Genomic DNA, 55,090 nt, shown 5'->3' with positions numbered 1-55,090 from the left:
GCGGCGGCGCGGAAGCGGTGCTGGAGCATGACGCCGAGCGTCAGCGCGGCGCGCTCCATGCTCTCCACCACGGCGCGGCAGCCGGCGGGCGTGGCGTCCAGCGGCTTTTCCAGAAGGACATGCTTGCCGGCGGCGGCGCAGCGGGCGACGAGGTCGGCGTGGGTGTCCGGCGGGGTCAGCAGCAGGACGGCGGAGACGGTGGGATCGTCGAGGATCGCCTCCGCCCGGTCCACCGCCGGCAGGCCGAAGCGCGCCGCGAAGGCGGCTCGCCGCTCGGCCGACGGGCTGAAGCAGCCCGCCACCTCCACCCGGTCCGCCAGATCCAGCAGGCTCTGGGCGTGCGGCGTCGCCGCCATGCCCAGCCCGATCACGCCGACGCGGCGGCGCCCCGTCATGCCGGTCAGCCCTGGGCCAGGGCGGAGGCCTCGCGGGCCAGCCGCTCGATCTCGGACCAGCGGCGCTCCTTCACGGCGTCGGCCGGGGTCAGCCAAGTGCCGCCGAGCGCGAAGACGTTGGGGAGCGACAGGATCTCCTTCACATGCTCCGCCTTGAGGCCGCCGGTCGGGCAGAAGCGGATCTCCGGCATCAGCGGCGCCATGCCGCGCAGCGCCGGGGCGCCGCCGTTCAGCATCGCCGGGAAGAACTTCAGCTCGCGGAAGCCGTGCTCCATGGCGATCAGCGCCTCGGCCACCGTGGCGATGCCCGGCAGATAGGGCAGGCCGGCGGTCTTGGCGGCCTCGGCCAGGCGGTCGGTCAGGCCGGGGCTGACGACGAAGCGGGCGCCGGCGTCGCGGGCCTGGGCGAACTGCTCGGGCCGGATCAGCGTGCCGAGACCGACTAGGGCGCCCGGAACGCGGGCGGCGATGGCCTCCGCGCAGGCCAGCGCCGCGGGGGTGCGCAGCGTCACCTCCAGCGTAGTCAGGCCGCCGGCGACCAGCGCCTCGGCCAGGGCGACCGCGGTGTCCGGCTCGTCGAGGACGAGGACCGGGACGATGCGCGGGCCGGACAGGGAGGGTTCAAGACGCGGGTGGGTCATGTCAGGGCCTCGGCAGGAGAGAAGTAGAGTGGGGTGGCGTGCCGCATGTCGTCGATGGTCAGCAGCAGGCCGTCGATGTGGTCGCCGAGCGCCGTCACCGCGCGGTCGGGGTCATGGTCCGCGATGGCGGCGACGATGGCCTCGTGCTCGGCGATGACGGTCGCCAGGCGGCCGGGGTAGGGAAGGGTCATGTGGCGGCAGCGGTCGATCTGCACCTTCACCTGCTGGGTGATCGGCCAGAAACCGGGGTAGCCGGCGATGTCGGCGATCAGCGCGTGGAACGCCTCGTCCGCCTGATGGAAGCCGTCGGCGCAGCCTGAGGCGTCCACCTCGCGCTGGCGCTCCAGATTGGCCTGGAGGGCGGCGACCTGGCTGCGGGTGGCGCGTTCCGCCGCGAAGCGGACGGTCGCCTGCTCCAGCGTCTTGCGGATCAGGTTGGCTTCCGGCAGGGCGGCGATGGGGATGCGGGCCACGAAGGTGCCCGATTGCGGAAAGACCTCCACCAGCCCCTCGTCGGCCAGCCGCAGGACGGCCTCGCGCACCGGGGTGCGGCTGACGCCGAAGGCTTCGGCCACCAGCTTCTCCACGATCGGGTCGCCCGGCTTGCGGGCCAGCGACACGATGTCGGCCCGCAGGTCGCGGTAGATCGCCGCCGCCGCCGTGGTCCCGCGCTGCGACGCGCGGGGCGGCTTGACAATGGCGGGAACGGTCGTGGCCGGGCCCGTAGAAGGTTGGCCTGGGGGCATGGAGGGTCCCTCCGTCAGGGGATCAGCCGTCCAGCACGGACGCCATGGCGTCGCGCGGGATGACGGCGCCGCGGTGCTGGATGACCACGGCGGCGATGCGGTGGGCGGAGCGCGCCGCCTCCACCGGGCCGAGGCCCTTCAGGCGGGCGCTGAGGTAGCCGGCGCTGAAGCTGTCGCCCGCCGCGGTGGTGTCCACGACCTTGGCGACCTTTTCCGACGGCACGGTCTCCTCGAGGCCGGGGGCGGAGACGATGCAGCCCGGCTTCTCCAGCTTGAGCACGATTTCGGTCACACCGGCATCGCGCACGCGGGCCATGGCGGTGTCGGCATCGGCGTCGCCGTAGAGGCCGCGCAGGTCCTCGACGCCCGGCAGGGCGATGTCGGCGCGTTCGAGCATCGCGTCGTAGGCGCGCTGCGCCGTCTCGCGGTCGGGCCACAGGCGGGGGCGCCAGTTGGTGTCGAAGGCGACGCGGCCGCCGCGCTCGCGCAGGCGGTCGAGCATGGGGAACAGCACCTCCCGCCCGCGCTCGCCCCAGATGGCCAGGCTGATGCCCGACATGTAGAGCAGGTCGTAGTTTTCCAGATCGGCGACCAGCGCCGGGCTGTCGGGCAGCACGAACAGGTCGCGGGCCGGCGCGGAATCGCGCCAGTAGAGGAAGCGCCGTTCGCCGCTGTCGTCGGTCTCGATCATGTAGAGGCCGGGGACGCGGTTGGGGACGCGCAGCACATGGCCGGTGCCGACCCCTTCGCCTTCCCAGGTGGCGACCATGGCGTCGCTGTTGCCGTCATCGCCCAGCGCCGTCACGTAATCGGTTGCCACGCCCAGCCGCGCCATGTAGACGGCGGTGTTCAGGGTGTCGCCGCCGAAGCCCATGGTGAAGGTCCCGTCGGGACGGCGCACCAGCTCGATCATGCATTCGCCAAGGGCCGCAACCCGGCGCGCGGACTCACCCATCGCCATCCCCCGTCCGACGGACCAACCCCGCCGGTCTGTGCTAAAGAGTTCGAACAGCACGGGTTTTTAGTCCCGTGCCTCCTGGGGGCAAGTATACTAATATATCAATATCCGAGGCAAGGCTTTTCGGGCCCCGGCCGTTGCTGTGGTCATGCGGCGTTTTGCTGCTGCTTCTTGCGCAGCCGCTCGCGGTGGGCGGTGTAGAGGCCGCTGGCGATGATGATTCCGGTGCCGAGGAAGGTCCAGTGGTCGGGCAGGGCGTCGAAGATCAGGAAGCCCAGCAGCGTCGACCAGACGATCTGCACGTAGGAGCAGGGGGCCAGCACCGACGCCTCGCCGAAGCGGTAGGCCTGCACCATCAGCCATTGCCCCATGGTCGAGACCAGACCGATCAGGGCGCCAAGCGCCACCTCCGTCGCGGTCGGCATGGTGACGTTGAAGGGCAGCAGCACCGTCAGCACGGCAAGGCCGGTCAGGGCGGACCAGATCAGGGTGGTGGTGGGGTGCTCCTGCCCGGTCATCTTGCGGGTGATGACCACGCCGGTCGCCCAACTCATCGCCGACAGGATGGGGAAGATGGCCGCCGGCTGGAAGGCCGCCCCACCGGGCCGGATGACGATCAGCACGCCGAGCAGGCCGACCAGCACCGCCGCCCAGCGGCGTGGCCCAATCTTCTCGCCCAGCACCAGGATCGACAGCACCGTGACGAAGACCGGCGAGACGTAGCTGGTCGCCGCCGCCTCGGCCAGGGGCAGATAATGCATGCCCATGATGAAGAACAGCGCCGACCCCAGCATGCCCAGCCCGCGCAGGACCTGGAGGCCGGGGCTGGCGGTCTTCATCACCGGCGGGCCGCCGCGGATCATCAGAGGCAGCAGCAGCGTGGTGAAGCCGACGTAGCGCATCCATCCGATCTCGATGGAGGGCAGCGTCTGGGCCAGATACTTCGCCGTCGCGTCGGAACAGGAGAAGAAGAAGACCGCGGCGACGACCATCAAAATGCCGCGCACGGGATCGTCGCGGCGCTCGCGGCCATGGGACGGCATGGTCTGGGCGGCGGACACCCCTTCCGGGGGTCGGGAGCAGTCGGGCATGGCCGGAGGGCGCTTCCAGGCAGGAGGGCGGCAAGCGGAAGGATGGCCCGGGTCTCGGCCCGGTTGACCGTCAGGTTACTGATATATCATGCCTGGGAACAATGGTGCGGAGCGTCATGGCAGCCATACGGCCCGGCCCCGCGAATCCACAAGACGGGCCTGCGGGTCAGCCGTCGCCACGCTCCGTCGGGGCGGGCGGGCGCAGGGCCGAGGTCACGGCGGGCGCCGGGCGCAGCAGGGGCGTTGGCGGGTTGATCGGCAGATCCATCAGGCCACGGCGGGCGGCGTTGCGCTCCAACTCGTAATCGGGGTCGGGAAAGCGCTGCAAAAGCGTCTCGTAGGTGTCGCGGGCGGCGGCGGGGCAGCCCAGGATGCGAAACGCCTCGCCTTGCCGCAGCAGGGCGCCGGCCTCCGTGCCGCGGTGGTAGGAGGCGAGGCTGGCCGCCACGGCGAACCAGTGGTCGTAGGCGGTCCACAGTGCCTCCACCGTCGGCCCCTCGCACCGCCCGGCCTCCACCGCCGCCTCCAGCGCTTGGCGATAGGCGGTGTCGGGCGCCGGGCTGGTCATCGCGCAGCCGCCCGCCAGCAGGAGAGCGCCCGCAAGCGCGGTTCCGGCAAACGCCTGTCGGTTGCGGGTCGGCATCGGTTCCTCTCCCCGTTCGCATCCTGTCGCCACCAGTGAAATACAACCCGGTTAAAGCCCGGTTCAAGCCTGAGGGATGGCCTGACGGATCGCCCGTGGGATGGCTGGCATGGAGGTTCGGCGTTGCGGGCAACTCGGGAGGAAAATGCTTCGAATTTCGAGGCAAAGAGCAGCCAAGAATCTACGCCTTAACGGATATTAAAAGTCATATAAAAGCAGGCCGTAACATTATCCCTTGAGGTAAGCCGGATGGTTGACTCGCGGTACAGGAAGGCTATTACCTGAGGGTGTGAGAAAATAAAGCACTCGGAATTAAGGAAAATTTTAAGTGCCTTGTCGTCCCGCCCTCTAGTTGAAACCCCTGTTGCGGAGAATCCCATGCGCGCTGTCCTGGTTGAACCGAATCCCCTGATCGCCGACGCGCTCGGCCGTCAGCTCGGCATGGGGAAGATCCGCTACGACCGCCAGGACTGGGCCGGGCTGGAGGAGCTTCTGCAGGAGCAGGGAGCCGACGGGCTGGGCTACGACGCCATCGTGCTCGGCAGCGTCGACGACCCGGCGCGCTGCGTGGCGGCGCTGCGGGCGCATCAGGTCGGGGCGGCGATCCTCTGCCTGCTCGACCGGCGCTGCGTGACGACGACGGTGGAACTGCTGCACGCCGGGGCCGACGACGTGCTGGTCAAGCCGGTGGTCAGCGCCGAGGTGCGGGCGCGCATCGAGGTGGCGCGGCGGCGCTCGCGCGGCCTGCTGAGCAACGCGGTGCGGGTCGGGCAACTGACGGTGTTCCTCGACGGGCGCGACCCGGAGGTCGCCGGCGAGCGGCTGCGGCTGAGCCAGCGCGAGCACGCCATCCTCGGCGTGCTGGCCGCCCACCACCGCCGCGTCGTCTCCAAGGAGCACATCTACGACGAGGTCTACGGCCTGTCCGGCGCCGACCCGCTCGACAAGGTCATCGACGTCTACATCTGCAAGCTGCGCAAGAAGATCGCCGAGGCCACCGGCGGCGCCCGCTACATCGAGACCGTCTACGGCCGCGGCTACAAGTTCGAAGCCCCGCCCGAGCATGAAGAGGCCGTTCCGGCCGCCGCACCCGCCACCGCCGCCCGCCGCTTCCCGGCCATCCCCTTCGCCGCCTCCGGCCTGCATCCCGGCTGTCTGGTCGCCGCCGAGTGACAGCGCCATAATTTCAAAGTCCCGCCCTACCTTCCGCTTTCGACAATTCGCCCTTCCGACATTTTGAAAGACGCCACGGCTGCGGCCCTTCGGGGCACGGCGGCTGAGCCGCTGTGCGCGGTTGCTGCATTTTTATAAAATGCGTGATTACTTTTAAAAAACGCCAATTTTTGAAGACGTGTTCGTTCCCCTGAAAAGGCTGCGGTTTTTTTACTCCGGTTTAAACGGGGTCGGTCACAGTCGAATGGTCGGTTGCGCGCCCATAAAAACCAAGTGGGAAGGCCCGCGCACCCGGCCCCAGCGTCAGAAAGGCGCTCTGCATCTCGCGAATGGAGATACACATGGCCTCGATTATGACCAACACCTCGGCGATGACCGCGCTGCAGACGCTGCGCCGGGTGACCGACGATCTGGCAACCACCCAGGATCGCATCTCGACCGGTCTCAAGGTCAACAACGCCAAGGACAACGCCGCCTACTGGTCCATCGCCACGACCATGCGCGCCGACGTCGCCGGCTTCAAGGCGGTGAAGGAATCGCTGGAACTGGGTTCGGGCACGACCAACACCGCGTCGGTGGCGTCCAAGAACATCGTCGAGAACCTGCAGACGCTGAAGGCCCGCGTCATCGCCGGCCAGACCAACGGCGTCGACAAGTCGCTGATCCAGAACGACATCGACCAGCTCGTCAAGCTGGTGAAGGGCGCCGCCGCCGACGCCTCCTTCAACGGCGATAACCTGCTGCGCATCACCTACTCCAACGACGGCACGGCCAAGGACCAGAACGTCGACATCCTGGCGTCGCTGAGCCGCAGCGCCGGCACGGTCGATCCGAGCTACATCAGCTTCCAGCGCCAGGACATGCAGGTCACCTCGATCGTCGGCAAGGCGACGATTGAGCAGCAGGTGGACTCCACCAACGACCTGAAGGCCAGCGTCGGCATCGCCATCGGTGCGCCGGACACCACCTTCATCGACGGCCAGAACCTGGGCCTGGGCAACCTGACCCTGAACGTCACCAACGAGGCGGGCACCAAGACCGCCGTGACGGTGGACCTGTCGGGCATCGACTACACCACGGATCTGGCGACCACCCAGGGCCTGATCGAGACGGCGGTCAACACGGCCCTGACCGCGGCCGGCGGCGACTTCCAGGTGGCCTTCAACGGCGACAAGCTGGAATTCACCGACCAGGACCTGAACACCGACGGCAACTTCACCGCCAAGGTGGACAGCCTGTGGGTCGGCTCGAAGGAAAGCGACGCCTTCGGCGGCCTGGCCGACCTGACGCAGATCGACGTGACCTCCAACGCCACCAAGTCGCTCGAGGTCATCAACGGCCTGCTCGACAAGGCCATCGGCAAGGCCGCGGTGATCGGTTCCATCGAGAACCGCGTGTCGGTGCAGAACGACTTCGTGTCGAAGCTGACCGACTCGATGAACAAGGGCATCGGCTCCCTCGTGGACGCCGACATGAACGAGGAATCGAGCCGCCTGCAGGCCCTCCAGGTCCAGCAGCAGCTCGCCACCCAGGCGCTGTCGATCGCCAACCAGGGTCCGCAGAACATTCTCTCGCTGTTCCGCTAACCCGGTCCGGCCGGCGTCCCTCTCCCGAGGGGGCGCCGGCCTCTTTTTCCTTGCCCGATCCGGCTCCCTTTTCGCTGCCCCAGCCCCCTTCCGGCGCCCCCGTGCGCGTTGCATAAGGTGCGACCATGAGCATCGCCGCCTACCAGCAGACGATGGCCGAGTGCGAAGACCCGCGCCGCATCGAATATCTGGTCTTCCTCCGCATCACCCTGGATCTGGAGGCCAACCGCGACGCCGGCTGGCGGTCGGCGGCGCTGAAGGACGCGCTGTGGCGCAACCTGGAACTCTGGAACACGCTGCGCGCCGACCTGCTGGAGGACGGCAACGCGCTGCCCGAGGCGCTGCGCGCCGGGCTGGTCTCGCTGTCCTTCTCGGTGGCGCGCCAGACCACCCAGGTGCTGCGCGGCGAAGCCGACGCGAGCGTGCTGATCGACATCAACCGGTCGGTCATGCGCGGCCTGCAGGGCGTGGCCCGCACCGAGGCTCCCGCCGCGATGGAGGCGTCCTATGGCGCTTAAGCTCCGCCTCAAGCCCTGCGAGCGCGTGGTCATCAACGGCTGCGTCGTGCAGAACGAGAACCGCCGCTACACCCTGACCGTCAGCAACTTCGCGCAGATCATCCGCGGCAGCGACATCATGCAGGAGGACGAGGCCGATACCCCCGTCCGCCGCGCCTACTTCGTGATCCAGAGCATGCTGCTGGACCCCCAGGCCGCGGAACAGTACGGCAGCGTCGTCGCTGGCATGATGGCCAAGCTCTACACCGCCTTCATGCATCCGGAGATGCAGGACCGCATCATGCAGGCGATGAGCAACGTCAGCGACCGCGACTACTACAAGGCGCTGGCCTGCCTGCGGCCGGTGATGGCCTACGAGGACGGGCTGCTGAACGCGCAGCGCTCCTCGCGGGACGAGCGCATTCCCGAGACTCGCGTGCCCCAAACCCACGCGGAGGCGTGACGCCATGCCCGCACCCATCCAGGGACTGACCGGCGGCGTGTCCGGCGTCAACGGCGAGCGCGGCACCGCCAGCGCCGACCTGATCGCCGAAGCCCGCCAGCGCCAGGCCGACCGGCTGCGCGCCGCCCAGGCCGAGGCCGTCAAGGCCACCGAGGTGGTCGAGGAAAGCCGGACATCGGCGGAAGCCGACAACGGCCGCCGGCCCGATCCAATCTTGCCCGACCCCATCCCGCCCTACCGCGTCAACCTCGACCCCGGCACGGGCCGCCTGTCCACCGAGGTGCTCGACACCCACACCGGCGAGGTGATCCTGCGCATCCCGCCCTCCTACGCCGACCCGGCGGAGGACGCGGCGGAGGAGAGCGGCCGGCCGGCGACCCCGGAGGTGAAGGCATGAGCACGCTCCAGGATTATCGCCAGATCGTCCGCAACCAGGACCGCTACGACGCGATGATCCGCTCGCGCCCCGACGTGAAGCGCAACATCGCCTATTTCGAGGCCAACATCGGCAAGATCTCCAGCGCCGAGGAGCTGCTGAAGGACGACAAGCTCTACCGCTTCGTCATGGTGGCCTTCGACCTGGAAAGCCAGACCTACGCGCGCGCCCTCATCCGCAAGGTGCTGGACCAGGGGGTGAAGGACCCGGAGGCGCTGGCCAACCGCATGAACGACGCCAAGTTCAAGGAGATGGCCACCGTCCTGTCCTTCAAGGAGACGGGCGGCGCCACGCTGAAGGAGCCGGCGATCGTCAAGGCCATCGTCGACCGCTACATCGACGTGTCGCTGGAGGTGAAGGCGGAGGAGAGCAACCCGGCGGTCCGTCTGGCGCTCTACTTCGACCGCAAGGCGCCGCGCATCACCAACTGGTATCAGGTGATGGCCGACCGCGCGCTGCAGAAGGTGGTCTTCACGGCGCTCGACATTCCCGAGCAGTCGGCGCTGGGCGATCTCGACCGGCTGGTCGACAAGCTGAAGAAGCGCTTCGACATCGCCGACTTCAAGGACCCGGCCAAGCTCGGGAAGTTCCTGGACCGCTTCTCGGCCATGTACGACCTGAAGAACGGCGGTCCCGCGGGAGCCTCGACAAACCTCCCCTACATCGGGCCGATCAACAGCCGCGGACGCTCCTCGATCGTCGCCATCGACCCGTCCATCACCATGTCGCTGCTGAACTTCCCGCGCTTCTGAGCGGCGGCGTTCCGGCTGACCGAATTCCGGGAGACTGGCTGTGCAGCCGAGCCGACAGGCCAGGCCGCCGGGCGCTTGGCCGCACGTCGTGGCCCTGCTGCCCGGCCCGGACGACCGGGACGAGGACACGGCCCGCGACTCCCTTCATATCCTGCCGATGACGATCCTGCCGCTGGAGACACCCGGCCTGCGCCGGGCGCGGCTGATCAAGAACGTCCGGCTGCAGACGGTGGTGGAGCTGTTCAACGACGTTCACGCCGGCAGCGGGCAGGTCATGCCCAGCCAGTTGCCGCTGCATTTCGGCAACCGCTCGCCCGAGTTGGACCGCGACCTGCTGATGATCGGGCAGATCGCCCAGGCCGCCAGCTTCGACGTCTATTCGCTGCGCATCGAGCTGCGCCGCCTGAAGATCGCGGTGGACGAGCACGCGGCACTCCGCCTGTCGCAGCGCCGGAAGGACCAGCTCACCCGCTACATGCGCGTCTTCACCCGGCCGCTGATCGAAAGCGTCTACGGTAGCGACGACGTGCAGGTGCAGAATGTCGAGGACCTGATCCGCCTGTTCGCCGAACCCGATCTGGCGGAGGTGCGCCGCCGGCTGACCATGATGGCCGACCGGCTGGACATCGCCATGGCCGACATCCCGGCCTTCCTGGAGGAGTATGGCGACATCTTCCTGTCGCTGGCCTATTTCAAGCAGTGCCTGGACGAGATCGTCCCCGACGTGCAGGCCTTCCTGGCCTGGATGGACGCGGTGCGCGGTTTCAGCGAGGTCCGCCGCGACGCCCGGCACGCCCGGATGCTCGACGAGGTGGGGCGCGACCTGACGGAGATCGCCGCCTCGATCACCGGGCGCTTCGAGAGCTTCGACAACCGCTCCAAGGACTTCTGGCGCAACATCAACGCCCAGAGCTTCCGCAGCATCCGCGACCTGATCACCAACCACCACGTCACCATCGGCGGGGTGCTGTGCGGGCTGGCGGTGAAGATGGCCCTGTGGAAGGCCCGTTTCTCCAGCGGCGGCGGCCCGGTCCGCCGGCTGGAGTTCATCCGCTCCGAGATCCTGCCGGGCCTGTCGCACATCCGCTCCCTGGAACGCTCGGCGCGGAGCGGAGGGCGGTAGATGCGGTGCCGCCCCGCGCGCCGGGAGACCGCGCGGTGTCGCGGTCATTCCGGGGCGTAGGTCGATGGCGGCCTCAGAGGGCCGGGTCGCCCTTGCTGTTCATCGCCCGGGCGATTTGGGCGCTGGCCGCGGCCATGGCCTGCTGCGCCGCCTCGTTGGCGGCGGTGACGGCCTTCTGCTGCTGCTCGCTGGCCTGCTGCATCGCCTGACCGCCGGCGCCGGCTCCGCTGGCGGCCTGGAGCGCCTGCGACATGGCCTCGTTCGCCTGGGACATCGCGCCCTGTTCGTCGGCGTGGCCGCCGGGGTGCGCGGTCAGGCCGGGAATCGCCTCCACGGCGTGGCCGGCGAGCTGGATGGCCTGCTCGACGGCGGCCAGAGCCTGCTCCGCGGCCGCGTTCACGCTTTTCACCGCGTGGTCGAGCAGCGCGCTGGCGATTTCGGCAGGCGTCTTGGTGCCTGCCTCGAACGGCGCCGTGTCGGCCGGCGGCGGTGCGTTCACCGCTGGCGCCGCAGGGGACGCCGCAAGCGACGCCGCAGCCGGCGTCTCCGGCGTCGCCGGAGCGGCCGACGGTTCAGGGTTGGGGCTGCTGGGGGGCTGGGAAACGCCCATCCTTCGATCTCCTTCGTCCGGTTCGGTTTTGCGATGCGGGCGCCGCCGGGGCTGTCCGAGCCCTCGCCGCCGTCGGCACCTCCGCCGCCGCTCCGGTTGGCCTGGAGGGTGGCGAGGGCGGTGTGGAGGGCGGCGTGGAAGGCGGTGCACAGGGAGGTGCCGATGGGGGCGCCCCGGTCACCGCCGGTCGCGGCGGGGCCTGTGGAGGCGAGTCCTGTCGCGGCGAGTCAGGCGGCGGCGGTGGTGACGGCGGCGGCGGGGGGATCGGGGCGAAAGCAGCGCAGGGAGATCACCCCCGCGGCCCCCATCTGGATTTCCGCCTGGTTGCCCTTGCCGAAGATGGGAAACAGGCAGGACGCGCCGTCCTGGCCCATGATGCCGCGTTGCGGCGGCGTCGCCGACAGCAGGGCCTGCGCGCCGGCGAGATAGCCGGCCACCAACACGCGCACCGCGTCGCCGGTCTCATCCCGGAAGGCGGTGTCGCGGACGATCTGCAGGGCGCCGTCCGACAGGCGGGCGAAGCCGATCGGCCGGCCGCGCTTCTGCCAGTTGGAAACGGCCCGCGCCACCTCCGCCGGGGCGGCCAGCGGGGGAACCTGCGGGCATTCCAGGAATCCGAAGAGCTGCGGCAGGATGGTGTCCAGCGCGCCGCCGGCCCGCTTCTTCCGGTCGTCCGGCGTCGCGGTCAGGGAGCCCAGCCGGTTCACGTAGATCAGGTAGAACTGATAGAAGTCCGCGAACTCCTGCACGGTGCGCGCCTGCTCCACCGCGAAGGCGGCCGCCTCCTTCTGAAGCTCGGGATTCGCGGTTCCCTGGCTTTCCTTGCGGTAGAGCAGCTCCTGCACCGCCAGCTGCTCGTCGAAGCCCATGAACTGGAAGACCGGAGCCCCGGAGACCCCCAGCCCGGCGAGGAAGGACGCGCTGGCGGCGAAATCGTCCTGCGTCAGGAGATTGTGGTCGGCGAGGATGCGCTTGACCTGGGCCGACACGGTGGCGCTGGTGTCGCCGGATTCGGCGTCGGCCAGCGTGCGCAGGCTGTCCACCCCCAGCGTCATCAGCTTCACCGGGCTGACCATCAGCTTCAGATTGGGCAGCAGGGCCAGCCGCGTTGCGTGAAGGCCCTGCTGGACCTGCTCCACGAGCGTGCTCTCGTCCGGGAAATCGTAGCGCGGACCGGCGTTGCTGATGGCCCAATCGAGCCACTCCGACCCGCCATCGATGAAGGCGAGCGCAAGCCGCCCCAGGTCGGTCAACCCGGCGCGGTTCTGGATCATCTTGTTGGCGACAGAGACGGTCATGGTGGGACACCTGCGTAAGGGTCAGCTCGACGGGAAGCTATTCAGGACCGTGGAGGCCGCGGTACCGATGCTGGTGAAGTCGTTGGCGGCGCTGGTCATCATTCCCTGCGCCTGGGTCAGGGCGGTGACGTATTTCGGGTCGCCGGTCGCCAGAAGCTGCGCCATCGCGACACCGATCGCCGTGGTGGCGATGGTCGAGACGTTGCGCAGCGTGTCCGTCGCGTCCTGCACGGCCATGGCCGTGGACTGGGCGACCGCCTGATAGGCTTTCCCCGCGCCGCTGGTGGTGACGACCTGCTGGCTCATGGTCGCCGTCTGCGTCTGGTTTATGACGTCAATGATCTGGGCATTGACCTTCGTGGGCTCCGACATGAAGGCTCCTCGCTCGTTGTGGCCTGGACGGCCGGCCGCTGGGGGATGGGCGCGGGGTCAATCACGACCCGCCGCTGACGGTGCTGTTTCCAGTGCCGCCACTGACGGTGCTGTTTCCAGTGCCGCCACTGACGGTGCTGTTCCCGGTACCGCCGCTGACGGTGCTGTTTCCGGTGCCGCCACTGACGGTGCTGTTTCCGGTGCCGCCGCTGACGGTGCTGTTCCCGGTGCCGCCATTGACGGTGCTGTTCCCACCGCCGCCGCTGACCGTGGAGGGCAGGGTGGTGAGCGAGGTCGTCAGCAGCGGGGTCAGCGGCTGCAGCGGCGACGCGCTGCTCCCGGAGGTGGGCGCGCCCGAGGGCGGAGGCGGGGGCGTGGTGGGGAAGGGCACGGACAGCATCTTGGCGCAGGCGGCGGTGACCGCGGCGGAATTGACCATGCCGGCGTTCTGCTGGCGGTGCACGGCGTTGTGCATCGCCATGCCGAGCGTCTCGACCATCACGGCGTCGAGCATGGCGAACGACTGCGCGGGGGACTGTCCCGTCAGAAGCGTGACGATGTCCGACGTCGCGTCGATCACCTGGGTGTTCACGGTGCCTTCGTCGCTCATGATTTTGCGGTTCCCTTGGTGATGATCAGCGTGAGGACCTGGGCGAGCGCGGCCTCGGTGATGACCTGGGCGCGCTGCTGGTTGGCGACGGCGTTCTGCATGGCCAAGCCGAGGCTGTTGGCCATGGCGACGTAGGTCATGTCCATCGCCAGGGATGGGGTCAGGCCAAGCGGTATCGCCGTGTTCGCCGCGACCGATCCGGCAAGACTGGAGGAGCCTCCATCCGGCATTCGCACACTCCTGCCTTCAGGCTCCTGCCACTGGCTTCTGCGGATGCGGGCTTATGCGCGACCGGGCGCTTCAACCTGCGGCGGAGGCCGCCCCCGGTGTCCCGAGGGCGGCCCGCCGGCTCTCCTTAGGAGAGGCCCAGGATCTGGGTGGTGACGACGCCGGTCGAGGCCGTGTCGACGGAGTACAGGGTCGACAGGCCCTGCGTGGTGGCCGCCTGCATCACCACGTAGGACTGCTGCTGGTTGTTCGTGGCGTTGTGGGCCGCGTTCGACAGCGCCTGGCTGGTGGCGACGAACAGGTTGCCCATCGCGACGGCCGGGGCGTCGCCCAGGACCTTGGTGTTGACCTGGGAGACCGAGTCCGTGATCTGGTTGTTCAGGGCGGTCGGGAAAGCCATCGTGTTTGCTCCTTACATCAGATGTTGCGTTGGTTCGAGGCCAAAGCGCCGGCGGCGGTGCGGCGGACGGCGGCGGGTGCCGCGTCCGCCGACCGGTCAGCCGAGGAGCTTCGACGTGGCGGCGCCGGTGGTCGCGGTGTCGATGGAGTAGAGCATCGCGACGCCCGTCGTCGTGGCGGCCTGCGCCGTGACGTACATCTGCTGCTGCGCCAGGGTCGCGTTGTGAGCCGCGTTGGCCAGCGCCTGGGCGGTGGCCTGGTACAGGTTGCCCATGGCGATCGCCGGCGAGCTGCCAACGACCTGGACGTTGCTCTGGGCTACGGAATCGGTGATCTGGCTGTTGACTGCCGTCGGGAAAGCCATCTGACGTTATTCCTTGGCGAATGGTTCGGGATGGATGGCCGGCGGCCCGTTCCGGATGCCCGCGGGCGCCCGGTCCTGGCCGGTCGGCTCATCAGCTCCCCAGGATCGACTTGGTGGCGACGCCGGTGGAGGCGGTGTCGATCGAGTAGAGCGTGGCGACGCCCATGGTCGTGGCGGCCTGCATGGTCACGTAGGACTGCTGCTGGTTGTTGGTGGCGTTGTGGGCCGCGTTGGCCAGCGCCTGGGCCGTGGCCTGGAACAGGTTGCCCATGGCGATCGCCGGGGCGTCGCCCAGGACCTTGGTGTTGGCCTGGGTGACGGAATCGGTGATCTGGTCGTTCACGGCGGTCGGGAAAGCCATTTGTTCGTCCTCTTCGGTTGTCTGCCGCCCGCCCGCGATCCCTCATGGAAGGCGGGGTGGCGCAGGTGGTTTGAAACGTCGACGGCGGCGCGGGGCCGGCTTACGAGCCGAGGCCCTTGACGCCGGTGCTGAGGATGCTCTTCGTCGCCACGCCGGTGGAGGCGGTGTCGATCGAGTAGAGCGTGGCCACGCCCTGGGTGGTGGCGGCCTGCGCGGTCACGTAGGACTGCTGCTGGGCGTTGGTGGCGTTGTGGGCCGCGTTGGCCAGCGCCTGAGCCGTGGCCTGGAACAGGTTGCCCATGGCGATCGCCGGAGCGTCGCCCAGAACCTTGGTGTTGGCCTGGGTGACGGAATCGGTGATCTGGTCGTTCACGGCGGTCGGAAATGCCATTGTCTTTCCTCACTGGTGGGGCCGGTTTCAAAGGCGGCCGCTGGTGGCGTCGATCATTCACGCACCCCCATGCGACCATGGGATGCGCGAACAGCGGACGGTGCGACTTTAGCGATGTGAGGTGTCGGCCGATTGGTCTATCCGGCGAAAGACTCCGCCGCATCGCGCGAACTTTGTGCGTCTGGGTTGCGCCATGGCCGGCAATGCGGGGAAAGCGTGTGACGCCGGCCGGACCGATTCTTGCGCGGCGGGAGCAAGAACGCTGACGGGGCCGCGCAACGCCGCGTCCCGGCGCCGCCGACCCGGTCGTTGGAGACCGGCGCCATCCGGCGGAATCGATGGCCGGGGCCCCGGCGACGGGGGATGGCGCAGCGACGCCCCGCGGATTGAGGGGGGCGCCAACGAACTCACGCCACTCTATTCTTGGTCTGGTCTTTGATGCTACTGTCAAAAGGGATCGAAGTCTGGAAGGTGCCCAGCGTGCTCAAGAAAAGTGCAGTATCCGTGGCTGCCAACACTGCCATTGCAACAAATGAAACCAAACGGGCGTCGCACAGCGCATTTGATAATGCGCAGGGGCAGCTGTTCGGCATCATCATGACCGCGTTCGGGATTTCCATCCTCCATGCCGCCGGATTGATCACCGGACAGGCGGCGGGGCTGTCCTTCGTCATCGCCTACGCCACGGGGCTGGATTTCGGCCCGGTGTTCTTCGTGGTGAACCTGCCCTTCTACGCGCTGGCGCTGGCGCGCATCGGCTGGCGCTTCACCGCCAAGTCGCTTCTGGCGGTGACGAGCATCTCGGTGCTGACCACCCTGGCCCCGCAGGCGATCCGCTACGACGCGCTGCACCCCTATGTGGCGGCGGTGCTGGCGGGCTTCTGCATCGGCATCGGGGTCATCGGCCTGTTCCGCCACGGCTCCAGCGGCGGCGGGGTGGGCATCCTCGCCTTCTACATCCAGGAGAAGACGGGCTTCCGCGCCGGCTGGCTCCAGGCCATGTTCGACGTGGTGATCTTCTCCATGGCGGTCTTCGTCATCGATGGGAAGGCGGTGCTGGCCTCGATGCTGGGGGCGGCGGTGCTGAACGCCTTCGTCGCCTTCAACCACCGGACGGACTGGTACGTGGCCCGCTGAGGGCCGCTTCCTTCGGCGGCGACCGGCGGGGCTAATCCGTAGGGGCCTTTGCCGCGGCGGCGTTATCGGTTGGATGATGACCTACCCGATCGAACGAACCCCCGGAGCCCTTCCGCCATGCCGACACCGCCGCAGGGAACGCCCGACCGTGGGCTGAAGCCGTTCATCCTCGCCATTCATCGCGAAGCGCTGGTCACCGCCGCGGCCAAGGGACTGACCGGCACCCTGGCGCAGGTCGCCGCCCTCCAGGACACCGCCAGCCTCGCCTCGGCCAGGGCCGGACGCCCCGTCACGGAGGAGGAGGTGATGCGCCTTCTGCTGCGCGAGCGCCGCGCCCGCGGGATCCTCGAGGCGGCGGAGACGGTCCCGGCCGCGCCGGTCCGCAAGCCGTCGGCCGCACCGTCGCGGTTCCGTCTGGGGCGTTGGCGGACCGTGGCGCTGGGCATGGCCCGCGTGTCGTCCGCCGGGGTGGCGGGAAAGGCCCGCCTGTAGAAATCGGTCGGCGCGCGGTGCGCCGGTACCGAGTGACTACGCCCATTGCCCTGTTGAGTGAGTTGGGAGGCGCACTGAGGCTGTGGCTTCCCCGCCGTTCGGCACGAAACACAACATTGGGAGGTCTCATGTCCGTTCGCCTGGATCGCCGCCAACTGCTGCTGTCTGCCGGCGCCGCCGCGCTGGTGCTGGCCGCGGCGCCGCGCTTCGTTTGGGCTCAAGCAGCAGGCCAGGCACCGGGCGGCAAGGGCTTCACGCTGCCGCCGCTGCCCTACGCGCCCGCCGCGCTGGAACCGCACATCGACGCGACGACGATGAGCGTGCACCACGACAAGCACCATCAGGCCTATGTCGACAACCTCAACAAGGCCCTCGCCAACCATGGCGATCTCCAGGCGATGCCGCTGGCCGACCTGCTGAAGCGCGTGCCGGAGCTTCCGGAGAGCATCCGCACCGCGGTGCGCAACAACGGCGGCGGGCACGCCAACCACAGCATGTTCTGGAGCATCATGGGGCCGAACGCCGGCGGTGCGCCGGACGGCGAGGTCGGGGCGGCCATCACGCGCGACTTCGGCGGCTTCGACGACTTCAAGACGCGCTTCAACACGGCGGGCGCCGGGCAGTTCGGCAGCGGCTGGGTCTTCGTCACCGCCGACCCGTCGTCGGGCAAGCTGGCCATCGCCGCTCGCCCGAACCAGGACTCCCCGGCCATGGAGGGGGTGCCCGTGCTGATGGGCAACGACGTGTGGGAGCACGCCTATTACCTGAAGTACCAGAACCGGCGCGCCGACTATCTGGCGGCCTGGTGGAACGTCGTCGACTGGGGCGCGGTGAACCGCCGCTACGCGGCGATCCGCAAGGGCGAGCTGGTGATCTGACCGGTCCGCTGATCGGAAACGGAAAAGGGCGGCGGGGATGTCCCCGCCGCCCTTCCTGCGAACCATCCGGTCCGAAGCGCCGGTCAGGCGCCCTGGTGCAGGCGGATGTTGAACAGCGGCCCCTGGCTCTGGCGGCGCAGCGTCTTGGCGATGGCCAGCACGGCGAGGTCGGCCAGCGGCTCGACGATGATGACGGTCATGTAGGCGGCGCCGAAGGAGGCGACTTCCGTCATGGTCTCGGCGGTGAAGCCGTGGCCGTAGAAGGCCCAGAAGGCCACCCAGGCGACGATGCCGCCCTGGTAGGCGGTGGAGAGGGCCAGCGCCTGCGAATACTTCAGGTCGACATAGGGGGTGGCGTCGGGAACGATCCGCTTCGCCAGCAGGCTGATGCCCCACAGCGGGACCAGCAGCGTGGTGACGTTCATGCCGTACTGCGGCAGGTCGAAGGGCGCGAAGAACAGGCCCTGGATCAGCAGGCCGGCGGCGAGGCCGATGGAGGCCGCACCGGCGCCGAACAGCAGGAGCAGCGTCGAACCGAGGATCAGGTGAACCTCCGACACGCCCACGGGGTGGTGCGGGAACACCTCGAAGAAGCTGAAGACCAGCGCGGTGGCGATCAGGCTGCGCAGCACCAGCGGCGCGACCCCGCCGTTGTTGCGGACGTCGTCGCGCGCCAGCTTGCCAGCCATCGCGAAGCCGCCGGCGGCCGTCGCGTAGCTGAGAGCGATCTTGGCGCCGTCGACGACGCCGGGTTCGATGTGCATGCTCTATGCCCTTTCCGAGTCTGCCATGCGTTGGGAGGGCGTCGTTGCTGGCAGGCACCGGCATCGCAACCCCCTTGGTCCCCTGGATGGGCGCACCGGGGGACGGCTTGCGGAAGACGGGCGGCCGTCGGGCCGGACATCGGCAAGCGACCACCGGGGCACCCCGCCCGAGGACGTACGTTCGGTTACGGCAGGTCTCCTGGCTCGCGGGTCAAGGCGGCATCGTCCGGCCTTCCCGGCGCCCGTTCCCGCAGGCGGCGCCAGTGACACGGAAAGGACGAGGCCGCTCACCGCTCACAGTTGCGGGGGCAGCGCCGGATTTGCCGTTTCTCCCCGATTGGGGCGACGCACCGGCTTCCCTCTTAGCCCCGCGACCGGAGGACGCGGGGAACCATAACCGGCGCCAGGGTAGGGGCGGGGTCCCCCGCCGTCAAGAGGGGGATGGCGACCCATCGGGGGAGTCGCACGGCTTCCTTGACACCGCTCCCGCGGAACCGACAAGGTCCGGCGGACTGCGCGAGGCCGGATCAACGGGCGAAGGACGGGGTTGCGGGCATGCTACCGGTTCATTTCCTGACCATCGTCCTGAACGGCGATCCCTTCATCCGCTATCACCTGGAGGTGTTCCGCCAACTGCCCTTTCCCTGGCATTGGCACATCGTGGAGGGCGTGGCGGAACTGGTCAACGACACCGCCTGGAGCGTGGCGCAGGGAGGGCGCGTCCCGCAGGACCTTCACCGCGACGGCCTCAGCAGCGACGGCACCTCGGCGTATCTGGACCGCATCGCCGCGGAGGAGCCCGGGCGCGTGTCGGTCCACCGCAAGCCGCCGGGGGTGTTCTGGCGGGGCAAGCTGGAGATGGTGTCCGCGCCGCTGGCCGCCATGACCGAGGAATGCCTGCTCTGGCAGGTCGATGCGGACGAGCTGTGGACGGTGGAGCAGATCACCCGCGCGCGCCGCATGTTCCTCAATTCGCCGTCGCGCACCGCGGCGCTGTACCTCTGCCATTTCTTCGTCGGCCCGTCCCTGCTCCTCGACAGGCTGGACAGCTACGGCAACCACCGCTCCTACGAATGGCTGCGGACGTGGCGCTATCGGCCGGGAGACGCTTGGCAGTCGCACGAACCGCCCCGGCTGACGCGCCCGCAGCCGGACGGGTCCGCGGTCGATCTCGGCGCGGCCAACCCCTTCCTTCACGAGGAGACGGCGGTGGGCGGGCTGGTCTTCCAGCATTTCGCCTACGCCACGCGGGAGCAGGTCGCGTTCAAGGAGGTCTATTACGGCTACGACGGCGCGGTCCGTCGGTGGGACGCGCTGCAGGCGGCGGGGCGGGCGGTCGGCGGCGCCTCCCTCCCGTTGCGCGACTTCTTCCCCTGGGTGACCGACGCGGCGACCGTCACGCGCGCCGAGCATGCCCCGGTGGAGCCGCTGGCGCGCCCCGATGCCGAGGGGACCTGGGCCTTCGTGCCGCCGGCGCGGGGCGCCTCCACCGCCCCGGCGGTGGCGCTGCTGCGGGACTCCGGTCCGGCCGTCCGCCGCCGCACGCTCGTCCCCGGCGAACCGCCGCCCTTCCCGACCGACCTGATCCGGAACGTCGGCGTCTTCCTGCCGGACGGGATGGGCGCCGTTCTGAGGGCGTCCGGCGTTCTGCGGGAGCTGCGGCGGGCCTTGCCGCTGGCCCGGATCACCGTCTTCGCGACGCCGGACGCGGAGGCGGCGCTCGCCCTCTGCCCGTACGTCAACCAGCGCGTCACGCTGCCGCCGCTGAAGGGGCGGGCACCCGACGACCCGCTGGTGACCGCGGTGCGCCGGGAGATCGGCCAGCAGTTCCACGGCGCCTTCGACCTGACGGTCAACCCCAGCCGGGGCGAGGATTCCAGCTTCGCCAACCGCCTGATGCAGGACACCGGCGCGCCGCTCCGCCTCGGTTGCAAGGTCGGCCGGCCGGTGCGCGGCTATTACGCCGACGCCTTCCTGACCCATGTCGCGCCGACTCCCGCCGTCCTGCTGGGCGCGCTCGCCGCCGGGGAGCCGGATCTTGCCACGGAGGTCTGGACCTCGCCTGCCGGCGAGCGGGCCGCCGCCGCGCTCCTGGCCGAGGGCGTTCCGGCGCGCTGGCGCTGCGCGGTCGGGCTGTCCGCGTCCGTCGGCAGCGGGAGCTTGGCGGAGCTGTGCCGCCGCCTCGCCGCGCGGGGCGACACCGCCCTGGTCCTGGTCGGCGAGGAGGCGGCGAAGGGGGCCGCGGCGCGCATCGCCGGGGAAACCGGGGCCACCTGCGGGAACGCGGTGGGGAGGCTGGGCTTCGACGGGCTGTCCGCCCTGCTGCGGCGCTGCGACCTGTTCGTCGGGACCGGCGCGCCGGCGGAGGACATCGCCGCGGCGGCCCGGCTTCCCATGGTGGGAACCGGCCCGCAGCAGGGCGATCCGACCGCCGAGGCGATGGAGGGCGCCATCGCGGCTTGGCTGGCCGACCGCGCCTATTGATGGGCGTTCCCGCCGGGTCTGTGGGATCCGCGAGGGGAAGCGTGGAAAAACGGAGGGGCAGGCGCGCAAGGCGCTTGTGTTGGCGCGTTTGCGCCGCAATGATCCGCCCCCACCGAATCCCGGACGGCCGCAAGCGGCGCGCCGCAGCGGGGCAAAACCATGGATTGAATCCGGCGGCCCGGTAAGCACACGATGCGCAGAGCAGTCATGAAACCCCGTGCGGATTGGCGTCCGGGGCTCCGCAAATACCCCTACGGCGTTCGCGCCATGAGCGCCGGCGCCTTCTGGCGCGAGGACGTGCGGTACGAGTTCTCCGCCCACCAGATCGACCTGATCGAAAGCGTCGCGGATGAGCTGCACACCATGCTGCGCGAGGCGCTGCGCGCGACGGTGGACGGTCGGGCGCTGGCCCGGCTGGGGGTGCGCGGCGGCGTGGCGCGGCTTCTGGAATCCTCCTGGAACGACTACTGGGCCGCGGGCCGACTGAACGAGCGGGCCGGCGCGCTGATCGGGCGGCTGACGCTGGCCTATGACGGGCGCGATTCGGTCAAGCTGCTGGCCTGCAACTACGACACGCCGGAGGGGTTGTTCGCCGCCTCGATCATCCAGCGCAACTGGCGCGAGGCCCTGATGGCCGACGCCAACCAGTTCAACGGCCTGCACGAGGGGCTGGTGGAGCGCTGGGAGGAGCTGGCCGCGGGCATGCCGGGCCGCGGACTCCTCCATCTGGCCTGCGCCACCCCCGACCCGATGCGCGAGAGCGAGCTGGTCTATCTGGCCGCCACCGCGGCGGAGGCCGGGATCGCCACGCATCTGCTGCCGCTGCAGAGCCTGGGCTGGGACGGCCAGCGCTTCATCGACGACGAGGGGCGGCCCGCCTCCTGGCTCGCCAAGATCTACCCGTGGCAGGGGCTGGCCGACGACGCCTTCCTGCAGAAGCTGCGGATGGGCGGCATGAGCATGCTGTCGCCGCTGTGGTGCTGGCCGATGTCGAACCACGGGCTGCTGGCGACGCTCTGGGCGCTCTACCCGCGCCACCCGAACCTGTGCCGCGCCGCGCTGGACCCCGAGGAGCTGGCCGGTTGCGACGCCGTGACGGAGCGCAGCCTGTTCGGGCTGGACGACGCCGCCCAGCGCATGACCGCGCACGGCAGCATCGTTTCGGACACCGGCAGCGCCGAGTATCCGGGCGGACGGGTGTGGCTGGAAACCCCGCCGATCTTCGAGGAGGAGGGCGTCCACGCGCTCCTGCACTGCTGGATCATCGGGGACAAGTGCCTGGGCATGTCGGTCCGCGAGTCCGCGGACCCGCGGGTCGGCTCCGACGCGGCAATGGTGCCGCACATCTTCCGCGGCTGACGCGCCTTTCCAAAGGCGGGCGGAGCCGCCTGAGGAGCGGATTGAGCCCGCCCCGTCTGTGAAGGGCAGGGCGGGCGTGTCGATTGCGATCCGCCGGGAAGCTCAGCGGCCTCGGCCGGGGGCGAAGGGGTTGGGCAACGGCGAGCCGAAGGCCGCCCGGCGGGCGTCCCGCCACGCGACGTCGTTGCCGACGCCGCTGTGGGTGGCCGACACCGACACCACCTGGCTCTGGTGGCGCAGCCAGCCGCGCAGCTTCTCCTCGAACCGCTGGGCGTCCTGAGTGTCCGCAACCTCCAGTTCCATCGTCATCTGCAACTCGGTCTTCATGGCGTTCCTCCTGTGGACCGTTCCGTTGAGCAAACAGCCGGGCGTGTCACTGGTGCCGAAAAAACAGAAAAGGGCGGGGAACTTTCCCCGCCCTGCGCCGCAGAACCGCTGATGCGATGGCCGTCGATGCGCTGCGCGCCGCCGTTCACTTCCCTTCGGGCTTCGCCGGGCGGGCCGGCTTGGCGATGCTGGCGATCTGCTTCTGCAGGTCGTCGATCTGCTTCTGCAGTTCCTCGTAGGTGTGGGCGGCCGCGACCGCACCGTTGGGCGGAGCGGCGGACGGACCGGGAGCCGCCGGGCGGGGCGGGGGGGCGGGGTGCTCGCCGGGCTGCCCGTCCTCAGCGCCGCCGAAGGGCGAGAACATGCGCATGGCCCGTTCGAACATCGCCATGTTCTGCTTGCCGACCTCTTCCAGCCGGCCGAAGGGGAACATGCCGCCCAGCGTGTTCTGGAAATAGTCGCGCATCTGCTCCTGGTTGCGCGAGAACGACTGCATCGAATATTCGAGGTAGCGTGGCACCATCCACTGCATGTTGTCGCCGTAGAAGCCGATGAGCTGGCGCAGGAAGCTGATCGGCAGCAGGTTCTGGCCCTTGCTCTCCTCCTCCACGATGATCTGCGTCAGCACCGAGCGGGTAATGTCCTCCCCGGTCTTCGCGTCATAGACCACAAAGTCGAGGCCGTCCTTGACCATCTGACAGAGATGGTCGAGCGTCACGTAGCTGCTGGTCGCCGTGTTGTAGAGCCGCCGGTTGGCGTACTTCTTGATCGTGATCGTCGCGGACTTCTGGTCTTCCTTGTCGGCCATCGCTGTTTCTTTCAAGAAGGGTCGTGCGGCGGGTATGTTCCAGATATAAGGACTACTCGAAGGAATGCACCCTGTCCAGTGCTGTGCCGCAGCGCTGCGACCCCAGGTGGACATCCCCCCGATAATTCGGGATTCGCGACATTTTTGATCGGTCCTTCGCGGCTCTGGTCAAGCGCACCGCCTCCCCCATATACTCCCGGCCATGGCCGAATCGTCCGAATCCGACATCCCGTCCCTGGAAACGCTCGCGCAACGGTACCTCGACCTGTGGCAGGAACAATGGGCGGCCTGCGCCGCCGATCCCGAGATGGCCGATGCCGCCGCCCGCCTGTTCCAGATGATGGCGCAGGGCGCCGCGGCGATGGCGCCCTTCGTCCTGGGGCCGGGCGGTTTCGCCTACAGCAGCGCGCCGGGCACCGGCTGGAATCCGACGCCGGCCCCGTCCCAGCCAGCCTCATCCCAGCCGTCCTCCGAGGGAGAACCGCGTGACCGGGGACAACGCCACGATCCCCCCGCACCCCACACCACGGCTGGGGCCGCGGCCCCTGGCGCTGCATCTGGCGACGGTGGCGGCGACGCTGCTCAGCTCCTCCGCCGCATTGCCGCACTTGAGGAACGGCTCGCTGCCATGGAAGCCGCATCTGCGGGAACGGGCGGAGGACCTGCGCCGACGGATCGCCGCAACCGACGCGGACGCGTTCGCCCAGGCGGTTGACCGGGAGGTCCGCCGCCAGCTCTCGCTCGCCTTGACGGGGATCGAGCGCTACCGCCGCCATCCCTACCGCCGCGACCTTCCCGACCCGCCCGTGCTATGGACGGAAGGGGCGTCCCGGCTGCTCGACTACGGCGCCCTCGGCCCGGCGACCGGCGCGCCGGTGCTGTTCGTGCCGTCGCTGGTCAACCGCCATTACATCCTCGACCTGTCGGCGCGCAAAAGCCTGATGCGCTGGCTGGCCGCGCAGGGGCTGCGCCCCTTCCTGATCGACTGGGGCACGCCCGGCCCGCTGGAGCGGCGCTACAGCCTGACCGATTACATTGCCGGACGGCTGGAACGGGCCCTCGCCGCGGTGGTGGAGGCGGTGGGCCGGCCGGTTCCGGTGGTCGGCTACTGCATGGGTGGGCTGCTCGCCACCGCGCTGGCGCAGCGCCGCCCCAAGGAGGTCGCGGCGCTCGGCCTGCTCGCCACGCCCTGGGACTTCCACGCCGAGGACGCGGGCATGGCCCGCCGCGCCGCCGCCGTCTTCCAGCCTTTCGGCCCGCTGCTCGACGCCTGGGGGGAATTGCCGGTGGACGTGCTGCAGGGGCTGTTCGCCCAGCTCGACCCGCTGCTGGCGCTGAAGAAATTCTCGCAGTTCGCCCGCATGGATCCGGACAGCCGCGCCGCGCTCGCCTTCGTGTCGCTGGAGGACTGGCTGAACGACGGGGTGCCGCTGGTCGCCGGGGTCGCCCGCGACACGCTGGCCGGCTGGTACGGGCGCAACGACACGGCGCGCGGCGAATGGCTGGTCGCCGGCCTGCCGGTCGAGCCGGCGCGGCTGCGGATGCCGGTCCTGGCGCTGATCCCGGAACGCGACCGCATCGTTCCGCCGTCCTCGGCGGTGGCCCTGGCAAGATCAATCGACCGCGCGCAAATGATCAGGCCGCCGCTCGGTCATATTGGCATGGTGGTCAGCGCCGGAGCCGAAACAGGCGTCTGGCGACCCCTGGCCGAATGGCTTAGTGCGGCAGGATAACCGCAGCCAGTCAGGTGTCTTGCATTGCGGGAAATCCGCGCATAAGGTTTTTCCCACTCCGTGCGGCCCACTGACACGATAATAAAACTGACAAAATCTGAGGAGCGTCAACATGACCGAGGTTGTGATCGCCAGCGCAGCGCGTACTCCCATTGGCAGCTTCAACGGGGCGCTCAGCAGCGTGCCGGCCCATTACCTGGGTGAGATCGCCATCCGCGAAGCGCTGAGCCGCGCCAAGACCGACGCCGCGGAGGTGACCGAGGTCATCCTGGGCCAGATCCTGACCGCCGGTCAGGGCCAGAACCCGGCCCGCCAGGCCGCCGTCAACGCCGGCATCCCGGCCTCCGCCACCGCCTTCGGCATCAACCAGCTCTGCGGTTCGGGTCTGCGCTCGGTCGCGCTCGGCTACCAGGCGATCCGCAACGGCGACGCCGAGGTGATGGTCGTCGGCGGCCAGGAGAGCATGAGCCAGGCCCCGCACGTCATGCATCTGCGCAACGGCGTGAAGATGGGCGCCGCCGAGATGCTCGACACCATGCTGAAGGACGGCCTGATGGACGCCTTCAAGGGCTACCACATGGGCACGACGGCCGAGAACGTCGCCCAGAAGTGGCAGCTGACCCGCGAGGAGCAGGACGTCTTCGCCGCCGCCTCGCAGCAGAAGGCCGAGGCCGCCCAGAAGTCGGGCCGCTTCAAGGACGAGATCATCCCGGTCACCATCAAGGGCCGCAAGGGCGACATCATCGTCGCCGACGACGAGTATCCGAAGCACGGCACCACCGCGGAATCGCTGGCCAAGCTGCGTCCGGCCTTCTCCAAGGAGGGCACGGTGACCGCGGGCAACGCGTCGGGCATCAACGACGGCGCCGCCGCGCTGGTCCTGATGACCGCCGAGAACGCCGCCCGCCGCGGCCTGACCCCGCTGGCCCGCATCGTCTCCTGGGCGACCGCCGGCGTCGATCCGGCGATCATGGGCACCGGCCCGATCCCGGCCTCCCGCCTCGCGCTGGAGAAGGCCGGCTGGAAGCACGAGGACCTGGACCTGATCGAGGCGAACGAGGCTTTCGCCGCGCAGGCCCTGGCCGTGAACAAGGACCTTGGCTGGGACACCTCCAAGGTCAACGTCAACGGCGGCGCCATCGCGCTCGGCCACCCGGTCGGCGCGTCCGGCGCCCGCGTCCTGACCACCCTGCTCTATGAGATGCAGAAGCGCGACGCCAAGAAGGGCCTCGCCACCTTGTGCATCGGCGGCGGCATGGGCATCGCCCTCACCGTCGAGCGGGGCTGATGACAAGCGGGCCGTTCCCTCCGGGGTGCGGCCCGTTTCGTATGTGTGCCTACAGAAACCCATAAAGAATCCAACATCAAGCTCTGGGGGAGGAGCCAATGGCTCGAGTTGCAGTCGTCACGGGCGGAACGCGCGGTATCGGCGAAGCCATCTCCGTCGCGTTGAAGAACGCCGGCTATGTCGTCGCCGCCAACTACGCCGGCAACGATGAGAAGGCGAAGGAATTCTCGGCCCGCACGGGCATCGCGGTCTACAAGTTCGACGTGTCGGACTTCGACGCCGTGAAGGATGGCATCGCGAAGATCACCGCCGAACTCGGGCCGGTGGACGTGGTGGTGAACAACGCGGGCATCACCCGCGACGGCGTGATCCACCGCATGACCCCGCAGCAGTGGAACGACGTCATCGCGACGAACCTCACCTCCTGCTTCAATCTCTGCCGCAACGTCATCGACGGCATGCGCGAGCGCGGCTTCGGCCGCATCGTCAACATCGGCTCGGTGAACGGTCAGGCCGGCCAGTACGGTCAGGTGAACTACGCCGCCGCCAAGTCGGGCATCCACGGCTTCACCAAGGCGCTGGCCCAGGAGGGTGCTGCCAAGGGTGTCACCGTCAACGCCATCGCGCCGGGCTACATCGACACCGACATGGTGCGCGCGGTGCCGCCCAACGTGCTGGAGAAGATCGTCGCCCGCATCCCGGTCGGCCGTCTCGGCAAGGCCGAGGAGATCGCTCGCGGCGTGCTGTTCCTGGTCGGCGACGACGCCGGCTTCATCACCGGCTCGACCCTGTCGATCAACGGCGGCCAGCACATGTACTGATCGGCCGGTGCCTTGACTCCCGGGTCTGCGGACCCGTTTGAAGCGACACGAAGCCTTCGCCCCTCTCCCGCCACCGCGGGGGAGGGGTTTTTCTTTTCCTCGCTCCCAAACGGCCGACTGGCCTGGGGGCGCAATTCATTTTGAGTTGCACCGCAAAAAATAGAGAACTCTTATAAACTATATACATACTCCTATATGCACGCTTTAGGTGTGGACTCAAACGACCGAAAAAATTAAAACTGAATTCGAGAAATCTTCGAGTTCATACAGGCCAAGAAATGAAAAAACGAACTGCGGGAATTGCGACCCTTCGTGTTGCCGTCTTGACGCTGGCGTTGGCTGGTTGCGCGACGGCGGACCAGCACAGGGCGGCTGTGGCGAACAATTCAAATGATCGGGTGACGGTCGGAACGGTCCAGCGCGAAATTCGCGTCGGCATGTCTTCCGCGGACGTCGTTCAGGTCCTGGGTTCGCCGAACATGGTGACCACGGACGAGCAGCGGCGTGAAAGCTGGGTCTACGACAAAATCTCGACGGAAACGGCCTACTCCACGTCCCAGGGAGGCGTTTCCGCTCTGGTCCTTGGCGGCGTCCTGGGGCCGGCCGGACTCCTGGGGGCGGGGGTTTCGCCGGGCTATGGTGAGGCCAGCGGTGCGAAGTCCGTAACGCAGCGCACTCTGACGATCATCATAAAGTTCGACAACGCTCAGCGCGTTCGGGACTTTGCCTATCGCACGTCGAGCTTCTGAGCGGGGGCCTTGTGATGAAGAAGACGATCGCGGCAACTTTGGCTGCCGCCTTTCTCATGTCCGGTTGCCAGCAGACCATTCCCAAGGAAGCCCTCCAGCTTTCCCATGAGAGCCTGCAGCAGCGGCAAATGCAGACGCGTCGCTTCGACACCAGTGAAGAAGCCAAACTGCTTCAGGCGAGCGCGGCGGTCATCCAGGACCTTGGCTTCACCATTGACGAGAGCACGGTTCCCGCCGGTCTGATCGTCGGTTCCAAAGACCGCGACGCGACCGAGGCCGGGCAGGTTGCCGGCGCGGTCGTCATGGCCGTCCTGTTCGGTGCAAACGCGATGCAGTTCGACACCAAACAGAAAATCCGCGTCAGCCTCGTGACGCGACCCATTGACGATCAGAAGACGGCCGTCCGGGTCACGTTCCAACGCATTGTCTGGAACAACCACAACGTGGTGTCGAAGATCGAAGGGCTGACCGATCCGGTGATGTATCAGCAGTTCTTTGACAAGCTCTCCCAATCCGTGTTCCTGACGGCCAACGAGATTTGATGATCATGAAGAAGTTTTTTGCTTTTCCGATGATCGCCCTGGCGATGACCGTCAGCGCCTGTCAGACGGATTCGCGCAGCCAGGTCCTCGAAACCTCCAAATCGCAGGTTCAGGTTCGGTCTTATCAGACGCGGGCCTACGACACCACCGACCAGCAGAAGATGCTGCGCACCATCATCGCGACGCTTCAGGATCTCGGCTTCGTGGTGGACAAGGCGGACGCGACGCTCGGTACGGTCAGCGCCACGAAGCTGGACGGCTATCTCCTGCGGATCACGGTGACCACGCGGGCTCGCGGCACCACGCAGACGCTCGTCCGGGCCAACGCCCAGTACAACATCATGCCCGTGGAAGATCCGGCGCCCTACCAGAGCTTTTTCGACGCCCTGTCCAAGGCGATGTTCCTGGAGGGGCATCAGGTCGACGCCTGATCACCGCCGGCGGCGGCCTTCATCATGGTGGAGGCTGCCGCACCGGGAACCCGAAAAAGCGAAACCCCCGCGCGGGGGGCGGGGGTTTCAGCGGCTGTGCCAGGACATCCGCAATGGTTGAGCCGTCTCAACGGCAATGTTCAGAAATGTGTGGCCGAACAGGTCGGCTTCCTCAAGTAAGCGCAGGTGGACTCATGATGATCACACCCTCCTGGCTACGGGAACATTTGCTGTGATGAGAAGCTGGCTTTTGGGCCAACTTGATGCGGTGTCCACCGCGTCTTCACCTCAACCAGTGTTGCTCTGAGAGATAGCCTGCTCTTCCTGGCGGGGGTTGTCAATACCCGAACTGCGGTCCTGTTGCCGCTTGATGACGGGTTTTTGACGTCACTTGAACTGGAAGCCGACCGGCCTCTTGTCGTCCAGCGAGACCACCGCGCAGCCGCCCAGCGCCGGGCCGACCGACAGCTCGCCGTAGGCGGTGACCGCCCCTTCCTCCTTCAGGCGGCCGACGAAGCCGCCGCCATCGCTGCGGGCGACCCAGGCGAAGGGGATCCAGGTCTGGCGCACCGGCTGGCCGCCGGCGCGGACCACCGCGGTGAAGGCGTCGGCGGTCGGGGTGCCCGGCGGGAAGACGGCGAGCACCGTGCCGCCGTCCTCCTCGTTGAGAGCCGCCTGCTTCAGCGCCACCCCCGTCACCGCCGCCCAGACGACCAGCGCCAGCGCGCCGAGCGCCAGCGCGAAGCCGTGGCCGAAGCCGGGAGAGGAGGCGGGCGCCGGGTTCGTCATGACCGTCAGGCCTTCGCTTCCGCCGCCAGGGCGGGGGCGGGCTTCTCGGCGATCGGCCAGTTCACCACCGCGGCGGCAAAGGCCAGGGCCACGCTGGCCCACCACACCATGTCGTAGGAGCCGATGCGCTCGTACAGCACGCCGCCCAGCCACACGCCGAGGAAGCCGCCCACCTGATGGCTGAGGAAGGCGAAGCCGTAGAGCATGCCGAGATAGCGCGTGCCGAACATCAGAACGACGAGGCCGGAGGTCGGCGGCACCGTGGACAGCCAGAGCAGGCCCATCGCCGCGGCGTAGAGGATCACCGAAACCGGGGTGACCGGCAGCAGGATGAAGAGCGCCGTGCACAAGCCGCGCAGCGTGTAGTTGGCGCAGAGCAGCAGGCGCTTGCTCATCTTGCCGCCCAGCACGCCCGACATGTAGGAGCCGACGACGTTGAACAGCCCGATCAGCGCCATCGCCCAGGAGGCGAGGCCGGGGCTGATCCCGGCGGCGGTCAGATAGGGCGGCAGGTGCGTGGTGATGAAGGCGAGCTGGAAGCCGCAGACGAAGAAGCCGGTGACCAGCAGCACGTAGCTGCGGTGCTTGAAGGCCTGCCGGATCGTCGCGGCGAAGCCGATGTCGGCCCCGGTGACGGCCTGCGCGCTCTTCGACCCGGCCGCCCCGGCGAAGGAGGAGGCGAGCACCGGGATCATCAGCATCGAGGCGCCGAACAGGATCAGCGCCGTCTGCCAGCCGTAGGCGGCGATGAAGGCTTGGCCGGTGGGGGCGAACAGGAACTGGCCCATCGAGCCGGCGGCGGTGGCGACGCCCATCGACCAGCTCCGCTTCTCCGGCGGGACGATGCGGCTGAAGCCGGCGATGACGATGCCGAAGGACGCCCCGGCCAGACCCAGACCGATCAGCAGGCCGGAGCTGAGATGCAGCATCAGCGGCGTGTCGGCGTAGGGCATCAGCGCCAGCCCCAGCGCGTAGAGAACGCCGCTGATCCCCAGCACCAGCGCCGGGCCGTAGCGGTCGCAGAGCGCGCCGGCGAAGGGGGTGCCGATGCCCCAGACCAGATTCTGGATGGCGATCGACAGGGCGAAGACGTCGCGGCCCCAGCCGTGCGTCTCCGACAGCGGTGCAGTGAACAGGCCCATGCTGGACCGCGGGCCGAACGCCAGCATGGCGATCAGGCAGCCGCAGGCGACGACGAATCCCGGCGTCCGCCAGGAGCGGGGCGACGGCGCCCCGCCCACCCGGTTGCTGGTGTCCAAGTTATCCTCCCTCGGCGCGGGCTGTGGCCGGTGCGGCAACGCTGGCCCGCGTCTCATCAGGGTCACACGATAAGCGTGCGCCGGGCGTGCAGCAAATTCACAATGGGAAAGAAGGTTATTCGGCCGCGGAATGGCAGGGCAGGGGCAGAGGCGCCTCTTCCGCCGGGGGCAGCAGGTCCAGCAGGCTGTCCTCCAGCGCGTCGAAGACGGGGCCGATGCGCCCGGTGAAGCGGCCGCGCAGCAGCCAAACCGCGACGGTCAGCGCGAAGTCCGGGCACTCCAGCGGCCGCACCTGCGTGGCGTGCAGCGTCGGGGCGATGAGCCGCAGCGGCGCCAGCCCGAACCCGACGCCGCGGGCGACCAGGGACAGCAGCAGCGACTGGTCGAACCCCTCCACCGTGACGTTCAGCGCCGGTCCGTGCTGAGCCATCGCCCGGCCCATGGCGGTCCGGTACTGGCAGCCCTCGGGCTGGAGCACCCAGCCCACCGCGTTCATCGCCGGCAGGGTCCAGTCCCGCTGGCCGGCCAGCTCGGCCGACGCGACGATCCGCACCGGCTCGCGTGAGATGCAGACGGCGTCCAGGTCGTCCGGCGGCGTCTGGGCGTCGTGGGTCAGCACCAGCGCGCCGTCCAGCGTGCCGTTGCGCACCTGTTCGACCAGCGGCGTGCTCCAGTCCGAATGCAGGCGGATGGTCAGGCCGGGGAAGGCGGCGCGCAGCCGGTCCAGCGGATGGTGCGCGGCAATGGCGCTCAGCACATGGGCCACGCCCAGCCGCAGCAGCCCCTTGGGCTGGGCGGCCCCGGCGAAGGCGTCCGACAGCTCGTCCGTCGCCTTCAGCACCCGGTGCGCGTGGGCCAGCGCCATCTCGCCGTCGCGGGTCAGGGCCAGCGGCTTGGTCTGGCGGTCGAACAGCGGCACGCCGAGCTCCGCCTCCAGCCGCTGGATCAGGCGCGAGACGGCGGACTGGGTCAGCCCCAGCCGGTGCGCGGCCTCCTGCACCGACTGGGCTTCGGCCACGGCGACGAAGGTGCGGATCTCGTTGAGCTTCATGGCGGCGTCCGGGGCGGCGGTTCGTTCGGCCTCTTGGCCACTGGTATCCGACTGTCCCCCTGGGTTAGCGTCGGGTCAAGCGCAACGAGGAGCAACCATGTCCAGCACACCCCCCGCCGACCGTTCCGGCCGTGAATACCCCGACCGTCCCTGGGTGGGGGTGGGCGCCGTGGTGTGGCGCGGCGACCGGGTGCTGCTGATCCGCCGGGGCCGTCCGCCGCGCATGGGGCAGTGGAGCCTGCCGGGCGGCGCCCAGTCGGTGGGCGAGACGGTGTTCGAGACGGCGGTGCGCGAGGTGCTGGAGGAAACCGGCCTGCACGTCGTGCCGACCGAGGTGGTCACGGTGGTGGACGCCATGACGCTCGACGACACCGGAGCCGTCCAGTACCACTACACCATCGTCGAGGTGGCGGCGGAGAGCCCGGAGGGCGAGGCGGTCTGCGCCGACGATGCCCTGGAGGCGCGCTGGGCCACCATTGAGGAGGCCGCGGAACTGACCGAATGGGACGAGACGGAGCGGGTCATCCGCCTGTCGGCGTCGCGGCGAGCCGCCGGATGAAGTCGGGGACCTGCGCCGTGTCCAGGGGCTTGGCCAGCAGATAGCCCTGGATGCGGTCGCAGCGGTAGGCGCGCAGGTAAAGAAGCTCGTCGTTGGTCTCCACCCCCTCGGCGATCGCCTGCATCCCCAGCGCATGGGCGAGGTCGATGATGGCGCGCACGATGGCGGCGGCGTCGCGGTCCTGGACCATAGCCTGCGTGAAGTGCTTGTCGATCTTCAGCGCCTCCACCGGCACGCGGCGCAGCAGGGACAGCGAGGAATAGCCCGTCCCGAAATCGTCCAGCACCAGCCGCACCCCGGCGCCGCGCAACTGCGTCAGCACCTCGCGCGAGGACTCGCTGTGCTCGAACAGGGCGGTTTCGGTCAGTTCCAGCTTCAGGTTGGCGGCGGGCAGGCCGGTTTCGGCGAGGATGCCCAGGACGGTGCGGGCGAAGCCGGGGTCCTGCAACTGCCGCGCCGACAGGTTCACCGCCACCGGCACGTCGGCGATGCCGTCCTGCATCCAGCCCGCGGCGGTCTCGCAGGCGCGGCGCACCGTCCATTCGCCGAGAATGTGGATGGCGTCGCTGGTCTCCGCCATGGGAATGAAGACGTCGGGCGGGATCACCGTTCCGTCGTCGAGCCGCCAGCGCGACAGCGCCTCGAACCCGGTCAGACGGCCGCTGTGGGTGTCGGCCTGCGGCTGGAAGGCGAGGCGCAGCTCGCCATGCCGGATGGCGTCGCGGACGCGGTCGGAGAAGGTGCCGGCACCCGGCGCGATGGCACCCGGCGCGACGGTCGCGTTCTGGTTCACCGCCATATCCCCTCCGGTCCGGCCCTCGGTTGTCGCCCATCCAATGGGACTTAACAGCCGAAACGAGGCTTGTTAACCATATCTCAGGGGTATTTAAGCGGTTTTTCCAGTTTTACGAAAGGGTTAACGGATTTCTCGACGGTGATAAGATTGGGTGTTGTTAACCCCTTCTCCCTCGCAGAGGGGAAGGGGTTAACGGAATTCCAATCAGACGTTGAAGCGGAAATGGAAGATGTCGCCGTCGTTGACGACGTATTCCTTGCCTTCCTGGCGCATCTTGCCGTTGTCCTTGGCGCCCTGCTCGCCGCCCAGCGTGACGTAGCTGTCGAAGTCGATGGTCTCGGCCCGGATGAAGCCGCGCTCGAAATCGGTGTGGATGACGCCCGCCGCTTCCGGGGCCTTGGCGCCGCGGCGCACGGTCCAGGCGCGGGCCTCCTTCGGGCCGACGGTGAAGAAGGTGATGAGGTCGAGCAGTTGGAAGCCGGCGCGGATCAGCTTGTTGAGGCCGGTCTCCTCCAGACCGAGGGATTCCAGGAACTCCTGCTTCTCGGCGGCGTCGGAGAGCTGGGCGACCTCCGCCTCGATGGCGGCGGAGATGACGACCATGCCGGCGTTCTCGGCCTTGGCCTTCTCGGCGACCTTGGCGGTCAGGCTGTTGCCGGTGGCGGCGGAGGCCTCCTCGACGTTGCAGACGTAGAGGACCGGCTTGGCGGTCAGCAGCATGAACTGCTTGAAGACCGGCTTCTCCTCCTCGCTGACCTCGACGACGCGGGCCGGCTTGCCGTCCTGGAGGACCTTCAGCGCGCGCTCCATCAGATCGGCCTTGATCTTGGAGTCCTTGTCGCCGCCCTTAGCCTTCTTCTGGAGGCTGGTGAGCTGGCGCTCCAGGCTCTCCATGTCGGCGAGCATCAGCTCCGTCTCGACCACCTCGGCGTCGCGCAGGGGATCGACGTTGCCTTCCACATGGGTGACGTCGTCGTCCTCGAAGCAGCGCAGGACGTGGACGATGGCGTCCACCTCGCGGATGTTGGCGAGGAACTGGTTGCCCAGACCTTCACCCTTCGAGGCGCCGCGGATCAGGCCGGCGATGTCGACGAATTCGAGCTGGGTCGGGATGGTCTTCTGCGACTTGGCGATGGCCGCCAGCTTGTCCAGCCGCGGGTCGGGCACGCCGACGCGGCCGACGTTCGGCTCCTTGGTGCAGAAGGGGAAGTTCGCCGCCTCGGCCGCCTGGGTGGCGGTCAGCGCGTTGAACAGGGTCGACTTGCCGACGTTCGGCAGGCCGACGATGCCGCAATTGAAGCCCATGGGGGTGCTCGCCGTCGGAAATCTCGGGAATTGGGGCGCTTTATCCTACGTGGAGCCGCAAAGCGCAAACGGGAAGTGGGGGTGGGCAGGGTTGAGCGCCGCTTCCGGTGCGCCGGAGTCACCGCGGGCGGAACAGGAAGGGCACGGAGAAGACGCGATCCTCCGCCGTCAGGCCGGGCGGCGGGGTGGGGAAGGGGGATGCCTTGCGCACCGCGGCCAGGGCCGCCCGGTCCAACGCCTCGTCGCCGCTCGACGTCAGGATGGCGGCGTCGAGCACCTCGCCCGCCGTGCCGAGGGTCAGCTTGACGGTGGCCTGCCCGCCGCCGACCACCTTCTCCGGCTTGTGCCGTCCGATCCAGGCCCAGACCTCCGCTCCGTAATCCACCACCGCGCCCCGGCTCGCCGAGACCGGCTCGGACGCGGCGGCGGCGTGGCCGGTTCCGGTTTCGGTGGACGGCGCCGGGGAAGGATTCGGAACAGGAGCCGCCTGCGGTTTCGTCATCGCCTTGACGGGCGGCTTCGGCGCTGGCTTTGGCAGCGGCTTGGGTGGTGGTGGAGGGATCGCTTCCGGTGCGGGTTCCGCGGTCGGCTCGACCGCCGGGGGCGCCGGTTCCGGTTCCGGCGCGGAGTCCCGCTGCGGTTCGATCTCCGGAGTGATCTCCGGTTCGGCAACCGCTGCCGGTGGCGGGCCGCTGTCCGCCTCGGACGCTACCAGCATCACCTCGATCACCGGGGTGATGGTGTCGTTGAGGCTGACGGCGCCGGTCTCCTCCGCGACCGTGCCGGGGGCCGCTCCGGCGGCGGACAGGAGGACGGCCAGGACGCCGGCGTGCAGCGTCCCGGACAGGGCGAGCGCCCCCAGCGGCCGGCGGGCCGGCTGGGGACGCCCGTGCAGGCGGATCGCGCGCAAGGCGGGGACCTCGTCAGCCGGCCTCCATCAGAAGGCCATGGTCAGGCCGAGGTTGAAGGACCGCCCCATGCCAGCCAGCGCGCCGATCGGCTGGCGGTTGCCGCTGGCGCGGAAGTCGCCGTAATCGACGCCGCCCAGCGGCAGGTCGTAGTGGGCGTCGAACAGGTTCTCGATCCCGACGTCGGCGCGCAGGTTGCCCCAGACGTAGCCGGTGCGCAGGTTGACCAGGGCGTAGCTGGGGGTTTCCGGCTCGTTCCGCCCGGAATCGACCAGGAACTTGCGCCCGACCATCTGGAACTCCAGGACGCTGCTCCAGTCGCCCAGCCGGTGGCCGAGGTCGATCGTCCCGTTCAGCGGCATGATGTGATAGAGGTCGCGCCCGGTGTCGAGGTTGCGGCCGCGGACGTAGCTGACCACGGCACCCACCGTGAACTCGCCCAGCCGCTCGTCCTGGTGGACGGTGCTGCGGCCCTCGGCGTTGATGCCGTAGAGCTCCGCCGCGTGGTTGGCGAAGCGCAGCTGGACGAAGCCGTTCGACAGGGTGCCGATGCGGTCGGCGTCGATGAAGTTCTCGACGTGCGAATAATAGGGCGTGATCTTGACCGACCAGCGCTTGGCCCCGGCGTCCTGCCAGGCGGCGGTGGCGCCGACCGTGTAGGCGGTCTCCGGCTTCAGGTCCGGGTTGCCGACATAGCCGTTGGCGTCGCCGTACCAGCCGATCATGGTGGAGGACATGCCCCCGGTGCCCCAGGCGAAGCGCTCGTACAGGTTGGGCGAGCGGGTCTTGCGGGCGAAGCCCAGCTCGTAGCGTTCCGACGCGGACGGCGCGAAGCGGAGCAGCGCCGTGGCGTCGACGTTCACGTCGGTCTTGGAGCGGTCACCCCGGTTGAAGGCCCGCGCCGCCGCCGCGTCCGGGTTCGCCATGCCCATCATGCCCATGCCGATTGTGTTGGCCCAGGAATAGGGCTGGACCGGCCCGTTCTCCATCCACACCACGTCGTTGCGCATGCCGAGCAGCGAGGTCCAGGCCGGGGTCCAGCGCTTCTCCCACTCGGCGAAGGTGCCCAGCCGGTCGCGCCGCGCGTCGTTCAGGTTCACGAAGGTCAGCGGCGACATCATCGCCGCCCCGGCGACCGGCGGCCACCAGTCGTCGATGCGGTAGCGGACCAGCTCGTTGCCGACGCGCAGCGTGTCCTGCGCCGACAGCGGAACCTCCGCCGAGACGGCGTAGCCCATCTCGTGCGAGTCCGTGTTCATCGGCATGCCGCCGCGGTCGGCGCCGCCCTTGTCGTGCAGGAAATTCATGGCGTGGACGGTGCGCTGCCAGAAGGCGCGGCCGTCCAGCGTGCCCCAGTCGAACTCGCCCTTGTAATGGCCGTTCAGCGTGGTGCCGCGGTTCAGCGTCATGTCCATGCGCTGGTTCGCGAAGCCGGAATAAGGCGAATACTGGTAGCCGCCGGACAGGGTGATTTCGTGCCCGTCCTTGCGCGCGCTGGCCGACAGCGCGTGGTTCTGCACGTTGTAGAGGGTGGAGCGGACCTTGTCCCCGTCGCCGTCCTCGTAATCGTCCGCCCGGCTCCAGGCGCCGGTGTAGCGCAGGCTGAACCGCTCGGTCGCCGTGGTGGCGGTGCCGGACAGGGTGGTGCCGTTGCCGTTCGAGCGGTAGACGGTGGACAGGCTGCCCTCGCCGTGGATCGGCTCGCCGGGCTGGGCGTAGACGGGGGGCTTGCTGGTCACCGAGACGGTGCCGGCGATGCTGTCGCCGCCCTTGCTGACCGGGGTGACCCCGGCGATGGCCTCGATGGCGCCGATGATGGTGGGGTCGGCGTAGGACAGCGGCGCGTTCATGTGGTTGGCGCAGGCGGCGGTCATCGGCATGCCGTCGAGCTGGACGCGCACGCGGTCGTCGGCCAGACCGTTCAGCGCCGGCAGGCTGGAGAAGCCGCCCGCGCTGTAGAGCGACACGCCCGGCAGGCTGCGCAGCAGCGCCGCGGCGTCCGGGCTGGCCAGCTTACGGCTGGCGATTTCGGCGGCGTCGAGCGTGCCGGCGCCGAGCGGCCGGGACAGACCCGTCTCCGGCGCCGTGGCGGCGGAGGCGGTGTCCGTCTCGACCGGGACGGCGGGCAGGGCCTGCGGGGTCTGGGCTGCGGCCGGCGCGCCGAGAGCGGCGAGGACCGCCGTCAGAAGGGCGGTGGAGGCGAGAAGGCGCTTGGACAAACGGGGGGCGTTCGCCGCGGCGGCGGCGGTGGTCAGGCGAATCATCGGGGGCTCGTTCTCGACAAGGGACGAGTGAAAATCGGCGCAGCTTTGCGATCCCGCCCGGCCGTCGATCCGCGCGACAATCGGCGCAAGGGATCGCGACCGGCGGGTTGCGGTGCGGAGGCTGGCGTGACGGATGAGGGTGGGCACGGCCGGGAGGGCCGCGCCGCCGGGCTCAACAGCCGGGCGCGGCGATCACAGGGCGCGTGCCGGGGGTGGTCAGACGAGGGCCGGGGGCGCTCGGGCCTTCAACCGCGACAGGAACCAGCCGGCGGCGATGTGCTGGCCAGGCAGCCCGATGGAGCTGTGGGCGACGACGGAAACCGGAAGCACCACGGTCAACGGCGGGGGCGGTGCGGTGAGGACGGCGACCAGCCCGCAGACCGGGCAGTCCTCGCCCATGGACAGCGTGGGCTTGCCGTCCGGGATCTGGGCCGGGATCTGGGCCGGAAGCAGGGATTGGGGCGGTGGGCCGTCGGGGAGGGTGATGGAGGCCATGCCCTGCGGCGTGCAGATCATGACCGTCTCGCCGGTCGCGGCGTTGACCACCGGGACCAGGAAGGCCCAGCCGAGAAGCTGCAGCAGCAAGGCCATACCGCCCGCCATCACGGCGGCGCGGCCCAGCCTGCGTCCGATGCTTCCGAGCGAAACCCGCATGTCCCGGGCGAACCCCTTTATCCGAGCAAGGGGTTAGGCTAATCGGGCTAAGCCGAAGGGGCAATGGACCATTGGTCGCACCCCGACGCCGGAACGCGACCTCAGGAGGGCAACACCTCGCCCAGCGCGCCGGCCAGATCGGCGGGCAGCACCGGCTTGTGCAGCAGGCGGCAGCCGAGCGACATCGCCTCGCGCAAGCGTTCCGGGGCGGTGTCGCCGGTGATGATGATGCCCGGCACCGGCCAGCGCTGGCGCACCAGCTCGACCACCGAACGCCCGGAGTCGCCGCCCGGCAGACGGTAGTCGGTCAGCACCACATGGGGGCGCCGCAGGCTGGGCAGCGTCGCGGCCAGCTCCCCCGCCGAGGACACGGCGACCACGCGCAGGCCCCAGCGCTTCAGCATCATGGTCATGCTGCGGCGGACCTGCTCGTCGTCCTCGACCAGCAGCACCGTGCGCCCCTTCAGCCGCGGTTCCCGGCTGACGGCCGGCACCGCCGCGGCGCCGGTGGCCGGCTTGCGGGCGTAGGGCACCGTCACGGAGAAGACCGAACCCGACCCGACCCACGAGCGCAACGTCACCTCCGTTCCCAGCAGGTGGGCGATGCGCGACACGATGGACAGCCCCAACCCGAAGCCCTGGGTGGCGTTGCGCTCCGGGTTTTTGAGCTGGCGGAACTCCTCGAAGATGGCCTCGCGGGCGTCCTCGGGGATGCCCGGCCCGTTGTCCCACACCTGGAACTCGACCCCATCCGCCCGGCGGCGGCATCCGACCAGCACCCGGCCTCGGCCATCCATTCCTTTGCCGTCCGTTCCCTTCGGCCGGCCATGGGCGATGGCGTTGGACAGCAGATTGCGCAGCATCCGTTCCAGAAGGTGCGGATCGGTGCACACCGCAAGGCGGCTGGGCTGGCAGCGCAATTCGATGGACGAGGCCTCGGCCACGCTGCGGAATTCCTCGGTCAGACGGGTCATCAGGGCGGTGGGGGAGAAGTCTGCGACCGACACCTCGATGACGCCGGCCTCCAGCCGGGACAGGTCGAGCAGCCCGCTCAGCATGCCGTTCAGGCTGTCGATGGACGCCTTCAGCCGGTTGAGCGATTCCTGGGCGATCGGGTCGGCGCCGACCGAGCCGAGCAGGACGTGGGCGTAGAGGGCCGCCGCCTGGATCGGCTGGCGCAGGTCGTGGCTGGCCGCGGCGAGGAACTTGGTCTTGGCCCGGTTCGCCGCCTCGGCGGCTTCCTTGGCGCGCTTCAGCTGCTCCTGCGTCCGCTTCCGCTCGGTCACGTCGCGGAAGATCACGGCGATGCGGCGCTGCTCGGGGGCGCCGACCTTGAAGACGTAGAAGCTGAGCCACTTCTCCAGCGGACCGGCGTACAGCTCCGTCCGCGTTGGTTCCCCATCACGGGCGGCGCGGCCGAACACCTCGTACCATTGATCCTCGAAGGCCGGGCTGATCTCGCGCAGCCGCCGCCCCACGAAGTCCTCCCCCATCATGCGCTGCGCCGCGGGATTCATCTCCAGATGGAGGACATCCGCCGGCCGGTCGCCGTCGAACAGGACGTCGGCGAGGAGGAACCCCTCGTCCATCGCCTCGAACAGGGTGCGGAACCGCCGCTCGCTCTCGGCGAGCTGGGCCGTGCGCTCCTCGACCCGCTGCTCCAGATCGGCGTTGGCCTCCTCCAGTTCCTCGGTGAGGACCTGAAGCTCCTCGTAGGAGGTCTGGAGTTCCTCCGACAGATGGCTTTCGTCCCGGCGGAGCGTGTTCAAGCGCTGGTCGGAATCCGCCAGGGCGTCGAGCAGCTCCGCGCGGCGGGTTTCCGACAGGGTGAGGCGTTCGCGCAACGCGGCGATCTCATGCCGCTGCGCGGTCATCTCCTCTTCCATCTGAAGCCGGTCGGCGGCGAGAAGGCGGGTTTCCTCCTGGGCATCCTCCGCCGTCACCAGGGCCTGTTCCAGGCTCCGGTCCAGTTCCGCGACGCGCTGGAGCAACGATTCACGCTCGGACTCGCGCGCCTCGTCCCCCGCATGGATGGATGCCGATCTGCCCAAGCCCTCCCCCTTCGCTGGGAACGAATGATTGCACAGACCGCACAACAGCGCGCACGTGGAAAAGTTATAAGACCAAAGCCGGGATTTCCCCGCCGAAGCGCTGTTGGTGCTTTGCATGCAAAAACGGTTGTGCCCGACCCATGGATAAGAGGGACATCCTGGCCATCGGGGCCTCCGCCGGTGGGATCACCGCCCTGCGGAGGCTGTTCGCGGCCATGCCGCGCGACGTGACGGCCACAGTCTTCGTCGTGCAGCACATCGGTGCCACGCACAGCGTGCTGCCGGTTCTGCTGTCGCGCGCCGGCTGGCTTCCCGCCTTCCATCCCGAGGATGGCGAGCCGGTGCGGGAGGGCTGGATCCACGTCGCCCCGCCCGATCATCATCTGCTCGTCAAGGACGGCTGCGCGCTGGTGCGCCGCGGGGCGCGGGAGAACCGCTGCCGCCCGGCCATCGATCCGCTGTTCCGGTCGTTGGCGGTCGCTTATGGGGTGCGGGCGGTGGGGCTGATCCTGACCGGCACGCTGGACGATGGAACCGCCGGGCTGCGCGCGGTCAAGCGCTGCGGCGGGCTGGCGCTGGTCCAGGACCCGGACGATGCCGAATGGCCGGACATGCCGCGCAACGCCATGCGGCACACTTCCGTGGATGCCTGCGCCCCGCTGTCCGACCTGCCGACGCTGCTGAGCCGCCTGCTGAACGAGCCGTCCGGACCCCCGGTGCCGGTGCCCGACGACATCGCGATGGAGGCGCGCGTCCCGGAGAACGAGTTCGACGCGGTGCCGGAACTCACCGCCTCCGTCGGCAAGCCGAGCACGCTGAGCTGCCCCGATTGCGGCGGCAATCTGGTGGAGATCGAGGATGGCCCGCTGCTGCGCTTCCGCTGCAAGGTCGGCCACGCCTACGGCCCCGAGACACTGGCGGAAGCCCATCGGGAGTCGATCGAGAAGGCCATCTGGGTCGCCCTGCGCACCCACCAGGACCGCGCCATCATGTTCCGGCGCCTGGCCGAGCGGGCCCGTGAGCACGGCCACGCCACCGTCGAGGCCCAATGGACCAAGTCCGCCTGGGAGGCCGAGCGCACCGTGGCGATGCTGAAGGAGGTGCTGTCGAAGCAGGGGCAGGCGTTGGCGGGCAGCATGGCCGGGGAAGGGGAGGATTGATGACAGCGCCTCCAGCCGATGCGGAACGGGCAAAGGCTGGGGCATCATGAGGGACAATGCCCTGATCGTGGTCGGTGCGTCGGCGGGTGGGCTGGAGGCGCTGGAGGCCCTGGTCGGCGGCTTGCCGGGCGGGCTGCGCGCGGCGGTGTGTGTCGTCCTGCACATCGGGGACCGGCCCAGCGCCGCGCCGTCCATCCTCGACCGGGCCGGGCCGCTTCCGGCCAGCCACGCCACGGACCGGGAGGCGCTCCGATGCGGACGCATTTACGTGGCGCCGCCGGGGTGCCATCTGGTGGTGGAATTGTCCGGGCGCCTGTGCCTGTCGCGCGGGCCGCGCGAGAACGGCACCCGGCCCGCCGTCGACCCGCTGTTCCGGTCCGCCGCGCGGGCTTGCGGACCGGCGGTCATCGGCGTGGTCCTGTCGGGGGCGTTAAACGACGGCACGGCGGGCCTTGCCGAGATCAAGCGGCGGGGCGGTGTCGCCGTGGTGCAGGATCCGGCGGACGCGTGGTATCCCGGCATGCCGCGCAGCGCGCTCGACCACCTTGCGGTCGATCACTGCGTGCCGGCGGCGGCCATGGGGGCACTGCTCGTCCGGCTGGTTGCGGAACGCGATGCGGACGCCACACCGCCCGCGGCATCCAAGGAGACGCCTATGGAAGGCATATACGACTTGAACAGGCCGGCTGCCCTGACCTGCCCGGATTGCGGAGGGGCGCTCCGCGAGACCAGGGTGGACACGCTGCCCTACTTCACCTGCCACATCGGCCACCGCTACGGCGCCGACAGCATGGAGGAGGCGCAGCTTCACAGGATGGAGCAGGCGTTCGAGGTGGCGCTGCGGGCTTTGAACGAACGCGCCGCCCTGTGCCGGCGCCTTGCCGAGACGGCGCAGGGCATGGGGCAGGCGCTGTCCGCCAAGCGGTGGGACGAGGCCGGGCGCGAAGCGCACGAGCGCGCGGAGGTGCTGATCCGCTTCCTTGGCGAGGAGTGGATTCGCCCCCCTTTCCACCCCGGACGCGGCGGCGCGCCCGACCGGTTCTGACCCGCCCCCGCTCGGCCCCTTTCCCGGCTCCTTACCCCGCCTCCGCCTTCTCGCCGCCCTCCGTGCCGAGATGCTGGCGTTCGGTGGTGTCGTGCACCATGGCGACGAGGATCGGCGGCTGTTCCCCGCCGAAATGCTGAAGGCAGACCTCGACCGGATGGGGGCCGCGCTGGCTGCCCTGCATCACCGTCTCGAAGACCACCTCCTCCTTGTCGCCCGAGAGAAGAGGCGCCACGAGCGCCCGGAAGCGCTCCACCGGCACCTCGGGCATCAGATCGTGCACGGCCAACCGTTTCAGATGCTCCAGCTTGTAGCCTAGCTTGGTCTCGGCGCCGCGGTTCACCAGCAGAAAACGGAAGCTGGACGGGTCCAGGAAATAAACCTCGTTCAGGGATTCGCCGATGATCCGTCCGAGATAGCCGGCGAAGGCCTCGGTCCGGGTCTGCTCGGTCACGTCCTCGAAGATCAGGACGACGCCGCGAGCCTCCCGCGCCTCGTACAGCAGCGGGGAGAGCCGGACCCGGCAGGTCACCGCGCGGCCGCGCCGGTCCACGGCGTTCAGCATGACGGGCGTCTGCGGCGCCTCGCTGTGCAGGACCCTCTCCAGGTCGAGGCGGAGCCGGTGCACCGGCAGGCCGATGTCGAGGTCGAGGAACTCCTCGTCCTGCACCTCCTCGGCGCGCAGGCCCCACATGTTCTCGCCCCAGCGGTTCCAGGAGCGCACGCGCAAATCCTGGTCCAGGACGATGATGCCCACGTCCATGCTGCGCAGGACCGATTCCGAGTAGCGGCGGAACTCCCCGGACTCCTCGCCCTGGCGGCGCAGCTCCTCGTTGGCGACCTCCAGCTCCTCGTTCGCGGAGCGCAGCTCCTCGTTCATGGTCTCCAGCTCCTCGTTGGTGGACTGGAGTTCCTCGTTGGTGGTTTCCAACTCCTCGTTGGTGGACTGGAGCTCCTCGTTGGTCGTCTCCAGCTCCTCGTTGGAGCTTTGCAGCTCCTCGATTGTCGTCTCCAGGCTCTCCTGGGCCGCCTCCAGCTCCTGCTGCACCTGGAAATGCCGGCTGGTGTCGGTGAAGCCGAGCAGCGTCGCGAAGGGCTTGCCGTCGCGCCCGTAGAGCAGGGAGATTTCGATGGTCAGGCGCATCGGTTCGCCCGGCGGGCGGGCGAATTCCTGATGCTCGATGCGCACCACGCGCCCGGTCTTCTGCACCTCCTCGATGCGCGAGCGCAGCTCCGCCGGGCGGTAGGAGATCGACAGGTCCTGGAACGGGCGGCCGATGTCGATCTCGCCCACGTCGAGAAGGCGCCGGGCCATGGCGTTGGCGAAGACGAGGATGCCGTCGCCGTTGACCGACAGATAGGCGGTGGCGCTGCTGTCCACGATGCCTTCCATCAGCCGGCTCTGGAAGCTCTGCCGGTGGTTGTTGTTCTCCGGCGCGATGGTCAGGCTGCCGCCCAGGCTGCGCCGCCATTCCTGCGGCACCTTGCGGAAGATGCGGCTCTTCAGGTTCACCGGCTCGAACATCTTGGAGCGGGCGAGCTGGGTCTCCGCCTTGCCGAGGAACAGGACGCCGTCGCTGGTCAGCGCGTAGTGAAGACGCGGCAGGACGATGTTCTGGGTGTCGCTTTCCAGATAGATCAGCAGGTTGCGGCAGACCAGCAGGTCGATGCGCGAGATCGGGGCGTCGGTCACCAGATTGTGCCGCCCGAAGATCACGCATTTGCGCAGCTCGCGCTGGAAGACATAGTGGTTGTTGGTGCGCTCGAAATACCGCTCCAGCAACGCGGGCGGCACGCTTTCCACGTCGCGCGGCGAGTAGATGGCGTGCCGCGCGGTGTTCAGCGCCGCGTCGTCCAGGTCGGTGGCGTAGATCTTCACCCGGTTGATGAAGGCGTCCTTGCCCAGAGCCTCGGCGAGCAGCATGGCGAGGGAATAAGGCTCCTCCCCCGACGCGCAGCCGGCGCTCCAGATGCGGATGGGGTCGCGGTCGGACCGCTGCGCCAGGATCTGTGGGACCACATCCTTCCGCAGCACGTCCCACGACTCGGTGTCGCGGAAGAAGGAGGTCACGTTGATCAGCACGGTGTTCAGGAGATGGATGAATTCCTGCGGGTCGGCTTCCAGCAGTCCGTGGTAGGCGGCGAAATCCTCGCAGCCGGCTTCCTCCATCCGGCGGCGGATGCGCCGTTGCAGGCTGGTGCGCTTGTAGCCGCGAAAATCGAGGCCGCGGCTTTCCTGGATGTAGCGGATCAGCGCCTCGAATTCGGGGTCGGCGGGGTCCTTGGCGCTGGCTTCCTTGCCGGACATCTCAATGCGCCTCGTCCCAATTGCCGCCGATGCCGGCGTCGGCCACCAGCGGCACGCCGAGCGTCGCGGCCCCTTCCATGACCTGCCGCACCAGGGCGGCGGCGCGCTCGGCCTGATCCTCCGGCGCCTCGAACAGCAGTTCGTCGTGCACCTGGAGCAGCATGCGGACCTCGTCGAAGCCGGCTTCTTTCAAGGCATCGGGCACGCGGGCCATGGCGCGCTTCATGATGTCGGCGGCGGTGCCCTGGATCGGCGCGTTGATCGCCTGCCGTTCCGCGAAGGCGCGGCGGGCGGCGTTCTTGTCGTGGATGCCGGGGATGTAACAGCGCCGTCCGAACAGAGTCACCACATGGCCGTTCTGGCGGGCGAAGGCCTTGGTCGCCTCCATCCATACCTTCAGCTCGTGGAAGCGCTCGAAATAGGCCTTGATGAAGGCGTTGGCCTCACCCGGCGCGATGCCGAGCTGGCGGCCCAGCCCGAAGCCGGAAATGCCGTAGATGATGCCGAAGTTGATCGCCTTGGCCTTGCGGCGGGTCTCCGAGGTCATCTGGTCCAGCGGCACACCGAAGACCTGGCTGGCGGTGGCCGCGTGAATGTCGATGCCGTCCTGGAAGGCCTGTTTCAGCGCCGCGATGTCGGCCATCTCGGCGACCAGCCGCAGCTCGATCTGCGAATAGTCGATGGAGATCAGCTTGTGGCCGGGAGCGGCGACGAAGGCGCGGCGAATCTTGCGCCCTTCCTCGGTGCGGACCGGGATGTTCTGAAGGTTCGGGTCGGTCGAGGACAGGCGGCCGGTGTTGGTCGCCGCCATGGCGAAGGCGGTGTGCACCCGTTCCGTCCCCTCGACGATCTGCGCCTGGAGCGCGTCGGTGTAGGTGTTCTTCAGCTTGGCGAGCTGCCGCCAGTCGAGCACACGCTGGGCGATGACGTGGCCCTGCTCCGCCAGCTCCTCCAGCACGCTGGAATCGGTGGAGTAGGCGCCGGTCTTGCCCTTCTTGCCGGTGCCCAGCTTCATCTCGTCGAACAGGATCTCGCCGAGCTGCTTGGGCGAGCCGATGTTGAAGCTGCGCCCGGCGTGCTGATGCACCTCCTTCTCGATCTCCGCCATGCGGACGGCGAGGTCCTGCGAGAGGCGGGCGAGTGCCGCCCGGTCCACCCGGATGCCGCAGGATTCCATGTCGGCGATCACCGGGACCAGCGGGCGCTCCAGCGTCTCGTAGACGGTGACCATCCGCTCGTCGACCAGCCGCGGCTTCAGCACCCGCCACAGGCGCAGCGTGATGTCGGCGTCCTCCGCGGCGTAGGCCAGCGCCTTGTCCAGCGGCACGCGGTCGAAGGTGATCTGGTTCTTCCCGGTGCCGCAGACCTCCTTGTAGGGGATGGTCGTGTGGGCGAGGTGCAGCTCCGCCAGTTCGTCCATGCCGTGGCCGTGGGCGCCGCCCTCCAGCACATAGGAGATCAGCATGCTGTCGTCGACCGGCGACACGCGCACGCCGTGCCGGGCGAACAGCTGATGGTCGAACTTGAAATTGTGCCCGATCTTCAGGATCGCCGGGTCCTCCAGCACCTCCTTCAGGGCCTTCAGCGCGTCCTCCGCCGGGATCTGCTTGGGCGCTTCCGGCGTCTCGAAGGACAGCTCCCCGCTGGCCGCGGCGTTGGGGGCCTGATGGGCCAGCGGGATGTAGCAGGCCAGCCCCGGCTCGGTCGCCAGCGAGATGCCGACCAGCGTCGCCGTGGCGGGGGTCAGCGAGTTGGTCTCGGTGTCCACGGCCAGGACGCCGGTGGTTCGGGCGCGCTCCAGCCAGACGGCCAGGGCGTCGAGGTCCTGCACCAGCGCGTAGCGCTGCTCGACGTCGGTCGGCGGGGCAGGGCGGCTGCGCGGCGCGGCGGCCTCCGCCGCCGGAGCGGAGGAGGGGGTGGCCGTCCTGGCCGGGCCGGCAGACGGTGTGGCGGCGGAGGGGACCGCGCCGTCGGCGATGGTGCCGTCCTTGCGCATCTCCGCCTCGACGCGGCTGACGATGGTGCGGAAGCCCTGGGCGCGCAGGAAGTCGATCAGCTTCTGGTGGTCGGGCTCGCGGACGCGCAGCTCCTCCAGCGGCTTCGGCGGCGGGGCGTGGTCGTCCAGCAGGACGAGGCGGCGGGAGATCCGCGCCTGCTCCGCGAAGTCGATCAGCTTCTGGCGGCGGGCCGGCTGCTTGATCTCGCCGGCGCGGGCCAGCAGCGATTCCAGGTCGCCGTATTCGGTGATGAGCTGGGCCGCGGTCTTCACGCCGATGCCCGGCACGCCCGGCACGTTGTCGACGCTGTCGCCGGCCAGCGCCTGCACGTCCACCACCCGGTCGGGGGCGACGCCGAACTTCTCGAACACCTCGTCGGGGCCGATGGGCTTGTTCTTCAGCGGGTCGAGCATGCGCACGCCGGGGCGGACGAGCTGCATCATGTCCTTGTCGGACGACACGATGGTGACCTCGCGCCCGGCCTCGTTGGCCAGCCGCGCGTAGGTGGCGATCAGGTCATCGGCCTCGTAGCCCTCCAGCTCCAGGCAAGGCAGGCAGAAGGCCTCCGTCGCCTCGCGGATCAGGGCGAACTGGGGCTTCAGCTCCTCCGGCGGCTCCGGGCGGTGGGCCTTGTATTCGGGATAGAACTCGTTGCGGAAGTTCAGCCGCTTCGAATCGAAGACCACCGCCACCGCGGAGGCCTTGAGGTCAGCCAGCAGCTTCAGCAGCATGTTGGAGAAGCCCAGCACCGCGTTCACCGGCGTGCCGTCCGGGCGGTTCAGCATCGGCAGGGCATGGAAGGCCCGGAAGATGAAGCCCGACCCGTCCACCAGATACAGGCCGCTGCCGTCCCCGGCGGGCGCGGGGGCGTCGGTGACGGTCTGGAGCGTGTCGGTGGTCTTTTCGTCGGACATGATGCGGCCTCTTCCCTTCGGGGCGATACCATGGCCGAAGGCGGCCCGAGAGTCGAGCGCCCGACGCCCCCGAAAAGACCGGTCGTGAAGGGCCGTGCGGTCAGTCGCCGGTTTGGCGGTTGGGGGCGGCGACCGGCTTGGATTCGGGGGAGCCGCGCTCGCGCAGATAGATGCCGAGCACGACCAGAACCCCCATGGACAGGAACTCGCTTTGCCAGTTCTGGAAGCTCTCGTACCAGAATTCCGGATCGGCGAGGGTTTCGCCCATGGTCCGGATGGGCTGGTGGTGCCACGCCGCCTCCTCGTTCGAACGCCGCGTGCTGCCCGCCAGATGCAGGACGAAGGACATCACGAACAGCGTCACCAGAGCGACGCTGAGCGAGTGGGAGTAGAGCCGCAGCAGCAGGCCGCCCCGGTGCACCGGCCAGGGCGCGTCGGGATCGCCGCGCCGACGCTCGGGCGCTTCGTCCTCCGGGTTGGACTCTCCCGGCTTCTTGGATTCCGATGAGCCCTTCTGGACCAGGATGGCGGTCAGCAGCACATAGACCGACATCTGGAGGAACTCGCTCTCCCAGTTTTCGAAGGTCGCCGACAGGAAATGGCCGGTGGTCAGGTAATCGAGGAAGCCGACGGGCGGCTGGGCGTGCAGGTGAAGCTCCTCCGCCAGGGCCCGCCACCCGGCCAGCACCTGCCCGACGATGGAGGCGAGGAACAGCCCGAACAAGGCGACCGACAGTCCGTTGTCCCGCAGGAAGCGACGCATGTGCTGCACCTTGATTCCGATGCCACGCCCTGATCCGTTCAACGCTTGGCCGGGCAAGAGGTTTCGCCGGCGCCCCGCGGTGCGGCCCGGTTCCCGTGCCAGGAACCTCGAAAGGCGCGGTCCTGTTGATCCGTGGTCCCACACAACAACCTTTGGTCCAGCCACCATGAACCGATACGCTGCTGGAGCCATCGCCGGGCTGGCCGGCACGGTCGCCATGACGGCGGCCATGCGCGCGATGTTCCGCGCCCTGCCGGAGAAGGACCGTTACCCGTTGCCGCCGCGCCTGATCACCGACCGCGTCGTTGGCCCGACCGGCCTGATGGACGCGTTGGACGAACCGGAGCGCCGCAACCTGACGCTCGCCCTGCATTACGGCTATGGCGCCGCCGCCGGGGCGCTGTATCCGGTGGTCGCGCGTCGGACCGGCGGACCGGCGGTGACGACGGGGATCGGCTACGGCCTCGCGGTTTGGGGCGCCAGCTATCTCGGCTGGATTCCGGCGATGCGTATCCTGACCCCCGCAACCCGCCATCCACGCGCCCGCAACGGCCTGATGCTGGCCGCCCATGTGGTGTGGGGAGGGGTGACGGGGGTGACGGCCGCGTATTTGATGGGAGGGGGGAACCGGAGCCGGGCCGGTGAGGACCCGATGGCGGGCACCCGCGAGCATGCCCCTGCTGTCCGGGAGCTGGCGTAGCGTTCAAACAGCAATGCGGGGATACAAATAAAAAAGGCCTAGCCCGCATTGCGGCTAAGCCTTTGAAATCGCTGGCGGACCCGAATGGATTCGAACCATCGGCCTCTGCCTTCGGAGGGCAGCGCTCTATCCAGCTGAGCTACGGGTCCATCATCAGCGGAGGCGCACCATAGCGAAAACCCTCGGCCAGTGCAAACACTCCTTTCGACATTTTTTCACACCCCCGCAGGGGCTTCGATCCGCTCCTATTTCGCCGCCAGGAGGCTGCGATTGCGGTCGGCGCCGCTGGCCAGGGGCTGCTTGGGGTTCTCGATCCAGGCGGCGATGTCGTTGACCACCACCTGACCCTTCAGGTCGCGCAGCAGCATGTGCCAGCCGTCGGGATAGACCGCCACCACATGCCGCCCGCCGGACTCGAAGTCCTCGACCGCGCGGTTGACCGGGGTCTTCGGCAGCACCTCCTCGTGGGCGCCATAGAGCACCAGGGACGGCACCTTCAGATGGCCGCAGGCGGCCAGGGCGGTGCCCATCAGGTCGGTCAGCCCCTCCAGCGCATCGACGCGGGAACCCTTGATGACCAGCGGGTCGCGCCCCAGCGCGCGCAGCATCTCGATGTTGTCGGACGCCTGGATCTTCAGGTCCTTCGGTGGGTGCACAACCATCCCCGGCACCATGTTGTAGCTGAGCCAGAGCAGGGCCCGCGGGAAGAAGCCCATCGCGTCCCGGCCCCAGACGGCGGGGGCGACCAGGACCGTGCCGTTCACGTCGGGCGGAGTCGCGCTGGTCATCGCCGCCAGCACCACGGCGCCGCCCATGCTCTCGCCCATCAGATAGACCGGCAGGCCGGGATGGCGGGCGTGGATCTGCGAGACGGCGGTCTTGAGGTCGGCGACCAGCGTGTCGGTGCCCGGCCAGATGCCGGTGTTCCGCGTGGCGCCGAACCCCCGCTGGTCGTAGGCGTAGACCGCGATCCCCCGCGCGGCGAGGCTGCGACCGGCCCCGTCGAAGGCGTTGGAATAATCGTTGTAGCCGTGCAGGGCCAGAACCACCGCGTGCGGCGCCCCGCCCTCGGGCAGCCAGCGCCGCAGCGGCAGTTCGAAGCCGTCGGCGGCGACCAGGGCGCTGTCGGTCAGGGCCGGCTGGGCCACGGGGAGGCCCATCGGCTGGTAGGCCGCGGTGCAGCCGGACAGCAGAAGGCCGATCCCGACGATCAGTTTTGCCATCCGGCCGGCCGCCCTACGCCGCATCGTGCGCGATCTCCTTGCGGGCATGCGCGCCGCCGGTCAATTGCAGGAAGATGTCCTCCAGGTCCGACTCCTCGGTGCTGAGGTCGACCACCCCCAGCCCCGCCCCGGCCAGCGCGGCGAGGATGCCGTCCACCCGCTGGCGGCTCGGCTGATAGCGGACGATCAGGCGCCGCGGCTCGGCCAGTTCGGCGGTGAAGGCGGACAGCTCCGCCGGCACGGCGTCCAGGTCGCGGTCGACCAGCACGGTCAGCGCCTTGGCGTCCACCCGGCGGAGCAGCGTCGCCGTCGGCTCGCAGGCCACCACCGTGCCATGGTTGATGATGGCGATGGAGTCGCACAGCTCCTGCGCCTCCTCCAGATAGTGGGTGGTCAGCAGCACCGTCGAGCCCTCGCGGTTCAGCTTGCGCACATGCTCCCACAGCTGGATGCGCAGTTCCACGTCCACGCCGGCGGTCGGCTCGTCCAGCACCAGGACGGGCGGGGTGTGCACCATCGCCTTTGCCACCATCAGCCGCCGCTTCATGCCGCCCGACAGCGACCGGGCGTAGGCGTCGGCCTTGTCGCGCAGACCCACCGCCTCCAGCAGCTCCTCGGTCCGGCGCTCGGCCTTGGGCACGCCGTAGAGGCCGGCCTGAAGCTCCAGCATTTCCCGCGGGGTGAAAAAGGGGTCCATGTTCAGTTCCTGGGGGACCACGCCGATCGACGCCCGCGCTTGGCGCGGATGGGCGTCGATGTCGGTTCCCCAGATCGACACCGTGCCGCCGGTCTTGTTGACCAGTCCGGCCATGATGTTGATGAGCGTGGACTTGCCCGCTCCGTTCGGCCCCAGCAGCCCGAACACCGCACCGCGCGGAATCGCCAGGTCGATGCCCTTAAGGGCTTGTTTCGGGCCGGCCTTTCCAGAGGCCTGGTAGGTCTTGGTGAGGCCGCGCACCTCCACGGCGTAGGCGGGGACAACGTGGGCGGGCAGGGCGGCGGCGTTCAGCGGGGCGTTCGCAACCATGGAGTCGAAAGGGCCTTTCCAGTCGTGCCCCGAGTCCGAACCCCCGGGGTCGATCACTGTCCAATCACTTGATCCGTCCGGCGCGTTGGGTATGATCCGACCCCGCGCGCGTGCCTCATTCGGTGGGCATCTTAACGATGGCGTTAACGCGCGCGTGTGTCAAAGCGGAGGATGTCTGCCATGCAGCCAATTGAAACGATCGAAGTCGAGACTCTGACCGTCGGATGCGACGGTGGTGGTGGCGCGCTCGGCCACCCGCTGGTCTATCTGACGCTGAGCGCCGAGGGGAAGGTCGAGTGCCCCTACTGCTCGCGCCACTTCGTCCTGAAGGAAGGCGCGAAGACGGGCACGCACGGGCACTGACCCCGGCGGCGCCTCTTACAGGGCGGAATCCCGCACGCAGCGAGGGCCGGAGCGATCCGGCCCTTTTTGTTCGCCGGCGGTCCGAACCGGTGATTCGAGGTGATTCTGTGGCCTTTCCGCCACCCGACGCTGCGACGATGCAACGTGTGGGCGGCCGCGGTCATATGCTTCTTTTGTTGCAATTGTGAAAAATATAGAACGAACCGCCTTGACGCGCGTCGCGATCCGCCCTCTACTTTTTTGCGGCGCAAAAGAGGCGTCCATCGCAATTGCCCGTTCAGGTCCTCCGCATGCTTTTTCCAGAGGCCAACGCTCTCGCGCCAGATGAGGCCCGATCCATGAGCCAAGAGACGGAAGAGCAGTACAGAAGTATTTTCGAGAACGCGGTCGAGGGCATCTACCAGACCACGGTGGACGGGCGTTACTTGCGGGTCAACCCGGCGCTGGCGCGGATCTACGGCTACCGCTCGCCGGACGACCTGATCGACAACCTGACGGACATCGCCGGCCAGCTCTACGTCGATCCCGGCAAGCGCGAGGCCTTCGCCCGCCTGATGGCCGAGCGCGACGTGGTGCAGAGCTTCGAGGCGCGGGTCTTCCGCAACGACGGCTCGATCATCTGGATTTCGGAGAACGCGCGCTGCGTGCGCGACCCGCAGGGCCGCATCCGCTATTACGAAGGCACCGTCCAGGACATCACCGAGCGCAAGCAGCACGAGGAGAAGATCCGGCTGCTCGCCACCGTCTTCGACAGCGTGGCCGACGGCATCCTGATCGTGGACCCCGACCTGTCGGTGCAGGCGGTCAACCCGGCCTACGAGGTGATGACCGATTTCCAGCGCGAGGCGCTCCTCCACCGCCCGCTGGTGATCTTCGCCCCCGGCTCGCACGAGCGCGCCTTCATCGAGGACATCTGGCGCACCGCCCGCACGGAAGGCCGCTGGCAGGGCGAGGTGACCAGCTTCCGCCATTCCGGCGACGCCTTCGCGGCCTCGCTGTCGGTCACGGCGGTGCGCGCGCCGGGCGGGGTGCTGGAGCATTACGTGCTGACGCTCGCCGACATCAGCCAGCGCAAGTACCAGGAACACCAGATCCGCTACCAGGCCAGCTTCGACCGGCTGACCGACCTGCCCAACCGCTGGCTGGTCTGCGAGCGGCTGGAGGAGGCGATCGTGCGCGCCCAGCGCATGCGCACCAAGGTCGCCGTGGCCTTCCTCGACCTCAACCGCTTCAAGCAGGTGAACGACACGCTGGGCCACCACGCCGGCGACGACCTGCTGAAGCTGGTGGCCAAGCGGCTGCGCAACTGCACGCGCGTGTCCGACACGGTGGGCCGGCTGGGCGGCGACGAGTTCCTGATCGTGGCGCCCGACGCGGTGGACCGCGCCGCCGGCGCTCGGCTGGTCGAGAAGGTGCTCTATTCAATGGGCGAGCCCTTCGCCGTCCACAATCAGGAGCTTTTCTGCGGCGCCTCCATCGGCGTCGCCTTCTTCCCGGACGACGGCGAGACGGCGGACCAGCTCCTGCGCAACGCCGACCTCGCCATGTACCACGCCAAGCGCAACCCGGAGTGCAAGTTCGTCTTCTACGAGGCGGGCATGCGCGAGCGCACCGGCTTCACGCTGGGGCTGGAAAGCGACCTGCGCCGCGCCGCCGCGACCGGCGAGGAGTTCGAGCTGCATTTCCAGCCCAAGGTGGACATGCCGCGCCGCGGCTTCCACCGGGTGATCGGGGCGGAGGCGCTGATCCGCTGGCGGCATCCGGTCCGCGGCCTCGTCAGTCCGGCGGAGTTCATCCCGCTGGCCGAGGAGACGGGGCTGATCTGGGAAATCGGCGCCTGGACCTTGAGGGAGGCCTGCGGCCGGCTGGCCGGCTGGCTGGCCGCCGGGCTGGACATCGCGTCGGTGTCGGTCAACCTGTCGCCGCGCCAGTTCCAGGACGCGCGTCTGGTGAACTTCGTCCGCGACGTGGTGGACCGCAGCGGCGTGCCGCCCGAACGGCTGGAGCTGGAGCTGACCGAGGGCGCCATGATCGGCGACATCGAGAAGGCGGTGACCATCCTGCACGGGCTGAAGGGGATCGGCATCCGCCTGTCCATCGACGATTTCGGGACCGGCTATTCCTCCCTGGCCTATCTGAAGCGGTTCCCGATCAACACGCTGAAGATCGACCGCAGCTTCGTCCGCGACATCGTGCAGTCCTCGACCGACCCGGCCATCGTCAACACCATCGTGAACCTCGCCGACAGCCTGGGCTTCGACACCATCGCCGAAGGGGTGGAGACGGAGGAGCAGGCGGACATGCTGCGCCGCCAGCGCTGCACGCGCATTCAGGGCTTCCTGATCAGCCGTCCGCTGGACGTGGATGCCTTCGAGCGCTTCCTGGTGGAGAACGCCGGGTAACCGGGGCCCGCGATCGCGCTTTCATCCTCGGAGCCTCCCTTGGAGGAATCCCCGGTCGACCGAGCGCCGTCCAACGGCGGCGACGGCGGGGCGGTCGCGTCATCGACGCGCCGGCAGCGGGGGCGCGTACCTCCAAAAGCTCCCAAACGCGCCGCAACTCCGACGCGACATTCCCCCCAATTCCAAGTGCGTTCGTGAAACAGTTCGCTGAGCGAACATAATCGCTTGCGGGCTAGTGGTATCTGGTATACCGTATCACCAATCCAAGCCGCTTCCCTTCTCCGGGGCAACGAAACCGCGGCCCAAACCCCTTCAGCCGGGGGCCCTTCCAACGTGAAGGGGAAAGAAGAGTCAGGGACGGGAACAGCCATGCAGACGATGAGTTTCTCGGTCGCACCCCTCGATCAGGGGATGAGCTTCAAGGCCAAGGCCTACCAGTCGCTGCGCCAGGCCATCACCCAGATGGACATCTACGGCGGGCCGAGCGAGATCCGCCTCGACGAGCGCCAGCTCTGCGAGGCGCTGGGCGTCAGCCGCACCCCGGTGCGCGAGGCCATGGCGCTGCTGGAGCAGGAGGGCTTCATCCGCTCCATGCCCCGGCG

General features: G+C 68.9%; 57 protein-coding genes, 1 tRNA gene and 1 riboswitch (1 of these 59 cut by a window edge). Of the genes, 25 read left to right on the top strand and 33 right to left on the bottom strand.

All coding sequences use genetic code 11. The annotated features are described in order from the left end of the window. The 6 genes from FBZ83_RS29255 to FBZ83_RS29230 form a co-directional block, all read right to left on the bottom strand. Positions 1-395, bottom strand: partial view of a Gfo/Idh/MocA family protein gene (locus FBZ83_RS29255; protein WP_145690258.1) — the 5' end (the start) only. Its footprint begins 640 nt before the window's first position; 395 of the gene's 1,035 nt are visible here — the first part of the coding sequence; it begins with the start codon at positions 393-395; its stop codon lies beyond the left edge, outside the window. Between the two features lie 5 nt (positions 396-400). After that, positions 401-1,036, bottom strand: a complete 636-nt coding sequence (gene eda / locus FBZ83_RS29250; RefSeq protein WP_014199635.1) for a bifunctional 4-hydroxy-2-oxoglutarate aldolase/2-dehydro-3-deoxy-phosphogluconate aldolase — start codon at positions 1,034-1,036, stop codon at positions 401-403. Next, the gene (locus FBZ83_RS29245) at positions 1,033-1,782 is read right to left on the bottom strand and encodes a GntR family transcriptional regulator (RefSeq protein WP_145690257.1); all 750 of its coding nucleotides are present in this window, start codon (positions 1,780-1,782) and stop codon (positions 1,033-1,035) included. Before FBZ83_RS29245 ends, eda begins: the two co-directional genes overlap by 4 nt. A gap of 22 nt (positions 1,783-1,804) precedes the next feature. Beyond that, on the bottom strand, positions 1,805-2,737 hold the full coding sequence (locus FBZ83_RS29240; protein WP_145690256.1) for a sugar kinase: 933 nt from the start codon (positions 2,735-2,737) through the stop codon (positions 1,805-1,807). 149 nt (positions 2,738-2,886) lie between these two features. After that, complete coding sequence (locus FBZ83_RS29235; protein WP_145690255.1) at positions 2,887-3,831, bottom strand: DMT family transporter; 945 nt, start codon at positions 3,829-3,831, stop codon at positions 2,887-2,889. Positions 3,832-3,997: 166 nt separating this feature from the next. After that, the gene (locus FBZ83_RS29230; RefSeq protein WP_145690254.1) at positions 3,998-4,474 is read right to left on the bottom strand and encodes a hypothetical protein; all 477 of its coding nucleotides are present in this window, start codon (positions 4,472-4,474) and stop codon (positions 3,998-4,000) included. 378 nt (positions 4,475-4,852) lie between these two features. On the opposite strand from FBZ83_RS29230, the gene FBZ83_RS29220 reads away from it, so the two are divergent. The 7 genes from FBZ83_RS29220 (at position 4,853) to FBZ83_RS29190 (ending at position 10,504) form a co-directional block, all read left to right on the top strand. Continuing rightward, positions 4,853-5,647 (top strand): response regulator transcription factor, encoded by a 795-nt coding sequence (locus FBZ83_RS29220; RefSeq protein ID WP_145690253.1) that lies wholly within the window; start codon positions 4,853-4,855, stop codon positions 5,645-5,647. Between the two features lie 341 nt (positions 5,648-5,988). Then, positions 5,989-7,233: a flagellin gene (locus FBZ83_RS32430; protein ID WP_014199642.1), complete on the top strand. Its 1,245-nt coding sequence runs from the start codon at positions 5,989-5,991 to the stop codon at positions 7,231-7,233. 125 nt (positions 7,234-7,358) lie between these two features. Continuing rightward, positions 7,359-7,751 carry a flagellar biosynthesis regulator FlaF gene (gene flaF, locus FBZ83_RS29210; protein ID WP_145690252.1) on the top strand — a complete coding sequence of 131 codons (393 nt, stop codon included), beginning with the start codon at positions 7,359-7,361 and terminating at the stop codon, positions 7,749-7,751. Further along, on the top strand, positions 7,741-8,193 hold the full coding sequence (locus FBZ83_RS29205; RefSeq protein WP_145690251.1) for a flagellar biosynthesis repressor FlbT: 453 nt from the start codon (positions 7,741-7,743) through the stop codon (positions 8,191-8,193). The genes flaF and FBZ83_RS29205 overlap by 11 nt, the downstream gene beginning before the upstream one ends. A 4-nt stretch (positions 8,194-8,197) precedes the next feature. After that, positions 8,198-8,590 (top strand): flagellar protein FlaG, encoded by a 393-nt coding sequence (locus FBZ83_RS29200; RefSeq protein WP_145690250.1) that lies wholly within the window; start codon positions 8,198-8,200, stop codon positions 8,588-8,590. Continuing rightward, positions 8,587-9,381: a DUF1217 domain-containing protein gene (locus tag FBZ83_RS29195; RefSeq protein ID WP_145690249.1), complete on the top strand. Its 795-nt coding sequence runs from the start codon at positions 8,587-8,589 to the stop codon at positions 9,379-9,381. The genes FBZ83_RS29200 and FBZ83_RS29195 overlap by 4 nt, the downstream gene beginning before the upstream one ends. Positions 9,382-9,469: 88 nt before the next feature. After that, on the top strand, positions 9,470-10,504 hold the full coding sequence (locus FBZ83_RS29190; RefSeq protein ID WP_014199647.1) for a hypothetical protein: 1,035 nt from the start codon (positions 9,470-9,472) through the stop codon (positions 10,502-10,504). 73 nt (positions 10,505-10,577) lie between these two features. Here the strand turns inward: FBZ83_RS29190 and FBZ83_RS29185 are convergent, their stop codons facing one another. The 9 genes from FBZ83_RS29185 to FBZ83_RS29145 form a co-directional block, all read right to left on the bottom strand. Next, positions 10,578-11,114, bottom strand: coding sequence for a hypothetical protein (locus FBZ83_RS29185; RefSeq protein WP_211111706.1), 537 nt, complete (start codon positions 11,112-11,114; stop codon positions 10,578-10,580). Between the two features lie 227 nt (positions 11,115-11,341). After that, a complete protein-coding gene (locus tag FBZ83_RS29180; RefSeq protein WP_145690248.1) occupies positions 11,342-12,412 on the bottom strand; it encodes a hypothetical protein in 1,071 nt (356 codons plus the stop codon). Positions 12,413-12,433: 21 nt separating this feature from the next. Then, on the bottom strand, positions 12,434-12,784 hold the full coding sequence (locus FBZ83_RS29175; RefSeq protein ID WP_014200165.1) for a hypothetical protein: 351 nt from the start codon (positions 12,782-12,784) through the stop codon (positions 12,434-12,436). A gap of 61 nt (positions 12,785-12,845) precedes the next feature. After that, positions 12,846-13,394: a RebB family R body protein gene (locus FBZ83_RS29170; protein ID WP_145690247.1), complete on the bottom strand. Its 549-nt coding sequence runs from the start codon at positions 13,392-13,394 to the stop codon at positions 12,846-12,848. Further along, positions 13,391-13,624, bottom strand: a complete 234-nt coding sequence (locus FBZ83_RS29165; protein WP_145690246.1) for a RebB family R body protein — start codon at positions 13,622-13,624, stop codon at positions 13,391-13,393. The genes FBZ83_RS29170 and FBZ83_RS29165 overlap by 4 nt, the downstream gene beginning before the upstream one ends. Positions 13,625-13,749: 125 nt before the next feature. Then, positions 13,750-14,022 (bottom strand): RebB family R body protein, encoded by a 273-nt coding sequence (locus tag FBZ83_RS29160; RefSeq protein WP_014200162.1) that lies wholly within the window; start codon positions 14,020-14,022, stop codon positions 13,750-13,752. Positions 14,023-14,118: 96 nt separating this feature from the next. Continuing rightward, positions 14,119-14,385, bottom strand: a complete 267-nt coding sequence (locus FBZ83_RS29155) for a RebB family R body protein (RefSeq protein WP_014200161.1) — start codon at positions 14,383-14,385, stop codon at positions 14,119-14,121. 91 nt (positions 14,386-14,476) lie between these two features. Further along, the gene (locus FBZ83_RS29150; protein WP_014200160.1) at positions 14,477-14,746 is read right to left on the bottom strand and encodes a RebB family R body protein; all 270 of its coding nucleotides are present in this window, start codon (positions 14,744-14,746) and stop codon (positions 14,477-14,479) included. A gap of 100 nt (positions 14,747-14,846) precedes the next feature. Beyond that, complete coding sequence (locus FBZ83_RS29145; RefSeq protein WP_014200159.1) at positions 14,847-15,137, bottom strand: RebB family R body protein; 291 nt, start codon at positions 15,135-15,137, stop codon at positions 14,847-14,849. A 471-nt stretch (positions 15,138-15,608) separates the two neighbouring features. Between FBZ83_RS29145 and FBZ83_RS29140 the strand changes: the two genes are divergently transcribed. The 3 genes from FBZ83_RS29140 to FBZ83_RS29130 all read left to right on the top strand — a co-directional run bounded on the left by FBZ83_RS29140 (position 15,609) and on the right by FBZ83_RS29130 (position 17,644). Then, entirely contained in the window at positions 15,609-16,274 is a 666-nt protein-coding gene (locus FBZ83_RS29140; protein WP_432612507.1) for a YitT family protein, read from the top strand. A 117-nt stretch (positions 16,275-16,391) separates the two neighbouring features. After that, on the top strand, positions 16,392-16,766 hold the full coding sequence (locus FBZ83_RS29135; RefSeq protein WP_145690244.1) for a hypothetical protein: 375 nt from the start codon (positions 16,392-16,394) through the stop codon (positions 16,764-16,766). Positions 16,767-16,894: 128 nt separating this feature from the next. Further along, on the top strand, positions 16,895-17,644 hold the full coding sequence (locus FBZ83_RS29130) for a superoxide dismutase (RefSeq protein ID WP_145690243.1): 750 nt from the start codon (positions 16,895-16,897) through the stop codon (positions 17,642-17,644). 83 nt (positions 17,645-17,727) lie between these two features. Here FBZ83_RS29130 and FBZ83_RS29125 read toward each other — a convergent pair whose 3' ends face one another. Next, complete coding sequence (locus tag FBZ83_RS29125; RefSeq protein WP_145690242.1) at positions 17,728-18,408, bottom strand: energy-coupling factor ABC transporter permease; 681 nt, start codon at positions 18,406-18,408, stop codon at positions 17,728-17,730. A 172-nt stretch (positions 18,409-18,580) separates the two neighbouring features. Next, positions 18,581-18,819, bottom strand: a riboswitch (cobalamin riboswitch). A gap of 144 nt (positions 18,820-18,963) precedes the next feature. Here FBZ83_RS29125 and FBZ83_RS29120 point away from each other — a divergent pair. Together FBZ83_RS29120 and FBZ83_RS29110 are read left to right on the top strand one after the other, a co-directional pair. Continuing rightward, entirely contained in the window at positions 18,964-20,892 is a 1,929-nt protein-coding gene (locus tag FBZ83_RS29120) for a glycosyltransferase family 9 protein (protein ID WP_145690241.1), read from the top strand. A gap of 207 nt (positions 20,893-21,099) precedes the next feature. Next, entirely contained in the window at positions 21,100-22,251 is a 1,152-nt protein-coding gene (locus FBZ83_RS29110) for a glutathionylspermidine synthase family protein (protein ID WP_145690240.1), read from the top strand. Between the two features lie 102 nt (positions 22,252-22,353). Here the strand turns inward: FBZ83_RS29110 and FBZ83_RS29105 are convergent, their stop codons facing one another. Next, complete coding sequence (locus FBZ83_RS29105) at positions 22,354-22,578, bottom strand: hypothetical protein (RefSeq protein ID WP_145690239.1); 225 nt, start codon at positions 22,576-22,578, stop codon at positions 22,354-22,356. 145 nt (positions 22,579-22,723) lie between these two features. Continuing rightward, positions 22,724-23,386 (bottom strand): polyhydroxyalkanoate synthesis repressor PhaR, encoded by a 663-nt coding sequence (gene phaR, locus FBZ83_RS29100; RefSeq protein ID WP_145690238.1) that lies wholly within the window; start codon positions 23,384-23,386, stop codon positions 22,724-22,726. Between the two features lie 485 nt (positions 23,387-23,871). Here phaR and FBZ83_RS29095 point away from each other — a divergent pair, with 485 nt between their 5' ends. The 6 genes from FBZ83_RS29095 to FBZ83_RS29070 all read left to right on the top strand — a co-directional run bounded on the left by FBZ83_RS29095 (position 23,872) and on the right by FBZ83_RS29070 (position 28,950). Beyond that, positions 23,872-25,119, top strand: coding sequence for an alpha/beta fold hydrolase (locus FBZ83_RS29095; protein ID WP_145690237.1), 1,248 nt, complete (start codon positions 23,872-23,874; stop codon positions 25,117-25,119). A 112-nt stretch (positions 25,120-25,231) separates the two neighbouring features. Beyond that, positions 25,232-26,407, top strand: a complete 1,176-nt coding sequence (locus tag FBZ83_RS29090; RefSeq protein ID WP_040138003.1) for an acetyl-CoA C-acetyltransferase — start codon at positions 25,232-25,234, stop codon at positions 26,405-26,407. 98 nt (positions 26,408-26,505) lie between these two features. After that, a complete protein-coding gene (gene phbB, locus FBZ83_RS29085) occupies positions 26,506-27,228 on the top strand; it encodes an acetoacetyl-CoA reductase (protein WP_119510469.1) in 723 nt (240 codons plus the stop codon). A gap of 278 nt (positions 27,229-27,506) precedes the next feature. Beyond that, positions 27,507-27,977 (top strand): hypothetical protein, encoded by a 471-nt coding sequence (locus tag FBZ83_RS29080; protein ID WP_145690236.1) that lies wholly within the window; start codon positions 27,507-27,509, stop codon positions 27,975-27,977. A gap of 14 nt (positions 27,978-27,991) precedes the next feature. Further along, entirely contained in the window at positions 27,992-28,519 is a 528-nt protein-coding gene (locus FBZ83_RS29075) for a hypothetical protein (RefSeq protein ID WP_145690235.1), read from the top strand. 5 nt (positions 28,520-28,524) lie between these two features. Beyond that, entirely contained in the window at positions 28,525-28,950 is a 426-nt protein-coding gene (locus FBZ83_RS29070; protein WP_145690234.1) for a hypothetical protein, read from the top strand. A gap of 387 nt (positions 28,951-29,337) precedes the next feature. On the opposite strand, the gene FBZ83_RS29065 is transcribed toward FBZ83_RS29070, so the two are convergent. The 3 genes from FBZ83_RS29065 to FBZ83_RS29055 form a co-directional block, all read right to left on the bottom strand. After that, complete coding sequence (locus FBZ83_RS29065; RefSeq protein WP_145690233.1) at positions 29,338-29,739, bottom strand: hypothetical protein; 402 nt, start codon at positions 29,737-29,739, stop codon at positions 29,338-29,340. Positions 29,740-29,744: 5 nt separating this feature from the next. Then, entirely contained in the window at positions 29,745-30,998 is a 1,254-nt protein-coding gene (locus FBZ83_RS29060) for an MFS transporter (protein ID WP_186466221.1), read from the bottom strand. 115 nt (positions 30,999-31,113) lie between these two features. Further along, a complete protein-coding gene (locus FBZ83_RS29055; protein WP_145690232.1) occupies positions 31,114-32,049 on the bottom strand; it encodes a LysR family transcriptional regulator in 936 nt (311 codons plus the stop codon). 97 nt (positions 32,050-32,146) lie between these two features. Here FBZ83_RS29055 and FBZ83_RS29050 point away from each other — a divergent pair, with 97 nt between their 5' ends. Then, positions 32,147-32,608 carry an NUDIX hydrolase gene (locus tag FBZ83_RS29050; protein ID WP_145690231.1) on the top strand — a complete coding sequence of 154 codons (462 nt, stop codon included), beginning with the start codon at positions 32,147-32,149 and terminating at the stop codon, positions 32,606-32,608. Here the strand turns inward: FBZ83_RS29050 and FBZ83_RS29045 are convergent. From FBZ83_RS29045 to FBZ83_RS29020, 6 genes are all read right to left on the bottom strand, one after another. Continuing rightward, a complete protein-coding gene (locus tag FBZ83_RS29045; protein ID WP_145690230.1) occupies positions 32,571-33,407 on the bottom strand; it encodes a putative bifunctional diguanylate cyclase/phosphodiesterase in 837 nt (278 codons plus the stop codon). The genes FBZ83_RS29050 and FBZ83_RS29045 overlap by 38 nt on opposite strands. 201 nt (positions 33,408-33,608) lie before the next feature. Then, entirely contained in the window at positions 33,609-34,709 is a 1,101-nt protein-coding gene (gene ychF, locus FBZ83_RS29040) for a redox-regulated ATPase YchF (RefSeq protein WP_145690229.1), read from the bottom strand. Positions 34,710-34,827: 118 nt separating this feature from the next. Beyond that, complete coding sequence (locus tag FBZ83_RS29035) at positions 34,828-35,619, bottom strand: energy transducer TonB family protein (protein ID WP_145690228.1); 792 nt, start codon at positions 35,617-35,619, stop codon at positions 34,828-34,830. Between the two features lie 27 nt (positions 35,620-35,646). Further along, positions 35,647-37,881: a TonB-dependent receptor gene (locus FBZ83_RS29030; protein WP_145690227.1), complete on the bottom strand. Its 2,235-nt coding sequence runs from the start codon at positions 37,879-37,881 to the stop codon at positions 35,647-35,649. Between the two features lie 216 nt (positions 37,882-38,097). Then, on the bottom strand, positions 38,098-38,472 hold the full coding sequence (locus tag FBZ83_RS29025) for a DUF2946 family protein (RefSeq protein WP_247888526.1): 375 nt from the start codon (positions 38,470-38,472) through the stop codon (positions 38,098-38,100). 164 nt (positions 38,473-38,636) lie between these two features. Further along, positions 38,637-40,586, bottom strand: a complete 1,950-nt coding sequence (locus FBZ83_RS29020) for an ATP-binding response regulator (protein ID WP_145690226.1) — start codon at positions 40,584-40,586, stop codon at positions 38,637-38,639. A gap of 140 nt (positions 40,587-40,726) precedes the next feature. Between FBZ83_RS29020 and FBZ83_RS29015 the strand changes: the two genes are divergently transcribed. Further along, complete coding sequence (locus FBZ83_RS29015; RefSeq protein WP_145690225.1) at positions 40,727-41,746, top strand: chemotaxis protein CheB; 1,020 nt, start codon at positions 40,727-40,729, stop codon at positions 41,744-41,746. A 46-nt stretch (positions 41,747-41,792) separates the two neighbouring features. After that, positions 41,793-42,791, top strand: a complete 999-nt coding sequence (locus FBZ83_RS29010) for a chemotaxis protein CheB (protein WP_145690224.1) — start codon at positions 41,793-41,795, stop codon at positions 42,789-42,791. A gap of 31 nt (positions 42,792-42,822) precedes the next feature. On the opposite strand, the gene FBZ83_RS29005 is transcribed toward FBZ83_RS29010, so the two are convergent. From FBZ83_RS29005 to FBZ83_RS28995, 3 genes are all read right to left on the bottom strand, one after another. Further along, on the bottom strand, positions 42,823-45,099 hold the full coding sequence (locus FBZ83_RS29005) for a CheR family methyltransferase (RefSeq protein ID WP_145690223.1): 2,277 nt from the start codon (positions 45,097-45,099) through the stop codon (positions 42,823-42,825). A 1-nt stretch (position 45,100) separates the two neighbouring features. Next, entirely contained in the window at positions 45,101-48,010 is a 2,910-nt protein-coding gene (polA, locus tag FBZ83_RS29000) for a DNA polymerase I (protein WP_145690222.1), read from the bottom strand. Between the two features lie 100 nt (positions 48,011-48,110). Beyond that, positions 48,111-48,773: a DUF6766 family protein gene (locus FBZ83_RS28995; RefSeq protein ID WP_145690221.1), complete on the bottom strand. Its 663-nt coding sequence runs from the start codon at positions 48,771-48,773 to the stop codon at positions 48,111-48,113. Between the two features lie 166 nt (positions 48,774-48,939). Between FBZ83_RS28995 and FBZ83_RS28990 the strand changes: the two genes are divergently transcribed. After that, positions 48,940-49,473 (top strand): hypothetical protein, encoded by a 534-nt coding sequence (locus tag FBZ83_RS28990; protein ID WP_145690220.1) that lies wholly within the window; start codon positions 48,940-48,942, stop codon positions 49,471-49,473. Positions 49,474-49,545: 72 nt separating this feature from the next. Here the strand turns inward: FBZ83_RS28990 and FBZ83_RS28985 are convergent. The 3 genes from FBZ83_RS28985 to FBZ83_RS28975 form a co-directional block, all read right to left on the bottom strand. Next, positions 49,546-49,622: transfer RNA gene (locus tag FBZ83_RS28985), tRNA-Arg, on the bottom strand. A 96-nt stretch (positions 49,623-49,718) separates the two neighbouring features. After that, positions 49,719-50,696 (bottom strand): alpha/beta fold hydrolase, encoded by a 978-nt coding sequence (locus FBZ83_RS28980; protein ID WP_145690219.1) that lies wholly within the window; start codon positions 50,694-50,696, stop codon positions 49,719-49,721. Between the two features lie 13 nt (positions 50,697-50,709). Continuing rightward, positions 50,710-51,723, bottom strand: a complete 1,014-nt coding sequence (locus FBZ83_RS28975) for an ABC transporter ATP-binding protein (RefSeq protein ID WP_145690218.1) — start codon at positions 51,721-51,723, stop codon at positions 50,710-50,712. A 171-nt stretch (positions 51,724-51,894) separates the two neighbouring features. On the opposite strand from FBZ83_RS28975, the gene FBZ83_RS28970 reads away from it, so the two are divergent. From FBZ83_RS28970 to FBZ83_RS28960, 3 genes are all read left to right on the top strand, one after another. Further along, positions 51,895-52,086: a zinc-finger domain-containing protein gene (locus FBZ83_RS28970; RefSeq protein ID WP_079285642.1), complete on the top strand. Its 192-nt coding sequence runs from the start codon at positions 51,895-51,897 to the stop codon at positions 52,084-52,086. A gap of 338 nt (positions 52,087-52,424) precedes the next feature. Then, the gene (locus FBZ83_RS28965; RefSeq protein WP_145690217.1) at positions 52,425-54,488 is read left to right on the top strand and encodes a putative bifunctional diguanylate cyclase/phosphodiesterase; all 2,064 of its coding nucleotides are present in this window, start codon (positions 52,425-52,427) and stop codon (positions 54,486-54,488) included. Positions 54,489-54,857: 369 nt separating this feature from the next. After that, positions 54,858-55,090, top strand: a 233-nt coding sequence (locus FBZ83_RS28960) for a GntR family transcriptional regulator (RefSeq protein WP_145690216.1), incomplete at its 3' end; no start/stop codon positions are given.

It is taken from the genome of Azospirillum brasilense, assembly GCF_007827815.1.
GTDB lineage: Bacteria > Pseudomonadota > Alphaproteobacteria > Azospirillales > Azospirillaceae > Azospirillum > Azospirillum brasilense_C.
Note: the sequence above shows the minus strand (reverse complement) of the source record. Positions and strands in the feature narration are given on the sequence as shown.

Bases quoted from the DNA above. Each gene is read 5' to 3' on its own strand.
- FBZ83_RS29030 (WP_145690227.1), bottom strand. From the start codon at position 37,881: ATGATTCGCCTGACCACCGCCGCCGCCGCGGCGAACGCCCCCCGTTTG.
- FBZ83_RS29150 (WP_014200160.1), bottom strand. From the start codon at position 14,746: ATGGCTTTCCCGACCGCCGTGAACGACCAGATCACCGATTCCGTCACC.
- FBZ83_RS29050 (WP_145690231.1), top strand. From the start codon at position 32,147: ATGTCCAGCACACCCCCCGCCGACCGTTCCGGCCGTGAATACCCCGAC.
- FBZ83_RS29105 (WP_145690239.1), bottom strand. From the start codon at position 22,578: ATGAAGACCGAGTTGCAGATGACGATGGAACTGGAGGTTGCGGACACT.
- FBZ83_RS29165 (WP_145690246.1), bottom strand. From the start codon at position 13,624: ATGCCGGATGGAGGCTCCTCCAGTCTTGCCGGATCGGTCGCGGCGAAC.
- FBZ83_RS29240 (WP_145690256.1), bottom strand. From the start codon at position 2,737: ATGGGTGAGTCCGCGCGCCGGGTTGCGGCCCTTGGCGAATGCATGATC.
- FBZ83_RS29135 (WP_145690244.1), top strand. From the start codon at position 16,392: ATGCCGACACCGCCGCAGGGAACGCCCGACCGTGGGCTGAAGCCGTTC.
- polA (WP_145690222.1), bottom strand. From the start codon at position 48,010: ATGTCCGACGAAAAGACCACCGACACGCTCCAGACCGTCACCGACGCC.
- FBZ83_RS29045 (WP_145690230.1), bottom strand. From the start codon at position 33,407: ATGGCGGTGAACCAGAACGCGACCGTCGCGCCGGGTGCCATCGCGCCG.
- eda (WP_014199635.1), bottom strand. From the start codon at position 1,036: ATGACCCACCCGCGTCTTGAACCCTCCCTGTCCGGCCCGCGCATCGTC.
- FBZ83_RS28995 (WP_145690221.1), bottom strand. From the start codon at position 48,773: ATGCGTCGCTTCCTGCGGGACAACGGACTGTCGGTCGCCTTGTTCGGG.
- FBZ83_RS29070 (WP_145690234.1), top strand. From the start codon at position 28,525: ATGAAGAAGTTTTTTGCTTTTCCGATGATCGCCCTGGCGATGACCGTC.
- FBZ83_RS29110 (WP_145690240.1), top strand. From the start codon at position 21,100: ATGAAACCCCGTGCGGATTGGCGTCCGGGGCTCCGCAAATACCCCTAC.
- phbB (WP_119510469.1), top strand. From the start codon at position 26,506: ATGGCTCGAGTTGCAGTCGTCACGGGCGGAACGCGCGGTATCGGCGAA.
- FBZ83_RS29125 (WP_145690242.1), bottom strand. From the start codon at position 18,408: ATGCACATCGAACCCGGCGTCGTCGACGGCGCCAAGATCGCTCTCAGC.
- FBZ83_RS29195 (WP_145690249.1), top strand. From the start codon at position 8,587: ATGAGCACGCTCCAGGATTATCGCCAGATCGTCCGCAACCAGGACCGC.
- FBZ83_RS29130 (WP_145690243.1), top strand. From the start codon at position 16,895: ATGTCCGTTCGCCTGGATCGCCGCCAACTGCTGCTGTCTGCCGGCGCC.
- FBZ83_RS29090 (WP_040138003.1), top strand. From the start codon at position 25,232: ATGACCGAGGTTGTGATCGCCAGCGCAGCGCGTACTCCCATTGGCAGC.
- FBZ83_RS29065 (WP_145690233.1), bottom strand. From the start codon at position 29,739: ATGACGAACCCGGCGCCCGCCTCCTCTCCCGGCTTCGGCCACGGCTTC.
- FBZ83_RS29245 (WP_145690257.1), bottom strand. From the start codon at position 1,782: ATGCCCCCAGGCCAACCTTCTACGGGCCCGGCCACGACCGTTCCCGCC.
- FBZ83_RS28975 (WP_145690218.1), bottom strand. From the start codon at position 51,723: ATGGTTGCGAACGCCCCGCTGAACGCCGCCGCCCTGCCCGCCCACGTT.
- FBZ83_RS29175 (WP_014200165.1), bottom strand. From the start codon at position 12,784: ATGTCGGAGCCCACGAAGGTCAATGCCCAGATCATTGACGTCATAAAC.
- FBZ83_RS28965 (WP_145690217.1), top strand. From the start codon at position 52,425: ATGAGCCAAGAGACGGAAGAGCAGTACAGAAGTATTTTCGAGAACGCG.
- FBZ83_RS29075 (WP_145690235.1), top strand. From the start codon at position 27,992: ATGAAGAAGACGATCGCGGCAACTTTGGCTGCCGCCTTTCTCATGTCC.
- phaR (WP_145690238.1), bottom strand. From the start codon at position 23,386: ATGGCCGACAAGGAAGACCAGAAGTCCGCGACGATCACGATCAAGAAG.
- FBZ83_RS29080 (WP_145690236.1), top strand. From the start codon at position 27,507: ATGAAAAAACGAACTGCGGGAATTGCGACCCTTCGTGTTGCCGTCTTG.
- ychF (WP_145690229.1), bottom strand. From the start codon at position 34,709: ATGGGCTTCAATTGCGGCATCGTCGGCCTGCCGAACGTCGGCAAGTCG.
- FBZ83_RS28990 (WP_145690220.1), top strand. From the start codon at position 48,940: ATGAACCGATACGCTGCTGGAGCCATCGCCGGGCTGGCCGGCACGGTC.
- FBZ83_RS29055 (WP_145690232.1), bottom strand. From the start codon at position 32,049: ATGAAGCTCAACGAGATCCGCACCTTCGTCGCCGTGGCCGAAGCCCAG.
- FBZ83_RS29180 (WP_145690248.1), bottom strand. From the start codon at position 12,412: ATGACCGTCTCTGTCGCCAACAAGATGATCCAGAACCGCGCCGGGTTG.
- FBZ83_RS29170 (WP_145690247.1), bottom strand. From the start codon at position 13,394: ATGAGCGACGAAGGCACCGTGAACACCCAGGTGATCGACGCGACGTCG.
- FBZ83_RS29155 (WP_014200161.1), bottom strand. From the start codon at position 14,385: ATGGCTTTCCCGACGGCAGTCAACAGCCAGATCACCGATTCCGTAGCC.
- FBZ83_RS28980 (WP_145690219.1), bottom strand. From the start codon at position 50,696: ATGGCAAAACTGATCGTCGGGATCGGCCTTCTGCTGTCCGGCTGCACC.
- FBZ83_RS29015 (WP_145690225.1), top strand. From the start codon at position 40,727: ATGGATAAGAGGGACATCCTGGCCATCGGGGCCTCCGCCGGTGGGATC.
- flaF (WP_145690252.1), top strand. From the start codon at position 7,359: ATGAGCATCGCCGCCTACCAGCAGACGATGGCCGAGTGCGAAGACCCG.
- FBZ83_RS29185 (WP_211111706.1), bottom strand. From the start codon at position 11,114: ATGGGCGTTTCCCAGCCCCCCAGCAGCCCCAACCCTGAACCGTCGGCC.
- FBZ83_RS29205 (WP_145690251.1), top strand. From the start codon at position 7,741: ATGGCGCTTAAGCTCCGCCTCAAGCCCTGCGAGCGCGTGGTCATCAAC.
- FBZ83_RS29005 (WP_145690223.1), bottom strand. From the start codon at position 45,099: ATGTCCGGCAAGGAAGCCAGCGCCAAGGACCCCGCCGACCCCGAATTC.
- FBZ83_RS29235 (WP_145690255.1), bottom strand. From the start codon at position 3,831: ATGCCCGACTGCTCCCGACCCCCGGAAGGGGTGTCCGCCGCCCAGACC.
- FBZ83_RS29160 (WP_014200162.1), bottom strand. From the start codon at position 14,022: ATGGCTTTCCCGACCGCCCTGAACAACCAGATCACGGACTCGGTCTCC.
- FBZ83_RS29025 (WP_247888526.1), bottom strand. From the start codon at position 38,472: ATGGCCTTGCTGCTGCAGCTTCTCGGCTGGGCCTTCCTGGTCCCGGTG.
- FBZ83_RS29120 (WP_145690241.1), top strand. From the start codon at position 18,964: ATGCTACCGGTTCATTTCCTGACCATCGTCCTGAACGGCGATCCCTTC.
- FBZ83_RS29230 (WP_145690254.1), bottom strand. From the start codon at position 4,474: ATGCCGACCCGCAACCGACAGGCGTTTGCCGGAACCGCGCTTGCGGGC.
- FBZ83_RS28970 (WP_079285642.1), top strand. From the start codon at position 51,895: ATGTCTGCCATGCAGCCAATTGAAACGATCGAAGTCGAGACTCTGACC.
- FBZ83_RS29200 (WP_145690250.1), top strand. From the start codon at position 8,198: ATGCCCGCACCCATCCAGGGACTGACCGGCGGCGTGTCCGGCGTCAAC.
- FBZ83_RS29010 (WP_145690224.1), top strand. From the start codon at position 41,793: ATGAGGGACAATGCCCTGATCGTGGTCGGTGCGTCGGCGGGTGGGCTG.
- FBZ83_RS32430 (WP_014199642.1), top strand. From the start codon at position 5,989: ATGGCCTCGATTATGACCAACACCTCGGCGATGACCGCGCTGCAGACG.
- FBZ83_RS29220 (WP_145690253.1), top strand. From the start codon at position 4,853: ATGCGCGCTGTCCTGGTTGAACCGAATCCCCTGATCGCCGACGCGCTC.
- FBZ83_RS29145 (WP_014200159.1), bottom strand. From the start codon at position 15,137: ATGGCATTTCCGACCGCCGTGAACGACCAGATCACCGATTCCGTCACC.